The following is a 57143-nucleotide window of genomic DNA, read 5'->3' as shown; positions in this document are numbered from 1 at the left end:
GCGATGACGGTGGCGGTCGTGCTTGCGGGCCTTATCCCCATCATGGTCGGCCATGGTGCGGGCGCGGAAGTCATGCAGCGTATCGCCGCGCCCATGGTCGGCGGGATGGTCACCGCCCCCATCCTGTCGATGTTCGTTATCCCGGCCGCCTGGTTGCTGTTGCAGCGTCGGCGCCTTGAGCGTGCTGCGCGCTCGGCATTTTCCCTTGCAGTACCCTCCGGCACGAAAGTGTCGTCAACGCAATCTGGAGAAATTCAATGAAGAAGATTCACGTCACATCGCTTGCACTTTTGGCAATCGCTGCACTTTCCGCCCCGGCATTTTCCGCCGGTGACATGCCCGGCATGGACATGCCGATGAAGTCGTCGGGGACGATGGCCTCGTCAAATGCTGCGCTCACTGACGCCGTTGTCAAGAAGGTCGATGCAGCCACCGGGATGGTTACCCTGAAGCACGGGGCGCTGGAAAACGTCGGGATGCCGGCCATGACCATGGCGTTCAAAGCCAAGGACGCCGCCATGGTCAAGCAGGCTCACGAAGGCGACAAGGTGAAGGTCCGCGTCGAAAACGTGAACGGCACAATGACCATCGTGAAGCTGGAAAAGCAAAAGTAAGCGTGCGGCAAGTGCTGAAAGTGGCGACCATGACGTTGTGAATTGCTATTTCAGCGTCACGCTTTTTTACGAATCCGGCGATTTACATGAATACGAAATCGATACGGGCGGCCGCTCTCTCAGCGCTCTTGTTTGCCGTCAGTGCCTTCACCATGGCTGCAGACGGTCCCGGTACTGCCAGTTCTGCAGCCCCCTCAGCAAAATCCCGAGAGCATAGTTCCATGATGGGGATGGAGGGAATGATGGGCAGCTGCCCGATGATGGGCGGCGCCACAGAGATGACGGGAATCTCCCCGGCAATGGGGCGAGCCGAAAGAGACTGGGGAGCGATTGCCGTGGCCAGGACGCGACCTCGACTACCCCACCACACACTACGCTGTTCCCGGAAGCGGGCTGGATACAAGCACCGCGGCGCTGACGAGAACGCCTGCCAGCACCAAAGATTCGACGTGGAGAACCGCCGAAAATCGTTTTAGTGGACGCATGGGCGATTCAGATGACGCGTACCTGAGCGAAGAAAGCAATCGCGGCATCTCGAAGAACCGGTTGTGAGCGCCAAGGGCAGCAGCCACGGATACGAGTGCTAGCTTGAGTAACAGTATTTGCCCGTATGCCGATTCCAGCAGATTGCCCGGCGTGTTGAGACCTCGCCATCCGTTATATGCCCCGGTGAGGAATAGCGCTATCAATGCAAACGTGGCGGCATCCGAAAGAGACCGCACGAACTCGGCGCTATTCACATGCTCGCCGCTTGGCGCGCCCAAAAATCGCGGTACAACGAGATACGTCGTTACCAGCACAAGCCCTACCCAAGCACTAACGGCGAGCAAATGCACCCAATCCGCCCAAACCGGCAGGCTGAAGAGCCCTGCATCGACCGGATGACCACCGTTGCTTCGAGCAAGCGCAACCCCCGCGAGCGCCAGCCAAAACAAGACGGAAAATCGAATCGATTTGCCCGGCTGGATTAGCGACAGAATGGCCACGAACAGCATCAGGCTTGCGCCGACCAACCAAGCGTGTCCAAAAGCGGTTTCCACCAGCATCGAGCGTATCGCAGGCCCCGCCTCCAGAAGCGTGGAGTCACTCATCAATGCGCAATGAATCCAGAATACAAACGCGCTGGATATCAAGGCACCGAACGATGCGACGCGCAAAGCGCCAAGCAGACGCCGGCTAACGCCGGCTTGCCATACGGAGCTTCGGCGTGCAAGCCACCTGTCGCTGAGCAGAACACCCACAACGACCGCGAAACTGATGTTCTGTAGTGCAACAAACGCCAGCCGCAAAATGCCGAGGAAACCGTCGTTCATCACTTCACCTTGAAGGCGTATGTGCCCTTGGTCTTGTGGGCGTCTGCTGTCATGACAGCCCACTGCACAGTGTATGCGCCGGAAGCTAGTTTGGGGACTGCCAGGGTCAAAACATGCGGATTCGAAGCGTCAATTTTGGCCTTCTCTTGTGTCACAGGAGTGCCAGAGGAATCCGTGACCTTAATCGTGCTGAAGGCGGATTCCAGATTCTCGTTGAATGTCAGGCGAAGTGCGCCGGGCGACACGGCCACGGCGCTATCTGCGGCCGGCACGGAATTTTCTAACTTGCCGTGCGCGACGGCCAGAGCCGGAGCAAGTCCGACGGTGGCGACAGCCGCAGCACGGATGAGTTGTATGCGCACAATTTTCTTCATGTTAGTTGCCGTAGTGGCTGAGTTTTTGGGAAGGGGCGACCGAGCACCGACGCGCCACTTTCGCGCTTACTGCTTTTGGAGCTTGGTCACGGTCAGGGCGCCGTTGGCTTCTTCGGCAACGAAATCAATCTTGTCGCCGACTTTGACTTGGGACACCATGGTCGGGTCCTTCACCTTGAAAACCATCGTCATGCCTTCCATGCCCAAGTTTTCCAGAGGACCGTGCTTGATGGTCAGTTTTCCTGCTGAGGCGTCAATTTTCTTGATTTCGCCATGCGACATGCTGTTCTTGGTATCGCTTTGTTGGGTGTCACTCCCCATTTTCATGTTGCTCATATCTCCTGCCGCAAAGGCAGTCGCCGACACAAGCAGTGCACAACCAATCGCAATCGATGCAAGTACGTTCTTCATCACGTTATCTCCAAAGTACAAAGCACAAATAGTTAAACTGGGCCGTGCCCAGCGTCACAAAAGTCAGTCTTCTGGCAACTCACCGCTATATTCGCGAGCCACTGTTCCCTTCGGATGTTTGAACCAGCCCGGGTCACGGTAGTCATTGCGTTTCAGTCCCTCACGAACCTTGACAACGCTGAACATGCCGCCCATCTCCAGCGCACCGAACGGGCCGGTGCCCGTCATCATCGGCAACGTGTTGTCTGGAAGCGGCATCTCCATCTCGCCCATGGCGCCGCCGGTGCTGCCCATCGCCATGTAATCCGGCACGAGCTTGTTGATGCGTTTCGCAAGGTCCTTCTGAGGCACGCCAATCAGGTTCGGGACCTGATGTCCCATCGCATTCATCGTGTGGTGGGACTTGTGGCAGTGAAATGCCCAATCTCCCGGCCGGTTAGCCGTGAACTCGATGGCACGCATCTGTCCAACTGCAACGTCGGCGGTGACTTCCGGCCAGCGCGCGGCCGGTGGAATCCAGCCGCCGTCAGTGCCTGCCACCTCGAAGCTGTAACCGTGGAGATGAATGGGGTGATTGGTCATCGTCAAATTGCCGAATCGGATGCGCACTCGGTCCCCTGCTCGCACCGGCAAGGGGTCAATGCCCGGAAAAACGCGCGCATTCCATGTCCACATATTGAAGTCGGTCATCTCGTTGACGCGCGGCGTGAAGCTGCCCGGATCAATGTCGTACGCGGACATGATGAAAACGAAGTCACGGTCGACCGGCATGACACTGCGGTCTTTGGGATGCACGATGAAGGTTCCCATCATCCCCATTGCCATTTGCACCATCTCGTCTGAATGCGGGTGATACATGAACGTGCCATGCTTCTCCAGCTGAAATTCGTAGACGAACGTTTTCCCCGGAGGAATGTGCGGTTGCGTGAGCCCACCGACGCCATCCATCCCGCAGGGAAGCAGCATCCCGTGCCAATGAACGGTGGTTTGCTCGGGAAGCTTGTTGGTCACAAAGATACGGACCTTGTCACCCTCGACTGCCTCGATGGTGGGACCAGGTGCTTGCCCGTTGTAACCCCACAGATTCGCATTCATGCCCGGTGCCAGTTCGCGTACGACAGGCTCGGCAATCAAATGAAACTCCTTCCAACCATTCTTCATCCGCCACGGCAAGCTCCAGCCGTTCAGCGTCGCGACTGGCGTGTAAGGACGGCCGTTAGGCGGCACCAACGGCGGTTGCATCGTGGCTTTTGCCATCGTCGGGGCTTCGGGAAGCGACGCGGCGCCCGCCTTACTGACTAATGCCGCGCCCAAGAGCGCAGCGCCCGAACCGCCGAGAAAACTTCGACGTGACACCATCTCATTTACCTTCCAATTTCGTAGGCGACGCAGGTTGCGTCGCGGGGGCCGGCGGCGACGATGCCGCTACCTGCTGAGGCAGGCGGCCACCGACCGCTTGTTGCAGGTCTGTCTCGGCCAACCAGTAGTCCTTCAGCGCGTCGATGTAGTTGTTCACGGCACCAACCTGGTCTCGCGAGTCGGCGAGCAGTTCGAAGACGCTTGCAAGCATCCCGTTGTAACGCAGCAGAAGCTCGTCAGAAATGGTCTTTCGGATTGGCACGACCTCATCTCGGTAGTGCTTCGCCAAGTTGTAGTTCGTCACGTAGGCGGAATACGACTCGCGAACTTCTGACCGGGCTTCAATTGCGGTCTGTGCGAGTTTGTTTACGGACTGCATGTAAGTCGCCTCTGCCCGAGCCACTTTCGCGCCACCCCAATCGAAGATAGGAATCTCCACGCTGATTTCGTAACCGTGTTCGTGTCCCTTGTCGGTCTCGAAGTTGTTCAGATAGCCGACGTCAAGCACATTGACGAATCGCGTGGCCTTGGTGAGCCCGAGGGATGTCGCTACGCTTTGCGTCTGCAACTTTGCCGCCTGCATATCCAGTCGGTTCTGCATGGCAAAGCTTTCCAGGTCGTTCAATTGTGGCCGGTCCTTAGGCAGGTCGGGCAAACGGTCCGGAAGCGTGTAACCGGTGCCTGAGCCCCATAACCCCATCGCGCGCGTGAGTTTCTCTCGTGCGGACACGGCCTGTTGCTGCGCTTTTGCCTGTGCCGCGACCGACTCCGCATAGAACGCCTGTTCGCGCGCGTAGTCGAGCCGGCTGAAGTTCCCCGCTTGGCGCATTCGCAGTGCGAGTTCAGCGCCGGCTTCCGCCGAATCCTTTACCCGCGCTGCGTATTGCGCGGCTTGCTCGGCGGCTACCGCGTTGACATAGGCACGTCGCGCGTCTGCAGCGACCACGAGCATTGCGTTTGCCGTCTGGAGCTTCGTCTGTTCGAAACGGGCGTTCTCGATGCGAGAGGCAATGGGAAGCGTGAGGACGCTCAATATGCCCACCGAGAAGGTACGGCCAATACTGAGATCGTTGCTCGAGTGCGTGCGACTGAATTTGAACCCAGGATTCGGCAATCTTCCGGCCTGCACAAGGTCCGCCTCGGAAATCCCGAGTTCTCCATAAGACACCTGCAAGCCAGGATTATTTAACAGCGCGAGCTGCACCGCGTCGTCCATGCTCAAGGGTTTGGCGAGCATCTCCCGCGTACGGCCTGCCACCGCCTGCCGGTCGGCATCGGTCTTCACGTGCACGGTGTTCTTACCAAGACGCTCCGATGCCGTTGTTGCGACAGTATCGAATCCCCCATCTTTGGAGAACGTCGTGCAACCGGCGAGGAAGACACTCCCGGCGACGACGATAGCGGTGCGGGTGTTAACGAATTGCCGCATCACTTGGCTCCCTCGTTGTGAGAGTGCGTAGTGCCCGGTTCAATATTTTTCGCCGGGGTACTGGCCGCTGGCTGCTTTTGTTTCATTCCGGCCATACCCGTCGTGCCCATGACGGTCTGATTGAGTTGCTGCCAAGTCGGCCCTTCCCCGTCTCGGTAGGGTTGATAACCCTCGAAAGCGGACGGAACGGATGCCGCAGGCACTGACGCTGCCGCATCCGTTGGGTCTGGAATTGTTGTTGTCGCATGCGCGAGCGCCGGCAGCATCGCCGCCGCGCATAAAAGCGCCGCAGAAGTCATTTGCATGAAATTGTCCCGTCGTAGCTCTCCTGAACGACCGCAGGTCATCCAGAAAAACGAACTTATGCATCGCAGTCTTTCGCTGCGACAATGAGGCTAGACGAGGTTGGTTCGGGGAGGTCGCTCGACTCCATCCGTCAAAAACGACGGAGCAGTCTCAGATGCGGGAAGGGGTGTGGCGAAACGAACCACTACCGTTGGAGGGGGAATGCCTGGAACAAACGGCAACGCCACACCAAAGCAGCAGGATGCGCATGTCGAACAGGAGTGTGCATGCGCGCTGCCGTGATGATGGCCTTCGTGACCATGATGGTCGCCGCCCGTCATCTCGGCGATTTCAGCGCTCTGCAGTTGAGGTGCTGCATCGTCCGTCGCATGACGCATTGACACATGGGCTCCGCCAATGGGCGTTGCCCCACATTTCATCGAGACGGCCGCCAGCGACTGAACCGGAAGGCTCAGAGCCAACACCACGATAACGAAGAATTTGCGCCAATACGACATGGGAACGAAGTTTAGCACGTACGTTCCCACCGGACGAGATTCCCCAGGAAAACGCGTGTACTTCAAGCCCTAATGTTCGCCACCGGTTTTACTAAAAATCGCCTCCACTTATATTGAGCCCGGTTTGTTTCGCCTGTACCAAACTTGGACAACACCCTTGGAATGGAAGGCGGAATCGTGAATACATACGACGTGGTCGTCATTGGTGCCGGCGTCATCGGCAGTTCGGTGGCGTTTCATCTCGCGAAGTTTGGGGCGAAGCGCGTGCTGGTGCTCGACCGAGGCACGATTGGCGCAGGGACGACGTCTCAGTCTTCCGGCATTCTGCGCACCCATTATTCGGTGAAGGAGAACGTCGAGCTGGCTCGGCAATCATGGAGCGTGTTCAATAACTTCGCTCAATACCTGGAAGATGACGAAGCCTCCTGTGGCCTGGTGAAGTGCGGGTACATGATTGTCGCCCCCGAAGGGGACAAGCTGGAACCGCTTCGCGCGTCTCTACAGCAGCAACAGGAACAGGGTATCCCGCTTGAGTTGCTGAACCAAGCCCAAGCGAAGGAACTGCTGCCGATTGCGCAGTTCGAGGACGCAGCCCTCATTGGTTACGAGCCCGAAGCCGGCTTCGCCGATGCCTACCTGGTTGCGACGGGCTTCGCCCGTGCAGCGCGCCGAGGCGGGGTCACCATTCGCGAGAACGTCGAAGTTCAAAAGCTGCAGATTGAAAACGGGAAAGTGGTTGGGGTCTCGACGTCGATTGGCGACATCAAGACCTCCATGGTCATCAGCACCCAGAATATCTGGACGCCGGAACTCGCCGGCTGGACCGGCCGTTCGCTCCCGGTGGTACCGGAACGCCACGCCGTGCTGGCGCTGGAGTGCGAAGCGGCAAAGTACACGTTCTCGATGCCGGTCTTCAAGGACTTGGCATCCCCGGGCATGCTCTACTGCCGCAGCTACGGCGGCAGCCAGATGCTCGTGAGCGAAGGCGTGGTTGGCGAGAAGCTGAAGGCAGCAGAGGTCGAGCAGGGCGACATCCCGATGGACTACGTTGTGGAAGTCGGTGCCCAAGTGGCAGAACGGTTCCCTGACTATGAGACGGCCGGCATCGCATCCTCGTGGACCGGTGTCTATGACGTAACCCCTGATTGGAATCCGGTCCTCGGCAAGCTGCCTGGCATCGAGGGCCTTGTTGTCGGTTACGGCTTCTCCGGCCACGGATTCAAGCTGTCGCCGACGGTTGGCCGCATAATCGCCCAGGAAGCACTGGGTCTCCCGACAGACGTCTCCCTGAAGCCCTACTCCATCGAACGCTTCACGACGGGTGAGCTTCTGACCGGCAAGTACGGTTTGGGCGCGGTGTCCTAAGCCTTGGCGAAAATCCGTGGGGGGTGTGGCCCAACCGGGCAGCCGCATCGCTGGCGTCGAAAGGTCATCGTTGCGAACGCCCCTCAGCTGGCCGACGGATTGGTGCGGCCATCAATGCGATTCCTTATCGATTGACCACGCGTAGGGCATTACGCCCACGGTGGCGAAGCGCACCCCCCGAGGTCAAATAAGAACGGTCAAGGTCACGCACATCCGGGCAGCCCACCAGGCGCAAACAAGTTTCCATTTCGCGGCGAAGCAGGGTCAGGACGTCCTTGCATCCTTGTTCGCCCGCCGCAGCAAGCCCGTAAAGAGGGGCTCGCCCAAGCAGAACTGCATTTGCCCCCAACGCAACCGCTTTGACAACGTCGCTCCCGCGTCGAATACCTCCGTCTACCAAGACTTCGAAGGTATCCGGCATTGCATCTACCGTTTCGGCAAGGATTTCAAGCGGGCTCAGCGCTCCATCAACATGCTTGGGCTCGGCGCATCATGTCCTCTGCGATGCGTCGGTCTCGCTGCACGTACAACTGAAGCTACAAGTCCCCGTTGGTGGTTTCTCGAACAGTTTCGATAAGACTGGTCGAGGCAGTAGACAGCACGAATGGAACGCCGGCGGCATTCGCGTGCTTCGCCAACAGTTCGTCCGCACGATGTCGGAAGAGTCCGTTCAGCCCCGTAGGCCCGACGACAACCGGCCAACCCAGCTCGCGGCCAGCAACTCGCACTGCGGTGCTGACATCGGTGACGTCCACAAAGACCCGTGGCGTGAAGAACACTTCGCCATAGGCTTCGCGATTCCGGCGCATGCTCACCTCGTCTTCGGCACCGCCTTCGAGATACCAATACGCAAACGACGGCAGAAACCGCTTCGCTGCGGCTCGATATTCAAGGACGTTGGAGAGCATGGCCTATGCTATGTCTGAGCGAGGTCGAACTACGCCGGCAGTACGCGGCCGGGATTCATCATGTTATCGGGGTCGAACAAGCACTTGATTTGTTTCATCAAGGCCACCTCAACCGCATCCTTGTAGATGCGCATTTCGTCGACATGAAGCGAACCAATGCCATGTTCGGCACTAAACGTTCCGCCCAGCTCGGCTGAAATGTCGTAAAGCACATGGCTAAGCGCTCTTTGGAATTCCGCCTTGTCGGTGACCGTGGCCCAATACGCATGCGTGAACATGGCGATATAGTGGAGATTCCCGTCGCCCATGTGCCCCACGATGACCGGCGTGGCCTGAGGATACTGCTTCCCTAGCGCTACGCCCGCGCGTTCGATGAACGTCGGAATCAGGTAGGTGGGCACGGCGATATCGTGCGTCAGCCCCATTCCTTCACGCCCGTTGGCCTCGGTCACGTTGTGGCGAATACGCCAAAGTTCGTGCCGCTGCTGTTCCGTCGCGGCGATAACGACATCCTCGAACGCGCCTCGTTCGTAGGCGGCTCCCAACACCTCGTTCAGGCGCTCCGTCAAGCCATCTCCGCGCTCAGGCGAGGCAAGCTCGACGAGCACCATCCATTGCGGCGTATCGTTCCCAAACGGGTTGCGCATGTTAGTGCCGTGCCGAAGCGAAATCTCGAACTCCGACCTGGAAATCAGCTCGAGTCCGACCAGCTCCCCCGGAAACACGCCCTGCAGACGGAGGCCCTCATCAACGGCGGCCTCCACCGTCGACAAGCCAAGCATCGCCGTGGCGACTGAGTGAGGTTTCGGGAATAGCTTGAGGGTTGCGGCGGTTACCACCCCCAACGTCCCTTCGGCGCCGATGAACAGGTTCTTCAAGTCGTAGCCGCTGTTGTTCTTCCTGAGCGTGCGCAGACCATTCCAGATCCGGCCGTCGGGAAGCGCGACTTCGATGCCCAATATCAGGTCGCGCGTGTTGCCAAATCGAACGACATTGGTCCCGCCAGCGTTCGTGGCAATGTTCCCACCTATTTGGCAAGAACCTTCGGCACCCAGCGATAGCGGGAACAACCGGTCCACCGCCGACGCCGCCGCCTGAATGTCGGCCAGGATGCATCCTGCTTCGACGGTCATCGCGTTATTGCGCGGATTCACATCGAGGATGCGATTCATCTTTCCGAGACTCAGAATGATGTTCACACCATCGACGGCGGGTACCGAACCGCCGCAAACGCTCGTATTCCCGCCTTGGGGAAACACTCGCACCCGGTTAGCGCGGCAGTACGAGAGGACCGCCGCCACTTGGCCGGTGCTCTGAGGCGAGACAATACAAATCGCGTCGCCCCTGTGGCGCTTCCGCCAGTCGACAAGGTGTGGCGCCATATCCGTCGCATGATCCACGACGTGCGATTTCCCCACCAGCGCGCGAAGTTCCGAGATGATTTTTGAGCTCATGACGATTGTTATTTCAGAACTACGCTATCGCGGGCAGACCAACGGAGTTCCATCGGGCAACCCATTGGCGAGCGTTCGACGGCGCGGCTGGAGATGCCTTTGGCAAGCACGACGCGACCATTGGGGAGCGCCACATCGAAGCGAGTCATACCGCCGACAAAGGACACTTGCGAAACCACGCCGGCACAATGGTTCTCCCCCGGACCGGCCTTCTCGCCGACGTCCTGCGCACTCGTCGCAACAACCTTCTCCGGGCGCACGAGGACCTTGACGCGGTCTCCCTTGGCATGACCTTCGGTCGTGCGAACCTCGATATTCCAGCCCGCCTCCACTTGCACCGTGCTTTTGTCGACAACGATTGCATCGAAGAGGTTTGACTCACCGACAAAGTCGGCAACGAACTCACTCACAGGCTCGAAGTACAGCTCGTCCGGCGTGCCCAACTGCGCTATGCGCCCGCCATTCATCAGGCAGACCCGGTCGGATAAATTCAGCGCTTCCTCCTGGTCATGGGTAACGTAGACCAGCGTCGTACCCAACTCCCGGTGCAGTCGCTTGATTTCGCCTTGGAGTTGGTCTCGCAACTTCTTGTCCAGCGCACCCAGCGGTTCGTCCATCAGAATCACGGACGGCGAGTAGACGATGCAACGTGCGATGCCGACACGCTGTTGCTGGCCACCCGACATTTCGCGGGGTTTGCGCTTCTCATAGCCGTTCAAGCCGACCCGCTCCAACGCGTTACCCACCTTTTCCCGGATTTCCGACGCGCTTGCGCCGCGGATGCGCAGGGGAAAAGCAACGTTGTCGAAGACATTAAGGTGCGGCAACAAGGCGTAGTTCTGAAACACCATACCCAGTTGGCGGTCACGCGGGGGGACCGTGGATACGTCCTTCCCGTCCAGGAAAATCCGGCCGGTTGTCGGCGCAATGGCGCCGGCGATGATGTTCAAGATAGTGCTCTTGCCGGAACCACTGGGCCCCAGCAGGCTCAGGAATTCGCCCTTCCGAACGTTCAAGTTGGTGCTGTGCAATGCCGGGGCCTCGCCGTACACCTTGCTCACGCCGTCAAAGACAATCATGTCTTCCCCGGCCAAAAGCGCTCGTTCCATGCCTTTGAATCCTTGATTCTGGTGGCCGGTAGCCAACACCTTGGCGTCAGCCATCCTCTTCAATGCGTGCGTCATGGTCGGACCGTCCTAGTGAGAAATGTCAGGCGTAGACGGTTGCAGCAAGACCGACACGCAACAGAAGCAGATGGAGAGCAGCGTCAGCAGCGCAGAAACCGCTGCGATAACAGGCGAGATGTCCCACTGAATACTGCTGTACATGCGCACCGGAAGCGTAGTCGTGTTTGGGCTGGTCAGGAACCAGGCAATCACCACTTCGTCGAAGGAGACGAGAAACGCGAACAGTGCGCCAGCGAACATCGACGGCCGCAGTTGGGGGAGGACAACCTTGATAAACACGGTCCGACGATTTGCCCCCATGATGGTCGAGGCAAATTCCAACGCGGGGTCAAGCTTTTTGACGCCGGCCATCACCGTCATCATCATGAACGGCGTAACGTACGCGACGTGACTGACGACAAGGCCAGCCGTCGTCCCGACCAAATGAAAGCGGGACAGATACAGGTACAACCCCAGTGAAATGACGATCACCGGCACGAGAATCGGGCTCATCAGAAGCATCATGACGAGCCGCTTGCCCGGAAACTCATATCGAACCAACCCATACGAAGCCGGGACCCCAATGAGCAACGAAACGACCATCGTGATGGAAGCCACCTTCAGGCTTTGCAGAATGGGGTCAATCCACGCAATCGCGGTAAAGAGCTGCTGGTAGAGCTCCAGCGTCCACACCCGAGGCGGAAAGGTCATTTCCCCAGACCCGCCGAAGGAGATCGGGATGACGATCAGGCTTGGGACAAGAATGAACGCGTATACGGCGAACGCAATCACATCGCGCAGCCTGCGATACGTCTTCTCTTGCGAATCCACGACGGAGAGACTAATTGTCGCGCTCATGCCGGCACCTCCGACTGGTTTCCAAACTTCTTCAGTTGACCGGCACCCACCCCTGCGAGGGTGACGATGCCGAGCAGAATCACGCCGATGGCGGACGCCATATTCCAGTCCATCGTTTCCCGGGTGTAGAAGTCAACGAGGTTGGACATCATGACGTCTTTCCGACCGCCAAGAAGCGCCGGGATAACGAAGAACCCCATCGACATGATGGTCGTACTCAACACCGCAGCTGCCACCCCGGGAAGACTGAGGGGAAGCGTAATCTGGAAAAAGATTCTGGGCGGCTTGGCCCCCATGATTTCCGAGGCCCGATAGAGTGACTGATCGATAGCCAGGAGGCTCGCGAGCACCGGAAGCACGATGAACGGGATGAGGTAGTTGGTCATGCCCACCATCACGCCGAACCGGTTGAACAGCATCGGCAACTGGACTTGCGTGTTGAATACGAAGGAGAGCAGCTGGTTGACCAGACCACCTCGCCCAAGAAGGACGGTAAACGCGTAGCTCTTCACCAGAATGCTGGTCCAGAATGGCACCAGGACCAGAACCATGTAGATGGCCCGCTTCTTTGCCGGCTGTTTGGCAAGATGCAGCGCAATGGGGTAGCCCAGCAACAGGCTCGAGAGTGAGGCAAAAATGCTGATTTCAAACGTCGACCAAAGCGTTCTGATAAACAGCTCGCTCGTGAACAGGCGTTTGTAGGCGCTCATCGTCAGGCCACCGTCGGCGCCCGCGACGCTCGTGTACACGACGTACGCGAGCGGAACAAACATCACCAGGAACAAAAAAACCGTTGCCGGACCGACATAGCGCCAGCCGTCGTTGCGCGCTTTCATAGTGCTTCCTTTCGCGAAAGGGGGGGCTGGCACCGGGCACAGGGTAGTGCCGCGTGACGATGCTCCCACGGGTCGCTTTGCTCAGCTAAGAACCCACTCTTTGAATCGAAGTGTCAACTCGTCATAGTGGTCAGCCCACCACGCGTCGTTGCTGATGAGGTTCATCTTGTTGTGCGGGTCGGAAAGCCACTTCCTGGCGTCCGGCTTCATCAACCCCATGGCCTTTCTGCTCGCCGGGGTGTTGCCGTGCAGGTCCATAAGGGCTGCCTGACGGTCCGGCCGCATCGCGAACTGCAGATACTTCATTGCGTTCTGCTTATTCGGGGCATTCTTCAGAACCACGAGATATTCCAGACCGATAATGTTCTGCTTGAACGAGAAGTTGATGGGCTTACCGGCTTCTTGCGCAGCTTTCGCGCGCGTCGCGTAGGTATAGCTGAAGTCGACCTGCCCGGTTTCCACCAGGGTTACGGTTTGCGGCGTCTGGTCGACCCACTTGCCGACATACGGTTTGATGCGATTCAGGGCGCGGAAGGCACGTTCGACGTCGAGGGGATACATCTTCTCGGGCGCAACGCCATCGGCAAGCAAGGCAATCTCGAGCGTTTCGCTGGCGCGATTTCGCAGCGTCCGCTGACCAGGAAATTTCTTGACGTCGAAGTACTCGGCGAATGTCTCCGGATGCTTTCCCGCGGGATGCTTCTTGTCATCCCAACAAATGCCCCCGGTAAATCCGTAGAAGGGAACGGCCTCCTTCGTCATGGGTGCGATGAGGTCGCCCTTGTCGAACAGCGCCGGGTCCAACGGCTCCCAATAGCCGTTCTTCGAACCCGTCATTGCCATGGGACCGACAGCATCGAACACATCCCACTCGACATTCTTGGTCATCACCTGCGCCTTGACCTTTGCCAGGTCAGGCGTGTCGACGAGCGTCACACGAACACCGAACTCCTTTTCGAATGGCTTCGTCAATGCCTCTTCGACAGCCGTGCGGTAATTTCCGCCCCAGCTCACGACGACGAGGTTGCCGGCCGCCATGGCTTTACGCGACGTAATGACCATCGGCGCGCCAATCGCGGCAGCAGTCAGCGCCGCCCCAGTAGCCTGAAGAAACTTTCGACGGCCCGAATTCGCGTTGTTATCGAATGACATCTTGACCACCTTCATAGGAATGGTTTGGGGGAATTACTCGCGTTCGAGAAGCGATGGGATGACCTTTGCGAGACGGTCACGCAACGGTGCGCTCGCCGGCAGCAATGGGGGCAGCACGTCTCCCATTCCCCAGCCCATGATGTCCATTGCCGCTTTCAACGGCGCGGGATTGGGCTCAGCAAAGATGGCGTCGATGAGAGGACGAAGCGATGCGTGCAGGGCCATGGATTCGGCGAGCTTGCCATCCATGGCGAGGCGCAGGACCCGTGCCCACTGTTTCGGAATGATGTTCGAACTGGAGATGACCGCGCCGACAGCCCCCATCGCGACATGCAGCGGAAGAACATCCTCCTCGCCCGTCAGAATGGCGAGCTTCGACTTCGCCAACTCGGCAACCCTCATTTGTTGGGCCAAATCCGGATTGCAGGCTTTGATGCCTACAACACGCGTCATGTCGGCCAACCGGTCGACAGTCTGGTATTGCAACGCAACGCCGGTGCGGTACGGAATCTCATAAAGGATGATGTCGGCGTCGACTGCATCCGAAAAACGCTTGAAGTACTCGATGATTCCATCCTGGGTAGGACGAAAGTAATACGGAGTGACGACCATCAGCGCCTTCGCGCCAGCGGCGACGAAAGCTTTCGCGTTATCAATGGCATCGCCAATGCCGGGCGACAGGATGCCCGGGATAACGTGCAACTTGCCCGCACCGGCTTCCAGCGCGCATTCGACAACCTCCAGACGCTGGCGAGCCGAAAGGGACGTGTATTCCCCGGTTCCGCCCAGCGGGACAACCCCTTCGGTACCCGCAGCGGCCAGCCGTTTGACGTGGGCGGCCAGCGGAGCGACTTCGACCTTCAAATCCTTATTGAGCGGCGTTGGGACCGCTGTCAAGATTCCCGAATACCTGTGCGGCGTTGTCATGTTTCTACGATTCCTCATGAAGTTTGGTCGCAATGCGATGGCATACCGCAATCGCCGCAAGCCGTGCACTTCCAACATAAGTCACCAAAAAAACGGCTCCCGCAACATTAGAGAAGCTGACGTTCTACATAAGCGATGATTATTCAAACACCGCGCTCAAGGGCTCGGTAACAAGAATTACATGCCTGCGCAAGCGCTCGAGTCAACAGCCCATTGCGCGCTTATATGTCAGCCTCTCCCGAAATAAGGGATTACCCGAACATAATTACGCGCCAAACTTCCAGTGGCGAACCGGCAGGTAGGTTTCCTTCACCACGCGCGGCGAGGTCCAACGCAGCAAGTTCATGAACGAGCCAGCTTTGTCGTTGGTACCGCTTGCGCGCATACCGCCAAACGGCTGTTGACCAATCATCGCGCCGGTGGGCTTGTCGTTCAGGTACAGGTTACCTGCGGCGTTGACCAGAACGTTTTCGGCTTCATGCAGAGCAAAGCGGTCCGTCGAGAACACCGAGCCGGTCAGGGCGTAAGGGCTAGTCGCATCAATCAGCGCCAGCGTTTCCGCCCAGGCGTTGTCTTCATACACGAACACCGACAGAACCGGGCCGAACAGTTCTTCCTGCATCAGCGTGTGTCGCGGGTCCGTCACCTGAACAACCGTCGGCTCGACAAAATAACCCGGGTCGGACCAAGTCTTGCCACCGAAGATGAGCCGCACGCCGCTGTCTTGCTTGGACGACTCGATGACACGGCTCAACTTCTGGTGGGAAGCCTCGCTGATGACGGCACCCATGAAGGTTTTCGGGTCTGCAACGTCACCAACCCGCAGCTCAGCCAAACGGTCGCGCAGTTGTTTGCTGACTTCGCCCCAAAGGCGCTTCGGGATGTAGGCGCGAGACGCGGCGCTACACTTCTGCCCTTGGTAGCCGAACGCACCGCGAATCAACGCAATCGACAAGGCATCAACGTCGGCCGACGGGTGAGCCACGACGAAGTCCTTTCCGCCCGTCTCGCCCACGAGGCGCGGAATGGAACGGTAGGCGCCTACGTTGGATGCAACGCGCTTCCAAAGCGACTGGAAAACGGCCGAAGAGCCGGTAAAGTGAATGCCCGAGAGGTCTGCCGACGAAAGTGCGATACGCGTTGTCAGTTCCGCTTCGCCCGGAACAAAGTTGATGACGCCCGCGGGCAGGCCGGCCTCTTCGAGTGCCTCAAAGCAGATGAAGTTGGCAAGCGCTGACTTCTCCGAGGGCTTCCACAGCACGGTGTTGCCCATGATGGCGGGCGCTGTCGTCAGGTTACCGCCGATGGCTGTGAAATTGAATGGAGACACTGCGTACACAAAACCCTCAAGCGGACGCCAGTCGGCCCGGTTAGCCGCAGTCGCGACCGACAGCGGTTGCTCAGCATGTATCTTCTGCGCGTTGTAGGCATTGAACCGGAAGAAGTCAATCAACTCGCACGCGCTGTCGGGCTCCGCTTCCTCGATGGTCTTGCTTTGACCCAGCATCGTTGCTGCATTGATTCTGACGCGGTGTCGCGTCGAGATGATTTCCGCAGCACGGTGCAGAACCGCTGCGCGGCTCGCAAGGCTCAGATTGGCCCAGTCGCGAGCGACCGAGCGGGCGCTTGCAATGGCTTCACGAACTTGCGTTTCGTTCGGGCGATGGATACGCGCGATGACGCGCTGATGGTCGTGCGGAGCGCGGACCTCCACGACGTCGTTGGAAAACAGTCGCTTACCGCCAATAACCGCCGGGATTTCAACGACGTCACGATGCTCAAGCGCCTGCTTCAGCTGCTTGGCGCCTTCGGTGCCTTCGCAGAAAAGCATCTCCGGCTCGTTCGCGGGGAACGGAAGTTGAGGACCTGAAATCACGCTGACTCCTTAATTCATCCAAGGGGACCAAACACCAAGCGATATCCGGTAATGAAGCTCGGGGTACCTACATTGCCAAAGCATTTTTTCCCACGGCTCCTGGACGCTCGACACCAGATTCCAGAATACGCGGTACACAAAACCCCGCTCATTACTTAACTTCCGCTTATGTTCAGAATCGGGCGCGGTTATGACGTGGTCGGCACTTCTCACCTCAAGAGGCTATGAGAGAAGCGCGGAAAGACGAGACAGTCGAATTCGACGGCATGCGTCGGCGACTCATTGATAAGAACAGGCCCTAGTCCGTGCCAAGCGAATAGACCTGCTCCGCGCGTAGCGCAAGTGCCTTTGCTATGTCCCTGGAGACCTGCTTTTCATAAGCCTGGCGAAGCAGATCATGCATCTCGTTCGGAAGATTGCCCAGTTCGCCCTCGCGCGAACTGAGATAGAAAGTCCGCGACAGTTGTTCATAGGGGCGTCCATGCCGCACAAATTCCGTCAAGGGGACCACCCGAATTTCAGGAACGAAATGCCGAGACTGCCAGATGCAAAGCGGCGTGGTGATAGCGAATCCAAGACCGGCGGCAACAAGACTCAACATCGGGTCGGTCGCATCAAATTCACACGTACGCTCGACATTATCCGTGTGCGCCATCAAATACGTGTCCACATGCTGCCCAATCACGGAGCGGGCGCTATAGCGGATAAAGCGAAGGTGGCGGCTCAGGTCCGTAAGCGAGGCGAATTTGTCGACGGCGAAATCCTTGGGCAGCACGACATAGTAGGGCTCGGAAAAAAGCTTTTGTCGGCGAATGCCTGATGAACCGCCCACACCCGTCGTGGTGACAGCCATATCCAGCTGCCGAGCGTCGAGCAACGCATCCAACGTTGGCGTGATGCCGGACCACAGGCGAATCTGTTGCGACGTTCCCGTTAGCGCCTTGATAATGATCGGGCCGACGGTCGCCGCAAAGGAATCGACACATCCAAGCCGAACAACGACCCGTTTGGCACGTGTCACATTGCGAACGCTCTCGACCATCTGGTCGGCACTTTGAAGAATTGCCGTCGCGTGCTCAAACAGGCGTTGGCCGGCAGCCGTCGGCCTTGCAGGGCGTGTCGACCGGTCCAACAGCACCGTGTCGAGCAGACCTTCGACGGCCTTGATGCGCTGCGACACCCCTGCCTGGGAGATTTTCAGTCGTTTGGCGGCGTCAGAAATCGACCCTGACTCCACTACGGCCACCCAGCTCTCGAGTAAGTCCCAGTCAGGATACCGCCCGGTCGCGTACTCTTTCATGGCTAGCGCATCACGGCAATATGATGAGCCAATGTAACATACGATAGGTGAGGCAACTTTCTCACCGGAATATCGGTCCACTGCCTCGCGACAGGAACGCACATGGAAATCAAGTGGGTAGAAGACTTCATTGCTCTCTCTCGCTATCAAAGCTTCTCTCGAGCAGCGGAATTTCGAAACGTGACTCAGTCCGGCTTCAGCCGACGCATTCAGGCGCTGGAGCAGTGGGTTGGGGCCGACCTGATTGACCGAAGCAGCTTCCCCCCGACGCTTACGCCTGCAGGGCGGCTGTTTCTTGAAGTGGCCGAAGACATTCTCGAGAAGCTCTTCGACACGCGAGCTATCATCCGCACCGAGCAGCGTATGGCCGGAAAAGGCTTGCAGATTGCCGCTGGCCACACCATCGCGCTCAGCTTTTTGCCCGTATGGTTGAAGACGCTATCGGCGCATGTCGGGGAGGTGCGCGCGCGCGTAATACCAACGAACGTTCACGATTCGATCCTGATGCTTGTGAACGGAAACTGTGAACTGATGTTTGCCTATCACCACCCGGAGCTTCCCCTGCATCTGGATCCGGCGCGATACCAACATCTGACGGTGGGTGTAGATACGCTCATGCCGGTCTGCAGGCCGAACGAGCGCTCGTCGCCCGCCTTCCGGCTGCCGGGAACTGCAAATCGCCCGCTCCCGCTAATTTCCTATACGGAAACCAGCTATTTCGGCCGGTGCCTTGCTTTGCTTCTCTCGCGTGCTGATACGCCTCCGGCCTTGCAACTTCACTACGAATCGGATATGGCCGAAGTACTGAAGAAGCTTGTCATGGAAGGGGAAGGACTCGCATGGCTCCCCAAGAGCTCCGTCCTTGACGAACTCGAGTCTGGCGAATTGGTGGCGGCAGGCAGACCCGAGTGGCATTTCGATGTCGAGCTCCGCGTCTACCGTGACGCTTCCAATCGAAGTGAGTTTCTGGAGGCGCTCTGGGGGCACATTCGCGAGGTTTCGGAACCTGCCAGGTAGGGGTTTCTACGCGTTATGCTAATTTCGCATACACGCATGCAGTGTTTGCATCATCGCTTTATTTACCTTCCTTATGATTCGGTCCAGTACGAAAGCCTGCTGATTCAGCAGCGTTTTTTCCATTCAGGTGCACGGTGGCACAGGCTCGCCACCGCCCACCGCTCTTGGACTGATTCAAATGAAGAATCGCCTGACTCTCTACATCTTTGTGGGCATGTTGCTCGGCGTTGCGGTCGGCTACATCTGCCATCTCTCGGCCGCTGACGCCGCTGAAGCGAAGGTCATCGCCGGCTATTTCTCCATCATCACGGACATCTTTCTTCGTCTCGTGAAGATGATTATTGCGCCGCTGGTCTTCGCGACGTTGGTCTCCGGGCTTGCCGGCATGGAGGGAACCAGCGACGTGCGCCGGATTGGCTTCAGGTCGGTAGGTTGGTTCTTGTGTGCGTCTCTTATTTCCCTGGCGATTGGACTCGTTCTGGCAAACGTGTTTCAACCCGGTGCGGGGCTACATCTGGTGCAGACAAGCGCCGATGTGAACACTGGCTTGAATACCGCAGGGCTGAACTTCAAGGACTTCATCACGCACGCGTTCCCGACAAGCATCGTCGATGCGATGGCGCGCAACGACATCCTGCAAATCCTCGTGTTTTCGGTCTTGTTCGGCGTCGTGCTGAGCGTCATCAAAGGTGATTCCCGAGTGGCGCCGCTTATTGCCGGCGTGGAAGGCCTTGTCCCCGCAATGTTGAAGTTGACCGACTACGTGATGCGACTTGCGCCGATAGGTGTCTTCGGTGCACTGGCGTCCGCGATTACCGTGCACGGGTTGGATGTGCTGACGACTTACGGCAAGCTCATTGGCAGCTTCTATGTTGGCTTGGCCGCGCTCTGGGGCCTTCTCATCGTCGTTGGACAGTATTTTCTCGGCAACCGGATTTGGGCGCTGCTGAGGGCTATTCGAGAGCCCGCAATGCTCGCGTTTTCAACCGCAAGCAGTGAAGCGGCTTACCCCCGACTCACGGAAAAGTTGGAAGAGTTCGGCGTCAACAAGAAGGTGGTTGGCTTCACCTTGCCGCTGGGCTATGCATTTAACCTCGACGGTTCGATGATGTATCAGGCATTCGCTGCCATTTTTATCGCGCAGGCCTTCGGCATCGATATGCCGTTGAGCGCCCAAATCATGATGTTGCTGGTTCTCATGATCAGCAGCAAGGGGATGGCAGGCGTTGCTCGTGGTTCCGTTGTTGTCGTGGCCGCAGTGGCGCCAATGTTTCATCTGCCCCCCTCCGGCGTGGTGCTTATCCTTGCCATCGACCAAGTTCTTGACATGGGACGAACGGCGACTAATGTGATTGGTAACAGCATTGCGACCGCCGTGATTGCAAAATGGGAAGCGAAGCGGTTCGCCAAGCAAGCGAATCCCGAATGCGATAACGATTTCGTTCAACTCCAAGGCGACACGAAATGATGAATGTGAAGGACGCGAGCAAGCGAAGGTTCGGGGTGGTCGGTGGGCTTGGTCCGTTGGCAAGCGCAGATGTGTTTTTCAAGCTCGTGAAGTCAACCCCGGCCGCGAGTGATGAAGAACACTTCGACGTCGTATTCGAACAGCACCCGTTCCAAAGCCCCGGCACGGGAGGCGAGGCAACGACTCAGCGGAAACTGTACATCTTCGACATGATGCGCAGCTTCGAGAAACGAGGCGTTAGCACCGTACTGCTCCCCTGCTTCCTGAGTCATACGTTTATCGATGAGCTGAAAGCAAACTCGTCCCTACAGATTGTCGACATTGTCGAGGCCGTCCGCAGTCATGTTCGACGCAGGTTTCCCGCCGTCCGTCGCATCGGTGTGCTCGCGTCTGAATACACGCGTCATAAAGGTCTATTCGAAAAGTACTTCACATCGCCTGAATTCGAAGTTGTGCACGTGCGTCCACGCGAAGGCCTCGACCTCGTCACCGAGGCTGTCTATGGGACTGATGGAATCAAGAGCGGCAACTTGTGTGGTCGGCCGGTTGCGCTTTTGCGTAACGCTTGCGAGGACCTGATCGCTCAAGGCGTCAACATTATTGTGCCCGGCCTGACCGAAATCGCCCTCGTTGCCGCAGAAATTGGACCTCTGCCCGTGCCGTTGGTCGATTCGAACCTGGTCTATGCACAGTACGCCGTCTCAGGCCAGTATGCCTCGCCCGAAACGCTATTCAAGGTCGGTGTCGTGGGTGGCGTGGGGCCTGCTGCAACCGTCGACTTCATTCACAAGATTGTGCGCAACACGCACGCCGAACGAGACCAGGACCACATCAAGCTGATGGTCGAGCAGAACCCCCAGATTCCAGACCGCACGGGGAACTTGATTGGCGATGGACCTGACCCGACCATTTCCCTTTACGCGACGTGCAAGAAGCTGGAGTCGGGAGACGCCGATATCATCGCCATCCCCTGCAACACGGCCCATGCATTCGTCGAACGCATTCAGCCATATCTCAGCATTCCCATCGTGAACATGCTGACGGTGACTGTTCGCTATCTTCGAGAGAGTTTTCCTTCGCTGCGCTCGGTGGGGCTGCTCGCGACATCGGGCACAGTTGAAAGCGGCGTCTACGAAAAGGAGCTAGCCGCTCAAGGGTTACGGCAAGTTGTCCCCGGCCCCGCATTGCAAGCCCGCGTCATGGATGCAATTTATGGGAAGGAGGGCGTCAAAGCTGGCTTCACGACCGGCCAATGCCAAACCGACATCGCGGCGGCGATTGAAGGACTCATCTCCCAAGGCGTGGAAGTCATCATCCTTGGGTGCACAGAGCTACCGCTCCTGCTCCCGGAACAGCGCTTTTCTGGCAAGAACGGCACATCAGTTCGCCTGATTGACCCCACAGATGTCCTCGCTCGTCAGTGCGTCGCCTACGCGACTGCAGCGGCGGATTTGCAACGCAGCTAAACGACCCACTCACCCCCTCAGTCACTCGACACCGTAATCGACGGGGTCGATTGGCAGAACTCGCCTCAACGCTTCAGAGCTACTGACCACCTATGACTTCAACCCACCAACGTATCGAGCATGACCTTCTGGGTGACCTGGCTGTCCCCGCGTCTGCCTACTACGGCGTCCACACGCTGCGTGCGCTCGATAATTTCCCCATCACAGGCATCGCCATCTCCGCCTACCCCAACCTCATCAACGCATTGGCGAGCGTCAAAGAGGCGGCGGCAATGGCCAACCATGAGCTGGGCCTTCTGAGCGCGCAAAAGATGTCGGCCATCGTCCACGCGTGCCGGCAGGTACGGCAAGGCGTCGCACATGAGCACTTCGTGGTGGATGTCATCCAGGGCGGCGCGGGAACGTCCACCAATATGAACGCCAACGAGGTTATTGCGAACGTTGCGCTCGAGCACCTCGGCCACCAGCGCGGCGAATACGCGGTGCTCCACCCCAACGAGGACGTCAACCTTGGACAAAGCACCAACGATGTCTACCCGACGGCGCTGAAAATCGCGACGTATGCGGGAATCATGCAGCTGTTGGAGGCGATGGCCATTCTCCGAGCGTCGTTCGAAAGAAAGGCGGAGGAATTCAAGGACGATTTGAAGATGGGGCGAACGCAGCTTCAAGACGCGGTCCCGATGACCTTGGGGCAGGAGTTCAGCACGTTCGCGGTCATGCTGGGTGAAGACGAGGAGCGTTTGCGTGAAGCGGCAAAATTGATTTGCGAGATTAATTTGGGTGCGACGGCCATCGGAACTGGCATCAACACGGACCCCCAGTACGCCCGACTTGTATGTCGACATCTGAGCAACATAACGAGCATCCCGCTTACGACGTCGCCAAATCTGGTGGAGGCAACGCAGGATGTCGGGTCGTTCGTGCAATTGTCCGGCGTTCTCAAGCGTGTCGCGGTCAAGCTCTCCAAGACATGCAACGACCTCCGGCTCCTCTCCAGCGGCCCGCGCGCCGGGCTCGGCGAAATCAACTTGCCCCCTGTCCAGGCAGGTTCAAGCATCATGCCCGGCAAGGTCAACCCCGTCATTCCTGAGGTGGTCAACCAAATTGCCTTTGAGGTATTGGGTAACGACGTGACCGTCAGCTTTGCAGCGGAGGCCGGTCAACTCCAACTCAATGCGTTCGAGCCCATCATCGCGCACAGCCTGTTCAAGAGCGTTGCACACCTTCGTGCAGGATGCCTGACGCTCGCATCGAAATGCGTAGATGGGATTACCGCAAATCGGGACCGCCTGCGTTCCATTATCGAAAACTCGATTGGTATCGTCACTGCGCTGAACCCGTACATCGGCTACACACATGCGACGGCTGTTGCCCAAGAGGCCCTTGCGTCTGGCCGCAGCGTGGCGGAAATTGTTCTCGAGAATGGGCTTTTGAGCCAGGCCCAGCTTGACGAGATTCTGCAGCCGGCCATGCTGACTCAACCCAGAAAGATTGCTGCCGCGACTTGACTGCGCTTTGACCGGGCCGCTCACGAAGTTGTCCCGGTCTTTCAACCGCAGGTTCGTCGATGTCGCGCTTACCCGGCTTTCACCGGCTGCGTCGCTACTTGACGGCCGACGGTCGTGCCCCGCGTGTTGCCCGGCTTTCCTTGGCGCTGCAACCGAATTGTGTGTGGTACCAGCGCGAGAATGCGCTTGGCGCGGAAAAGCCAAGCAGGGTTGCCACCTCAGTCAACGGTCGATCGCTCTCGATGACATGACGCGCGGCGAGTTCCTTGCGGATGTCGTTCATGATCGACGAGAAACTCTGCCCCTGTTCCGCCAAACGGCGCTGGACCGTGCGGCACACCACGCCCAAGTGCTCGGCCACCTGCTCGATGCCGCAACGCCCACCAGGTAACAGCAGCACAATCGAGCGCCGCACGTCCTCAAGCATGGTCGCCTGCTGCGACATGACTGATGCGTCGAGCAATTGCTGCGCGTACCGCACCATGGCCGGATCGGCCGACGGGTTGCGTGCATCGAGATCGGCTTTCGCGCAAATGATGCAGTTGAAGTCGTAGTCGAACTCGACGCAATGACCGAAAAATCGTTGGTGGATACTGACGTCGCGCGGCGCCGGATGTTCGAAACATACGCGCCGCGGCTGCCAGTCTGCCTTGAGGAGCTGGCGTATCAACCGCACCATCACCCCTAGCGCCAACTCAACCCTTTGACGCGTCGGCTGATGCGCATTGCCGGCAATGACCACCTCACGAATGATGACAACGTCACCGCACTCCTCGATGGCCAGAGACAGCGCACCGTTGAGCAACGTCTGGTAGCGCATCAGCACGTCAAGCGAGCCGCGCAGCGTCGCCTGATCGCGGATCAGCAATCCTACGGCCCCCAGATTGGACAAGAGGCGAGACTCTGCCATGCACAGCCCGAAACTCTCGTTGCCCGACAGGGTTGCAGACGCCTGAAGCAGTTGTCCGACGCGCTCGACCGGAATCATGAGGTCCGGCTCGCGCAATACGCCCGGACTTAACCCCGCATCCAACAACATTCGCACCGGGTCCAATCCGGCGGCACGAGCGACCTCACTGTAGTTGGTTAGGCTCGCAGCGCGGACAAGTGACGACATCGGGAAGGTGAATAGAAGACTGGCACCAAATGATAAATCCGTGTCACGTATTGTCAAGCGGGGGAAACCCGTCTCCCCCCCACACTGCGCATCGCGAGCGCCTCGCGCTCACAAGCGCCAGAGAGAATGTCCTAGCTGACCACGCTAGCGCCTCAAATGAGTTCGTTGACGAAATCCAAAGCGCGCGGCCATTCACCAAACCCTGAGGCGGGGTTCAGATGACCGACAGCGCCGACGTCGACCAGGCGGCTGCCCCAAGCACTCGCCAGTTCCGCGACCTTTTCGAATCGCGCAAGCGGATCATTGGTGCTGGCCGCCACGATGCTCGGGAACGGTAGCCGCGTTCGCGGCGCAGGCAACCAACCGTGTTCACGCAAGACATCGATCGTCGGATAGCCTTGCGGCAGCGGCGATTCGAAATCCGGCGGCGCCGCGAGCAGCGCGCCCTGGATTTCGCGCTTGTGATGCTGCGCCCAATGCACAGTGATCATCACCCCGGCACTGTGCGCCACAAGCACCACGGGACCGGCGATGCCGGCGAGTGCCTGATCGAGCGCCTCGACTCTGGCCACGCAACTGAGCTTGTCATGTTCCAGCGGCGGAATCACGCGCGTGTTGGGCAGTTTGCGTGCGAGAATCGTTTGCCAGTGATCCTCAACGTGGTCCCGCAGGCCGGGAACGATCAATAGGGTGTGGGTCGAAGAAGATGTCATTGGCTAACGGGGCTTGAAAATATCAATCGGGCAACCTTTTGCCGGCCACACGAGCCAGGTGGCTCGTGTGGCCCGAACAGTGGCGCAACACTCACATCACGAAAATGGACGAGCCCGTGGTTTTTCGAGCCTCAAGGTCCCGATGTGCCTGCACCGCGTCCTGCAATTCATACCGCTGATTGATCTCGATGCTGATCCGGCCTGCCGCCACATGGCCGAACAACTCATCGACCAGCTCCGCCTTTTCAGCCGGATCGGCGATATAGTCAGCCAGACCCGGGCGGGTCAGGTACAGCGAGCCCTTGCGCGCCAGAATTTGCGGATCGAACGGCGGGATCGTGCCGGAGGCAGTGCCGACGCAAACCATCAGGCCACGGCGCTTGAGGGAGTCCAGCGAGGACATGAAGGTGTCCTTGCCCACGCTGTCAAAGACGACAGACACGCCCACACCGTCGGTCAGCTCACGCACACGCTTGGCCACGTCCTCATGACTGTAGTTGATCGTATGAGCGCAGCCGTGGGCACGTGCGATTTCGGCCTTGGCATCGGTCGACACCGTGCCAATCACCGTCAGTCCCAGCAATTTGGCCCACTGCGAAACGATCAGCCCCACACCGCCTGCTGCGGCATGAAGCAGCACGGCGTCGCCCGCCTTGAACGGGTAGATTCGGCGCACCAGGTAGGCGGCGGACAAACCACGCATGGTCATGGCCGCAGCGGTCTCACAGCCGATGGCCTCCGGCAGCTTGATCAGCAGCGCGGCAGAAATCAGCCGCTCAGTGCTGTAGGCGCCCAGCGTGTTGGTGAAGCCCGTGTAGGTCACGCGGTCGCCGATCGCCAGATCGGTCACACCGGCACCGACGGCTTCGATCACGCCGGATGCCTCGTTGCCAAGGCCGCTCGGGAGCGGAACCTTGTAGGTACCCCCGCGGAAATAGGTATCGGCAAAGTTCAGCCCCACTGCCACGTGGCGCACGCGCACCTCTCCCGGCCTGGGTTCTCCAACGTCGACGTCTTCAAAACGAAGGACCTCGGGGCCGCCGGGTTCGTAGAATTTAACGACTTTCGCCATGTTGTCTCCTGTTACGTATCAACTTTCGCAGTTCGCCAGCGACTCGCTAGCCTTTGTGTTCCCTTGACCTTGCACGTCTTGAGCTTGACGTTTCACGACATGGCCACGATCGCTCGGCGCGGTGTCATGGTGGCTCGGGATCACTATGCCCGCCATGCATCCATAGCAAAGCGCTTCGTGAGTCAAAGGCCAGCGTTGCGCGGTTGGAGCAAACGCTGAAGCAACCCGCGCCGCTATCCGTCGAGCGGCATGCGTCGTCGTCACCCATGTCTTTGCAATCGGCAGTGTCGACAGCATTGGATTCCCTCCGTTCATTGACGCTACGTCGGCCCGCAGCGCGCGAGGCCATCGTGATCCTGAGTGTAGCCCCATATTAAATTAATGTCGACAACAATCGAAATGCGGGATTTCCCTGTTGGCCATGCCAGCTCGACTCAGTATAAGTATTAATGTCGACATAAAATGTTTTGGAGCATGATGAAACTTGTCATCGCGTTTGGGGGGCAACGAACGGCCGCCGCCCGCAGCGCTTGATGTAGCGGATTACCAGCACGCACCAGGTGTTTTACCTATAGGCATTGACTCAGGAGAAGCGGGGACAACATGAAAAAAACGCGACTTGCGTTGTTACTGGCAGCCACCCTCGTGTCTGCGCCGGCATTTGCGCAGAGCAACGTCACCTTGTATGGCATCGTGGATACCGGCATCGAGTTCATCACTCACGCCACGCCGACTGGCGGATCCGTTGCTCGGATGCCCGTTATCGGGGGCGGAGATGTGCCGTCGCGATGGGGGTTCAAAGGCACAGAAGACCTGGGCGGAGGTCTGCAGGCCATCTTTACGCTGGAAAGCGGCTTTTCCGCTTCGAACGGGACGTTGCTGCAATCCAATCGACTATTTGGCCGACAGGCCTACGTCGGTTTGCGCAGCAATTCATGGGGAAAAATCACATTCGGCCGCCAGTACAGCATGATGACGTGGGGGATGATCCAGGCAAACATTATGGGCGCAACGGGGATGGGCGGCGTGGGGTCGCTCGACGGTGCCCTGCTGTCGGATCGTTTCGACAACGCCGTGGCCTATATGGGGACGTTCTCAGGGCTAACCGTGGGGGCGACTTATTCGTTTGGGCGGGATACCGCGGCTGCCGGGAACTGCGCCGGCCAGAATGGAAACGACTCCATCGCCTGCCGGGGGCTGTCCGCGATGCTCAAGTATGACTCGAACCATTGGGGTGTTGCCACGACGTACGAAGAGTTGCGAGGCGGTGCTGGCGCTACGCCGATCGCGGTTGTCCCGGGCGCGCCGGGCGTAGCGTTTGCGCATTCCGGAGACACCGACCGCCGTTACCAACTCAATGGCTACTTTAATGTGGGGCCGGTGCTCGTCGGCGCAGGCTGGATTCATCGGGTCCTTCGCGGCGACATCCAATCGGCCAGAACGGATATCGAATATGTCGGCGCATCCCTGCTGCGCGGCGTGTGGCAGTTTGATGCTCAAGTTTCGCATATCGGCAACAGCGCAGGCGCCGCAAACGGCATATTGAGTGTCCTCAGAGCAAACTACTACCTTAGCAAGCGCACGGCGGTGTATGGCGTGGTCGGGTACATGAAGAACAGCGGCAAGAACGCAACATATTCTGTTTCCGCAGGTACCGCAGTTCCCGCGTCTCCTTCGCCCGGGTTGAATCAGGTCGGCCTCGAGATCGGTATTCGCCACACGTTCTGATCTTCGATTCGCTTCGGCTCGTCCACCGTGCGTACCGGTGCAGTGGATGGGCTTACGCCAGTCTGCAGTTCAATGAATGAGGAACCTGAAATGAAGGTCATCTCACATCTCGATAAGGTGCACCGCATGGCTGCGCTCCGAGCGCGTCTCGACCCGTTAGCCGACTTCGAATTGTGGTTCTGGACCACGTTGACCGCCAGCACCAATGTGTACAACGTAGCGCTTCATCTGATGGGCATCACGCGCGACGATCCGGTGTTTTCGACCATTCCCGGCGTGCACGTCGTGCAGCAACCCGACGGCAGCTACGCGCGCGAGTTGCGCGGGCTCGGCGATGTCAGTCATGTGGGTTGGCCAAAAATCGAGGGGGACGTGCCTGAGGCCATTCGGCAAATCGAGCATTGGGTGCAGACCATCGAACATCACCGGGATCCATGCATTCGCGGGGATCGCATTCCCACACAGGCCACTGTTGACGAATGTGAGCAAGCGTTTGCACAAGTCATGCGCAGATTCGAGTGGGCATTGAAGGGGACGGAATATGAAGTCTGAAAATCATCAGCGCAAAGCAGAGCGCATAGAGAAGTCGCTGAGCCGCCTCGGCGACGAAGACTGGGAAATGAAAATTGAGGCCGCCATGCTGGCCGGTACGCACTGGGCGAACTACGCGCTGCATCGCCGCGGCGTCACGCCGGACAGTGAAGACATCGTCCACAATTCGATGCTGGTCGTGAACATGCTGCGCAAGTACTCCCTTGCCGAAGGCGAGCTGTTGAGTGCGCTGACCGAAATCGAGGAACTTCGCCCTCTCTACGTTCGGGGAGACGTGCCGGACGGCGCTCGCGCCGCAACACGAGCACTGGAACTGCTTCACTCGATCCGTGCGCTTGCCAGGCGCGCTTTGTGACCCCGACCGCCATCGTATTTAGCTATCGCTCAAGGCCGAAGGCCACTCAATTAATGTCGACATAAATAAATTAACATGCTATTTTGTTAACACTGATGAAGGGCAACAATAATTCACGGTTTCGTCAGGCTGCGATGCTTGTCGGTGTTCGGACAGCGGGCGGGGTGAATTGATGAAATGCCTGCCAGAGACAAGGAGATTTCATTCATGATGAAAGTAGAGAGACTGACCGCTTGCATTGGTGCCGAGGTGTCCGGCGTGAGCTTGGGAGATGCATCTCGCGATGCGTCGTTGTTCGCGGAACTCAAGGCGCTGCTGCTTAAACACCGCGTCCTCTTTTTCCGGGATCAGGATATTTCGCGTGCAGAGCATGTCGCCTTCGCGCGCAGGTTCGGGACGTTGGAAGACCATCCGGTAGCCGGAAGCGATCCGGATCACCCGGGCCTCGTGCAGGTCTATCGATCGGAAATCAAGAACCCCTACGAAAACAACTACCACTCCGACGGGCTCTGGCGCCCTAACCCATCGATGGGTGCCGTGCTGCGCTGCATCGAGTGTCCGGAGGTGGGCGGGGACACGATCTGGGTCAATATGGTCGAGGCATACAAGCAGCTCCCTGAAGACATCAAGCGGCGCATCAATGACCTGAGGGCGAAAAGCAGCATTGAGCACTCGTTCGGTGCGGCAATGGATCCGGAAGAGCGAGCAAAGCTGGCGGCGCAGAATCCCGAGGTGGAGCACCCTGTCGTCCGAACGCACCCGGAGACTGGCGAAAAAACGCTCTACGTCTCCAGCTTTACAACGCATTTCGCGAACTACCACACCACTGACAATGTGCGTTACGGTTTGGACAAGACGCCCGGCGCGAGCCTTTTGCTGAATTATTTGCAGAGCCAGGCGTCGATCCCTGAGTACCAGGTTCGGTTCCGGTGGAAACCGAACAGTGTTGCCGTCTGGGATAACCGGTCAACGCAGCATTACGCGGTGATGGACTATTGGCCGGCGCCGCGCAAGATGGAGCGAGCCGGGATCGAAGGTGACAAGCCCTATTGACAGTTTGCTTGTCCTCGCCCGATTTTCCCGGGGAGGTGGGATGTTCGGGCGCCTGCGACCGCAGGTGAATCGCAGCGGGGTTCGTGGAGGAGGTTCGGCAGCGGCCGGGTTCAGCCCGAACGCGCCGTTTCCGTGTTTTTGTCGACACTCAACATCGGCGACTATAATGTCAGCGGGTTAAATTCGACGAAAATTGATTCCGCTAAAGCCATGGCCCGAAATAAAACGCAAAATCTTCCTGATCTTTCCGCACTACTTACCCCCAAGAATTCGTTGATGTTGGCGGTCGAGCGAGCGGTACTGCGCGGGCAGGACTGGGCGTCTGCCTCGGCGCCGATTGCCGAGCAAATTGCTGCCCGGTTGGCCGGTGTCATTACGCTCGATCTGGTGAAATCGGGGCAACGCCTGCTGGAGACGGATATCAGCGAGGTACTGCACGTCAGCCGTTCTCCGGTGCGCGAAGCGATGCGCATACTGGAGCGGGACCGTCTGGTCGAATTTCAGTCCAGACGCGGGGCGATCGTGACCTCGCCCGACGAGCATGAGCTTCGCGACATATTTCACGTGCGAAGCGTCCTTTACGTCACAATGTTGGAACAGGTGGCGCGCGAAAATCCGGCCGAGCTCGAGGCGTTGCTGACGGCGCACCTGCCCAAGCTGGTCAAGGCGGCCGACGAGTCTGCCGATGCCTATGCCGTGGAAAGCTTCCTCCTGAATTTCGCCACGGTCGGTCTGTGCAGCAATCGGCTTCTGGTCGATCTCCTGCACTCGATCTCGTTGCGGACGCTGCGCTATGTCCGGCTGGGTTTTGTCGCCGAGCCCCGAGCGATTCGAACATCGTTACGGGACTGGCGGGCGCTGCAGAAGGCCGCGATCCAGCGGGACAATAAACGCCTGCTTTCTCTTGCAATCTCGCGCCTGGACGAAGCCAGGGACACTGCCATTCGCGCCATTGCCGAAAAACCGGCACCCGGCCGGCGTTCACGTGCCAACAAGGCGACGAAATCCGAAGCTGAGAACATCGCTGCAAAGTAACCGCACTCCGTGCGCTTGGGATCGTTCAATCCCAATTGCGCGCGGCAAGCCTATTTTCGCCGCCGGGTACGCTCCCCCCAGATCAGACATCGCAAATCGATACCTCATTCCCGGCGACCTGTGCGCAGCGCATGGAGCAAAACGGGAGGCCGTACGTCGTCTTCCAGGTTGACGGGCGTACTCGCCTGACAGGGTCTCATCGGACAGGGCGCGGTGTTGTCACGAAGCGTCAAGTTCGAGACATCCAATGTAAAGCGGGAAGTGGGGCCAGGCCAGATGATTCAATCGTGGTCCCGGACACTTGATCAACCAAATGCTGGATCGCCTGCGCGCTTCGGTACCGAAGATGGTGCTGCAAATGGGTGCTAAAGCTTTCTCATCGGTTCGACATTCTCACTATTCACGTTTCAACTTGGAGATCCATCAATCATGAACTTCCTTGACGGCCACCTGTATCCCGAGAACCAGCAGCCCCTGATCATCACAGCCGCTCCCTATGCGCCGGGCTGGATTCCCTCAGACTTCCCGGAAGATATCCCTATCACGATGGAGGAGCAGATCCAGAAGGCGGTGGATTGCTACGAAGCCGGTGCCACCGTGCTGCATCTGCATGTGCGCGAACTCGATGGTAGGGGCAGCAAGCGCCTGTCCATGTTCAATGAGCTGATCGCCGGCGTGCGCGCCCGCGTGCCGGAAATGATCATCCAGGTGGGAGGCTCAATCAGCTTCGCGCCCGAATCAGATGGCCAAGCCGCAAAGTGGCTTAGCGACGATACGCGGCATATGCTGGCCGAACTCGATCCGAAGCCCGACCAAGTGACGGTGACCGTCAACACGACGCAGATGAATGTGACGGAGCATGCGGGCGAGGATGACTTCAGGGGCGTTTCGCGAGGATTTCCGCAACTCTATAACACCTACAAGGACATGATTGTGCCCTCGAATCCCAGCTGGGTCGAGGAGCACATCCGACGCCTGACGGCCGCCGGGATTCAAAGCGAGTTTCAGTGCTACAACATCAACAGCTTTGAGACGATCGAGCGGATGATTCGCCGCGGCGTCTACAAGGGGCCGCTGGTGATGAACTGGGTGGCGATCAGCGGCGGCATGGATCAAGCGAACATCTACAACCTGGCCAACTTCCTGCGTGCTGCGCCGGATGGCGCGGTGGTCACGGTGGAGAGCTCGGTGCTCAACGTGCTGCCCGTAAACATGATTGGCATCGCTTTGGGCCTGCATGTGCGGTGCGGCATCGAGGATGTCCTCTGGAACCAGACCCGCACGGGCAAGATGAGCTCCGTCGAGCAGATCAAGCAATTGGTGCGCATTTCCGGCGAATTTGGTCGCCCCATTGCGACAGCGCAACAGGCACGAGAGATCATGCAGATTGGGGTCTTCTACGAAACGGCGGACGAGACGCTCCAGAAAAACGGCTTTGCGCCCAATCGTAAGGGCGCCAACCAGGGATTCCTGCGCAAGCCGGACTAAAGCTTCCGGGGGAGCGCGACATCATAGGCTGCGTGAAGCGTCCGGCGTTTTTCGGCGGCGGACGCAAGCTGAAGTTGGGCTTCCCCTTCCCCCCCACACACGTACACACATCGACTGAACTCCTGGCATTTATCAATGCAGGAGCCCGTCATGCGGACAATACCTGTCGGCGATCGTTTTATTCTGCTATCGACATAAAAATTCCCGGCTTCGCCTCGGGTTTACGCCAACGTAAAACGCTCCGTCGCCACGTTTAGCCAGGACTTTTTAGAAGACATATTAATTAATGTCGTCAAAAATAAATGTGGGTGCTATTCTGAATTTTGATGACGCGCAGGAAGAACCATTGCCGGTCATGGCGAGAATGCCTTGCTTTACTTGGGCCAGAGACACCAGGCGGCAGGATTCAATATGATTTTTGAGAATCATTGGAGGAGACGGAAGTGAACGTATACACGAATAGCGCAATGCCGGCCGAGTCGGCTTCAGCGCCTGGTGGTGCCCGCGCCTACGCTTGGGTGGTCTTCGCATTGATGTTTTGTCTCCTGTTGTCCGACTACATGTCGCGCCAGGCGATCAATGCCTTGTTTCCGATTTTGAAAGTGGAGTGGCAACTCAACGACACGCACCTCGGCTCGATTAGCGGTGTGGTGCCGTTGACGGTCGGTTTGCTAACCCTCCCGTTTTCCATCGTCGCGGACCGCTGGGGGCGTGTCAAAAGCATTGCACTGATGGTTGCCCTGTGGAGTTTTGCCACGCTCGGGTGCGCCGTCGCCGCCAACTACAACGAAATGTTCATCGCGCGTTTGTTGGTTGGCGTCGGTGAGGCTGCCTACGGAAGTGTTGGATTCGCGATGCTTGTGGGCATTTTTCCAAAACACCTGCGCTCGACCATTGCCGGCGGCTTTACGTCTGCCGCCGCCTTTGGGTCTGTGCTCGGTGTTTCGCTGTCCGGCCTCGTCGCGACGCACTATAGCTGGCGCTGGTCGCTGGGTCTGATGGCGATCATTGGCTTCGTATTGACGATCATTTACTACTTCGTCGTCACCGAGAAAAGGCTCGCGAATGCGCGGCCGGCCGATGCGCGCGGAACCCCGACGCAGGAGCGTGTGAAACTGACGCCCCGTGTGCTGCTCTCGGGCCTGTTTCCGTCGTGGTCTGTTTTTTGCGCCTACCTTGGCTCTGCCTCCCAGATCTTCGTTCAAGGGACGCTTTTCGTGTGGCTGCCCAGCTATCTGAATCGTTATTGGGGCATGCCTGTCGGCAAGGCCGCCCTGGTGGCCGCCGGCCTTGTCCTTGTCAGCGGAACGGGCCAACTCCTGTGCGGCGTATTGACCGATCGGCTCAGCGGAGCCTCGTCGCTCAAGCGATGGAACGTGGCCATTGGTTATTGCCTTCTTCTGGCTGTGCTACTGGCGGCGGCGTTCCGCTTGCCGCCAGGCAATCTCCAACTTGCGCTCCTCATTCCCGCAGTGTTCTTCCTTGCCAGTTCGTTCGGCACATGTGGCGCGATCATTGCAGAGGCCACGCCGTCAACCATCCATGGCTCGGCATTTGCCACGTTGACGCTGTTCAACAATATCCTGGGCCTCGCAGCCGGCCCCTTTGTCACCGGTGTGGTAGCAGACGCGTTTGGCCTTCAAGTCGCCTTGCGCTTGCTCCCGCTTGCGGCAGTGCTGCCTCTCTCGGTGTACATCATTGGCCGGTGGCGTCACGTGGCGGAGGCTCGGCGCCGCGGCGGAGTGTGATGCCAGTGTGGCAACCCTCATCGTCCTGACGTTGAGTGGTGCCCGTATTTCAAGTCGCCCGCTTCGGCACGATCCGCGAAGCGGGCGAATTTCTTGTGACTTTCAACGGTCACGATCATCTTCACGTTCGACGGTGTTTCCCGCCGTTCGCTTACGCTGTCGCCAAACCGCATGCCTGTTCTGTCGCGTGTGTGCGGGTCGGTGCAAGATCGAATCGCTGGTTGAACTGTTCAACGAGATAGGCACCGATCGGCAATGCGGAGGTGGCCGCCGGGGAAGGTGCGTTACAGACGTGCAAGCTCCGCTTGGACGAGCGGATCAGGAAGTCGTGCACCATGCTGCCGTCCGCCATCACGGCCTGCGCGCGTACGCCGGACGGGTACGGCTCGAGGTCGGACAGCTCGAGTTCCGGACAGTATCTGCGGCACAGTTCGAGATAACCCCGTTTCCACAGCGAGTTGCGCATCTCGGTGAGTCCCGATGCGCCATGCTTTCCGAGCATCTTCCAGAAACCCGGGAACGTTGCCATGCCCGCGAGATCTTTCAGGCTTGCATCGCGCCAGCGATAGCCCTCGCGCGCCAGCGCCAGCACGGCGTTCGGACCCACGGTGACATATCCGCCGATCATGCGCGTCAGGTGCACGCCGAGAAAGGGCAGCGCGGGATCTGGTACCGGGTAGATCAGGTGCTTCACGATATCGTTTTTCGATGCCGGCAACCGATAGTATTCACCGCGAAACGGCACGATCCGGAAATCGAGATCGACTTTGCACATCTTCGCAAGGCGATCCGCCATCAGGCCGGCGCAGACGATCGCGTGCTTTGCCCGGAAGCGACCGCCCGAGGTCTCCGCGGTAATGCCGTTTTCGTCCTCGTGGAGTGCATCGACACGCTGGCTCAGAAAAATCTTCGCGCCTCGCTCTTGGGCGAGTCGGGCCATCGTCGCGGTCATGCCCGGATAGTCCGCGATGCCGCTCGTTGCCACGCGGATCGCCGCGCGCCCCGCAATGCGCGGTTCGAGCGCCCTCAACGCCGCCTCGTCGAGCATCTGCGGTTCGAGCTGGTTCTGCTGGCAACGCGTGTACAGCGCATTGAGTCGTTCGATTTCGACGTCTTCGGTCGCGACGATCAGCTTGCCGCATTGCTCGACGCGCACGTCGTGGCGGCGGGCGAACTCATAGGTCGCGGCAGCGCCTCGCCGGCAGAACTCGGCCTTGAGGCTTCCCGGCGCGTAATACACGCCGGCGTGAATCACACCGCTGTTGTGCCCGGACTGGTGAGTCGCGAGTGACGCCTCCTTTTCCAGCAGCAGCACGCTCAGGCCTGGATGACGCTCGATCAGTTGCATGGCCGTGGACACACCTACGATGCCACCGCCCACGATAAGGACGTCCGCGTCATATCCGCGGTGATGCTGAATGGTAGTCATTTTGCAAACACTCCACGTTGGCGCATCAACTCACGGTGCAGTGCCGGATGCTTCTGGAACGGCGCCCGGCCATGCAGCCAGAAATAGTTATTGAGGACCACGAGATCGCCCACGGGAAGCGGTACTTCGCGCGTCGCGGACGCCGCTTCCATGGATGCAGACAAGTTATGCAGGTAAACCGCTTCGGCTGACGAGCGGGGTTGCACGAACTGATCGATGAACGACATCGACAGACCGTACTCGCTCTGGAAAAAAACGGGCCGTTCGATTTGCGCGTTGACGTTCTTCGAACCCGGTGCCTTGTAGAGAAACGGCCGGGTGGCGAGCGGATCGTTAAGGAAATCGTCCCGCTCGCTCCAGTCGTCGATATGCATGAAGCGCGACTCGCCGCCGACGGCGTTCTCTTCCGCGAACTTCATCATGAGCAGCCATTCGGTCGGCTCGTCGACAAAGGTGCCGTCTGTGTGGAGCGTGAACAGGCGGTATGCCTGGCGCAGATAGGAGTCGCTGTGGTCGGTGTCCTTCACGAGGAAGCGGGCGTAGTACGTGCCCGACATGGCGTCGTGGTTCGCGGGTCCGAGCAGGTAGCCGACGGCTGTGCCGAAGCGCACGAAATCGCGATGATCATCGGTGACGTTCAGAACGCCCAGCGTGAAGCCTCCGGTGGATCGGTCCTGCGCGAGTTTGCGAAGGGCGGGCGCAAAAGCGGCGCCGACGGTGCGCTCGAGCGCCTGCGCCAGCATGAAGCGCATGAAGGGTACGTATTCGAGATTCTGGAGTTCGACGTCTTTGACTGCGGCGAAGAATGCCCGCAACGCGTCAGGGCGCACCGTGATGTGACGCAGGCGCTCATGATGCGGATGGCGATCAATCGAAAACGTCAGTTGCGGATCGACGGAGGCGGCCTTCGGTAATGCTGTGACAGAGCTCATGACGGTGTTCTTCCAAGGGAAATGTGACGATTATTTGACTCCCTATTTGTAATTCGATAAATACGCATAAAATGAATTTTTATTCGTAAATCGAGATTAAAAATGATCGATAGCCGACAACTCAAGCTGTTCGTCGTGTTGGCCGAGGATTTGCACTTCGCGCGCGCAGCCGACCGGCTCGACATTGCACAATCCGTGCTCAGTCAGCAAATCAAGCGACTGGAAACCGATCTTGGCGTACGGTTGCTCAACCGCAACAAACGCGCGGCGATCACGCTCACCGATGCGGGCGATGTTTTTCTGGTCGAAGCCAAGGCGGCATTGCGGCAACTGGAGCGTGCCGACCGCATTGGACGTTTGGCTGCGAGAGGGGAAGCCGGTAACGTTGCGCTCGGCTATATCGGATCGGCCGTAACGACCGGGCTGCTGCCCGATACGCTCAAGGCTTTCAGAACCACGAGTCCGGACGTGCGCATGCACATTGTGGTGATGGAAACACCGACGCAACTGGAGCGTTTGTCGGATGGGAGTATCGATGTCGGCTTTATTCGGCCTCGCGCCCACTATCCCGACGGGGTGACAGCCAAAGTCGTTCAGCGCGAACGCTTGCTGATTGCACTGCCGGCGGACAGCCCCCTCGCGCGCGCGAAGGCTGTGACGACGTCCCAGTTGCGGGGGGCGTCATTCATCGCGCCACAGTTCAACGAGGCGGCCGGCTTCGCGGAAGCCCTCGCCAGACTCGGTCGCGTGGGTGGGTTCGATGCGCAACCGGAGTATCGGGTCAACGATTTCATTACCGCGGTCAGCATGGCATCAGCGGGCTACGGCGTAGCCCTTGTGCCTCAATCCATCGGAGGATTCGCCCAACCCGGCGTGGTGTTCAAACCGTTAAGCGACTTCGACGAACAGGTCGAACTCGCGGTGGCCTATCGTGTTCGCGAGCATTCGCCGTGCGTGATGGCGTTCATCGATGTCGCGTTGTCATACGGTGGCCTCCCGAAGCGTCTGGGGACGCACCGCACGACGCGTTAGCGAACCCCGTCCGGCCAGGTAAGGCTTCCGATTCGGCGCACGCATTGCTCGTGTATGCGCCGAGGCGTGGAGACGCGTGGGGGGTCACATCGATCGAGTGTCGGAAATTGATAAGCGCATGGCAGGAATCGTCAAGTCAGGCATGCATCAGGGACCTTAGACTGCGGGCATCCATCCATGGATGGTGCAGGCGTGGCGTTGACCTGAGCGCAACCGCTTCATCAGTATTGCAGCGCCGCGACCGGCACGGCCGCGCACTTGTTAGACGGAGAATAACGATGATTTCGACGAATACGCAGCGTGTGGCCGGCCGACACCTCGACCTGTCAGGTCTGACGGCGGTCGTCACCGGTGCAGGATCGGGCCTGGGCCGGCAGGCGGCGCGCACGCTGGCCGCAGCCGGCGCGCAGGTCGCGCTGTTGGGCCGGCGAGCCGACCCGCTGAAGGAGACGGAAGACATGATCGTGCGGGACGGCGGCGTCGCGCGCCACTTCCCGGTGGATGTCTCGGAACCGTCGGCGGTGGATCTCGCGTTCGACGAAATCCAGCGAACGATGGCGCCGCTCTGGGCGCTCGTCAACAATGCGGGCACAGGCGGTCGAGCCGCGTTGATCGATGTCGACGCACAAATGTTCGACCGTGTGTTTGGCGTCAATACGAAGGCCGCGCTTCTCACGGCAACGGCGTTCGCGCGACGGCTGATCGCAAGCACGCTGCCGGGACGCATTATCAACATCTGCTCGCTCGCTGCGCAAACGCACACGCCGAATCTGTCGATCTATGGCGCGAGCAAAGCGGCGCTCGAACATCTGACCCGGTCGATGGCTCACGAATGGGCAAGTTACGGCATCAACGTCAACGCGATCAATCCTGGTTTCATCGAGACCGACATCAATCGCGCGATGCTTCAGACGCCGGCCGGCAAGAAGATTGTCGAAGGACTGCCGCGCCGAAGGCTCGGCACGCCAGAAGCGCTCGACGGTGCGTTGTTGCTGCTCGCATCGCCGAGAAGCGATTTCATGACCGGTGCGACGCTTTCGGTGGATGACGGACAGCGCTTCGTGATGGGGTGATTCGTACGAATCGCGTAACGGCCGCAGTTAGACGCCTGGGGGGACCTTGCCAGAAGCCCTTCAGGAGAAACATATGCGACACCCCGACTCGATGCTAATAGTTCGAGACAACGCATGCGGGGCAAGGCTCGCATCGGCTGAGTTGCTCGCATCACACCGGGGTCAAAACTTGTCCAAGAAATTCCCGTACCCGAGGATGCGTTGCATCGCCGAAGAACTCATCCGGCGGGGCGTCCACCACAATTCTTCCACCGTCCACAAAGATAATTCGGTCAGCCACTCGGCGCGCGAAAGACATTTCGTGAGTCACGCACAGCATGGTCATTCCTTCTGCTGCAAGCGTCACCATAGTATCCAACACCTCCTTCACCATCTCGGGGTCAAGGGCCGAGGTCGGCTCGTCAAAGAGCATTACCGACGGGCTCATGCAGAGGGCTCGAGCAATGGCTACACGCTGCTGTTGCCCCCCCGAAAGCTGCGGAGGGTACTTGTCAGCTTGATTGCCAACGCGCACCTTATTCAGCAGCGCCAAGGCAATCTGCTCGGCCCTCTCGTGGTTTAGACCCCCAACCTTCATTGGCGCCAGCATGCAGTTCTTGAGCACGCTGTAGTGAGGGAAAAGGTTGAAACTCTGGAACACCATCCCGACATGACGACGCACGTCGAGCGATTTGCTATACCGCTCGCCGCTTTGCGGGTCGCGCACTACCACTTCGCCGCCATCGATGTCCTCGAGGCCATTAATGCAACGGATGAGAGTTGATTTCCCTGACCCCGATGGGCCACAAATTACGACCTTTTGCCCGGCATAGACTTTCAGGTTTACGTCATGGAGCACCGTGTGTGTCCCAAACTTCTTGGTCAGCGCGGCAAGCTCCACCACAGGAATATCAGTCGAGTTCAATTCAAGCTCCTGGCATGCACGGTATTCTTTAGGTGCCAACATTTGCAGCGACGGCAGACGGAACGCGGAGCGAGCCGCGCGCCTGCCGCTTGTTACGCAGATAGTCGGAGATTTCCGCAAACAGCGAGCACGCGACGAAGTAGACGACTGCCGCGAAGGTGTAGAACTCAACGAGCTTCCCGTCTCGCTGCGCAATCTTCGAGGCAGCGCCGACGAAGTCGGTAAGTGAGAGTACATACACCAGTGACGTGTCTTGAAACAGGATGACTGCTTGGGTCACCATGACGGGCACAACTGCCTTTAGCGCCTGCGGCACGATAACCAGCGTGAACGTGTGCCATGTCGATAGGCCGAGTGCCTTGGCACCCTCATACTGGCCGCGCGGCACCGACAGTAAGCCCGAGCGAATGATTTCGCAGAAATATGCGGCCTCGAACAGCGTGTAGGTCACGAATGCCGTCAATTGGGGGCTAACGGATACCGACATCCCTGTAGGCGACAACGCCCGCAGAACGACAGGCACCAAAAAGAAGAACCAGAACAGGACCATAATGAGGGGGATGGACCGCATCACAGTCACGTATGCCCAGATGACCTTGTCCAGAATTGGCATCTGGATATGACGTAGCACCGCCAGTACCGTACCCATCAGCAGACCACCAAGAAAGGCAACTATTGTGAGTTGCAGCGTAAACAGCATGCCCTTTCCAAGATACGGAAGCGCCGCCACAATCGCACTGAAGTCAAAAGACATCATGTTCTCTCCGGGGTGTTGCGCAGGCCAGGATGTTTCCGCGTCGTAGCGAAACGCCTAATGATGAGCTCGGCACACCAGTAGATAACAAGCGACAATGCGAAGTACGTCAATGTCACCGCGCTAAACGATTCGAAGGTACGGAACGTGAACTCATTCATTTGCTGGGCTTGCGCGGTAAGCTCCAGCAGACCAATCGTCATTGCCACGGAAGTGTTTTTCAGAAGTGCGAGGGCCTCACTGGTCAGCGAGGGGGCCATCGTGCGCAACGCCTGCGGCACGAGAACGCATGAATAGGTGGTGAAGCCGGATAGCCCCAAGGCGAACGCTGCCTCCCGCTGGCCGCTCGGCAACGATTGGATGCCCGAGCGAATTTGCTCTGCGACCCGGGCGCCGGTGTACAAACCGACGGCCACCAACGCCGGCAGCAAGCTTGCCCACGGTGGGGGCATCTGCTTGATGGCCGTTCCGATTTGTGTCGGCAACAGTTCTGGTAGAACGAAATACCAGAGGAATGCTTGGACCAACAATGGAACATTTCGAAATACTTGCACATACGCACGAGACAGGAAGCGGAACGTTGCACTGCGGGCAGTCCGACCACATCCAATCACGATGCCGAAAGTGGTCGCGATGACGGCTCCACCAAACCACAGAAACATCGTCCAGCGAAGCCCCGAGAGCAGCCAGTCGATGTAACGTCCACCGTCGATGGTAGTTTCGAATAGCAATTGCATGACAGGTTGATGAGTGAGGGCAGCCCCGGCTGCCCGTGCGGACAGGAGTGCTTACGCGGGGACCTTATCGCTCGGAGCCTTGACGCGCTCCTTGAGGTCCTGGCTCATCGGGAAGTTGAGCTTGATGCCACGTGGCGGGATGGAGCCCTCAAACCACTTCTTGTAAATCTGGTCGAACTCGCCCGAGCTCATCAGCGCCTTAAGCGTGTCGTCGACGACCTTCTTGAAGGCAGGGTCATCCTTCGAAATCATCAGGCCGTAGTAGAGCGAGTTGTATGACTCCGGTAGAAAGGTGAATGCGCCGGGGTCCTTTGCGTCCGCTTTTTTGGCGGCCAGCAGAATGTCATCTTCAATGAATGCTGCGGCGCGTCCGTTTTCCAGCACAAGCATGGATTCGCCATGGTCATGCGCGGGAATGAACTTGAGGTCCAGGTTGTTCTTCTCGCTGATTTCCTTTGCAAATCCCAGTGCATTCGACCCCTGCGTGTAGACAACAGTCTTGCCTTTCAAGTCAGCAGCAGACCTCACCCCGGCGCTGGCCTTAACCAGCCAACGCGTGTGGCTCACAAAAGTCGCGACCGAGAATCCAACTTGCTTCTGACGGTCGAGGCTGTTCGCGGTGCTGGCACATTCAATGTCAACGTTGCCGTTGTTGACGAGGGCAATGCGATTCGCCGACGTGACGGGAACGTTGGTCACTTTGAGCGCCGGAATGCTGAGCGTTTGTTTGACCTTATCCACGACCTTGTGACAAAGGTCGACGGAGAATCCGACGTAGCTCTGGTTCTGGTCGAGGAACGAGAACGGGACAGAAGCGTCTCGAACGCCGAGGCGGATTTCACCGGTGCTCTTGATTTTTGCCAGTGTGTCCGCTGCACTCGCGTTGGTGGAGAGCGTGAATGCACTCGCCGCAACAAATAAAACTGCCTGTGTGAGTCTTTGCAACATGCCCCGAACTCCTTCTGACTGTGGTTCGCGCACGACTTGTTGTTGGGTGCCGGCAACCAATTGAGTGGATGAACACCCGAGGTGGGTGTAAGGGAACTCTAGGCAGTCAAAAAGCAGAAAAAAAGACGACCATTTCTTTCCAGATAAGAAAGAAATACTTACCAAACAACACTTGTTGGCGGGAAGTTTGTTGCTTCAGGGCGAGCCCGGTTCCAAAGAGAGGGCCAGATTTCATGCGGCTTTTGGAGCCGACGCCGCAAGAAATACATTTCATTCATCCGAGTGTTGCGCTCGGGATGCACCGTAAATTTCCCCCATCCCTCGCCTCGTTGCTAAGGGAATATCCTAGGGTCTGCTCACCTATGGCACGTGCATGCATTGCCCAACGTTCGAGGGCACGCCTCACTTCACACGACTTCCGTCGCCGCCAGTTGCAATGCGTCAAGCACAGCGGCTACCGCAGGCCGTTTTGCGGTTCCTCTTGGAAGTGCAACGAAGACCCGACGGTTGAGTACGGGGGAAATGGGAATGACGGAAAAATCTGCATCAGTCTCCGCCAGCTTGAGAGCGAGGCGAGGAAGCACGGCTACAACGCAGCCGGTTCGTACCATTTCTAATGTCACGGCCGTGTTTCGACTACTCGCTGTTACTTTGGGCGTGAAGCCCGCCGCATAGCAGGCATTCAGCAAGAACGTGTGGTAAGTGGACGCCGATTGATTCAGGGCCCAGCGCTCATGAGCCAAGTCCGACAATTGGATTGACTTGCGCCCTGCGAGCTTATGGTCCGCCGATACCACCGCGTCAAAATGGTCAACGCACAGGGTGTTGAACTCCAAGACGTCAGCGAGTGCTTCAGCGTTGACCAAATCGTCGACGATAGCCAGGTCCGTCTGTTTGGCTGCTGCGGCTCGCAGCCCTTCGGATGGCTCAAGTTCCGTGAATATCACGCTCAGTTTTGGGTGTTGCTCAAGCAACTGACTTATTGCACGCGGCACCACTGTGCTTGCCAGCGAACCAAATGCTGACATCCTGACCTCGCCGGCCACCTCGACGTTGGCTGCTGCGACCTCGGCTTCGATATCTTCGACCAGGGCGAACAGGTCAGTCGCACGCGCCACCAGGCGCCGGCCAGCAGGCGTGAGTTGAACACCTCTTCCAGAGCGCTCGATCAAGACCGTATCCAAGTCCTCCTCCAACTGAGCCAGCTGTTGCGAGACAGCGGGCCTCGTCAAGTGGACCGCATCGGCCACGGCGGAAATGGTGCCCAGCACGGAGAGCTCGTGCAATAACCGCAAACGCGCAAGATGAAGCATATCCAATCCCCAACGAATTGACCGGCGGGTTAAATGGTAAGTGATAGTTTCCTATGCCGTCAAAAAGTGTCGTCTTTTTTTTCTAAATTTGTCTGCCTATATTTCAACTCACCGACACGTATCCCGCGCCGAAACAGAAAGGAAACACTTGATTGGCATGGGTTTGCGGACATCCCCCGCTCACGTCGAATCGGCCCTGATAACCAGGTTTTCGTTGGAGAAAGTTGAAATGAAAGTTGCATTCATCGGTGTGGGACGCATGGGAGGCCGGATGGCTGCTCGGTTGGTCGCCGCAGGACATGAAGTGCGTGTGTACGACCCGAGCCAGGCCGCGGTCGAGGCGCTCGCGTCGAAAGGTGCGATTGCTTCCCGAAGCCCAGCGGAAGCCGCCCAAGGCGCCGAAAGAATCCTGCTTAGTCTCCCGAGCCCCAAGACCCTGCGGGACGCCGTTCTTGGCGAAACCGGTGTTCTGAAATCGGCTTCTGACGGCTCGATTATTGTTGACTTCAGCACCGTCGACCCGGCAACGACCAAGGAAATCGCCGCAATAGCGGCCAAACAGGGCGTCCATTTCGTGGACTCGCCAGTCAGCGGCGGCGTCGCAGGTGCCGAGAATGGCAAGCTGGTGCTGATGGTCGGTGGCTCCGCCGATGTTCTGCAAAAGCTGCATCCGGTGTTCGACGTGCTTGCGGGTCGCGTTGTCCATTGCGGCCCCACTGGGGCCGGCCAACTTACCAAACTCAGCCACAACCTGCTGACTGCCATCAATACGGTGGCCTTGGGTGAAGTCCTTACCGCAAGCGTAAAGGCTGGCGCGAACCTCGAAGTCCTGTGCGAAGTGCTGACCGCAGGCTTGGCCGGCAGCAAGATGCTCGACTACCTGCCGAAGACGCTCTTCACCCAAGAGCGTCCGGCGAACTTCGCAATCGACCTGATGCACAAGGACATCAAATTGTGCCTTGACGAATTCTCAAATCTGCCGATGCCGCTGGGGCAACTGGTTTTGCAAACGTACAACGCCGCGCGAGCGAAAGGCTTGGGTGGCAAAGACTCGACCAGCGTCAATGAACTCTACGAAGCGCTGCTCGGCGTGCGCCTGAGCCTGCCGTCGGCGCAGTCAATAAATTGAAATCAAGAGGAATCAACGTGAACACACTTACCGGCAACGTTGCCACTGAAATCGTTCTTCCCAAAGCAGGCATCACCGGCCTTCTGATTAACGGTGAATGGAGCTCGCCGACGAAGGGCAAGACCCTGGATGTGGAAAATCCCTCGCGCCGAACCAAAATCGCAACGATTGGCGCAAGCGATGTCGACGATGTGAACGCTGCCGTCGCCGCAGCTAGTGCAGCTTTCCCGAAGTGGCGTCGTCTAGCGTCCCGTGCGCGCGGTGCCCTGCTGACCGAACTGGGCAATCGTGTCACCGCCAACGCTGAAGAGATTGCGCGCGTACTCGCCGCCGAAAGCGGCAACGCTCTGCGCACTCAAAGCCGTCCGGAAGTCTTGGGTGCGGCAGAAGTCCTGCGGTACTACGGTGGCGTGGTGGCCGAGCAAAAAGGTGAAACCCTTCCGCTCGGCCCTGGCATTTTCAGCTATTCGACCCGCGAGCCGCTCGGCGTCGTCGGCGCCATCATTCCCTGGAATTCGCCGGTCGTGCTAGCCGCTGTGAAAATTGGCATGGCCTTGGGCACTGGCAATACGCTAGTACTCAAGCCAGCGGAAGACGCACCGTTGGCGGTTATCAAAATCGCGGAGCTGGCAGCCGACTTGTTCCCGGCCGGCGTGTTTAACGTCGTTACCGGTACCGGTCTCGACGCAGGTGCGCCGCTGTCCGCACACCCGAATGTCGCCAAGGTCTCCTTCACCGGTTCGCTGGAGGTGGGCAAGCTCGTCAGCCATGCTGTTGCAGACCGCATTGCACGCTCCACGCTCGAGCTCGGCGGCAAGAGTCCGTGCATCGTGTATCCGGACGCCGCCTCCCCGGAACACATCGAAGCGACGGTCACTGGCATCGTCAACGCGATGCGCTTTGCTCGCCAGGGGCAGTCGTGTACGGCAGGTTCACGTCTGTACGTTCACAGGGAGGTGTGGGAGCCGGTAATGACCAAGCTTGTCGCAAAGGTCAGGGAAATGAAGATTGGTGACGCGCTCGACGAGTCCAACGACATCGGCGCCATCATCAACGCTGAACGCTATTCCGAAGTTCGCGCGTTTATTGAAGAAGCCATCAACAACGGCGCAACTGTACTGACCGGCGCTCTCCCGCCGAAGGCCGAAGACGCCAAGGGCTTCTTCCCTGAGCCGGTGATTTTTTCCGGCGTGAACAACAGCTGGCGCGTTACCCGTGAGGAAGTCTTCGGCCCGGTCCTTGTGGCCATCCCCTGGACTGACGAGGACGAAGTCCTGAAGTGGGCGAATGACACGGTCTACGGCCTTGCCGCATACGTGTTCACGAACGACCTGACGACGGCAATGCGTGTGACCGAGCGTATCGATGCCGGCTGGCTCCAGGTCAACCGCGCTGGCGGCCAGATTCCGGGCATGTCCTACGGCGGCGCGAAGCAAAGCGGTATCGGCTCCGAGTATTCGATCGAGGGCGCGCTCGAGGCTTACACCTCGCGAAAGAGCGTGACCATCAACGTCTGACTGAGCGATAAATAGGCAGTCCGGCAAGGGACCGGACTGCTCTCACAGATTGGAGAGGGGTGGGGTTCAACGTGAATGCAAATCTCAACATAGCAAGTTCGAACGGAGCGAAGAGCACGCATGGGGTATCGACCCGGGCGGCATTCAGCTCGTTCATTGGCACGACGGTCGAATGGTACGACTACTTTCTCTACGGTACCGCAGCGGCACTTGTTTTTCCTAAGGTCTTCTTCAACGACTTGTCGCCGGAGCTGGCCACCCTGGCATCGATGGCATCGTTCGCCGTCGCATTCATCTTGCGTCCTCTGGGCGGCATGGTCATCGGCCATTTCGGCGACCAGATGGGGCGAAAGAAGATGTTGGTCTTCACGTTGCTGGTGATGGGTCTTTGTACTGCCGCCATCGGCTTCCTGCCCACGCAGGACGCCATTGGGCATTGGAGCCCCGCACTCCTCATCTTGTTGCGGGTAATTCAGGGTTTTGCCCTTGGTGGTGAATGGGGTGGTGCAGCGCTCATGTCTGTGGAGCATGCCCCCGAGGGCCGTAGGGGCCTGTTCGGGAGCACGATGCAGATGGGCGTGCCTGCGGGATTGCTCGTTTCCACAGGTGCATTTGCGCTGGTTTCCGCTCTGCCTGATGAGCAGTTCTTCTCGTGGGGATGGCGCATCCCGTTCATCTTCAGCCTGGCACTGCTGCTTGTCGGCATGTATATCCGCCTGCAGGTTTCCGAGCCCCCCGCATTTGAAAAGGTGAAAAGTACAGGCAACGTGTCGCGCGCGCCCTTGTTGGAGGTGTGGAAGAACGAAAAGAAGAAAACGTTGATTATGGTTTTCTTCCAGACCGTAGCAAACGTCGGTTACTTCCTCATTACCGTCTATGCGCTTACCTACATCACGGGCACGCTCCATCTGCCTCGCAGCGTTGCCTCTACCGGCTTGTTGGTCGCAGCGGCGGTCGACTTGTTCATGCAGCCGTTCTTTGGGTGGCTGTCCGACAAGGTTGGGCGGCGTGTCGTCTACGGATTTGGCGCCATCTTCTTCGGCGTGTACGCGTTCCCGTTGTTCTGGCTGCTCGATACGGCGAACCCGGTCCTCATCACGTTGGCGCTGTCACTCGGCCTTGGTATCGGTCACGCTGCGACGGGGTCTCTGCACGGCGTGATTTACGCGGAACAGTACCCGACGCGATATCGCTTCTCTGGCTCTTCGACGGCCTACCAACTGTCTGGAATCATCTCTAGCGCTCCAACACCGCTGATTGCAGCGTGGCTGGTAGCGCGTAGTGGAAGTTCAGCGTCGGTGTCGTGGTATGTGGTCGTAGCGGCAGTGATTTCCCTGATTTGCGTGCTTCTCGTCAAAGAGACGTACCGCGCGCGTATTGACCAGTAACGAGACGAAGAAGTGACTCCGCTACCCGACCAAATCACCGGAGAGCGTATCGACCGTCTTATGACGGTCGAGATTCGCCCCCTGAGCGGCGGTCTCCCGCCAGGCTATGTTGTCCCGATGTACTCAGTCTGCCGGGCATATCACGGTGAGCCACTCAGTTCATTGGCAGCTCGCCGCCTCCGAGAAACGCTCGCCAAGGACGATGTCGTATTCATTGCCACCGGTGCGGGAACCCCACCGAAACTGCCAAATGGCGAAACGGACGGCCCCGTAGGTGCTGCGGTATTGGCGCGTGCGTTGATGCTTGGCTTTGGTGTGCGCACCGTAATGGTGACCGAGGACGCTCACGCGGCGCCGGTCGACGCCGTGGCACGCGTCGTAAGCGACGAGTTGACAGGCCATCCTCCTATAACGACGGAGTGCTTCCCGCTGGGCTTGCCATGCGGGCAGCAGTTTGCGGACGAACTAATGGAGAAGTATCGTCCTCGCGTCGTGATTTTCGTGGAACGCGACGGACCGAACAGAGAAGGATTTTTTCACGGTGTGCGCGGTGACTGCCGACATCCTGACGATGTAGGTCACGTGTACCTCCTGGCGGACCTCGCCCGTAAAGCCGGCGCACTCACCATTGGCATTGGCGACGGCGGAAACGAAGTTGGCTTCGGGGCTGTTCGCGACGAAATCACGGCGGCACATCCGTACGGCGGGCGGTCTCATGCGGGACACCCGTCTGGTGTCGTGACGATTACAGCCACTGATGTCGTGGTAAGCGCATCGGTATCGAACTGGGGCGCTTACGGCGTCGCGGCCGCGCTCGCTTCGCAAATGAATCAACCAGACCTATTGCACTCGCAGTGCACTGAGCATGCGCTCATTCAAGCCACTGTGAATGCTGGCGCTCGTGATGGCGCCACGTCCAAGGCGGAAGTGGCTGTAGATGGAATCGAGTGGCAAGGGCACACGGCGTTCGTTGGATTATTGCGAAGCATCGTTTCGATATCTCGCTAGTTCCCCATTTTTGTGCGCTGTGGAGCAACGGGGCAGCGCATTCCCAAACACCAGGTGAATGTCATGAGTGACGTGAAGTCAGAAGAGCAGCAGAGTCCAACTCCCGCAGTGAAGACCGACAGCTTTGGTAACCCAATCGACCCCACAGTTGGCTTCGCACGCGGAACCATTATCCGCTCGAGTGTCGACGAAGCGCTTCGGTTGCGGCAGGGTCAGGCGATTGCCGCGCAGCGGGTGAAGCTACTTGGCGCCGAGTCCATCGGTGTCTTCACTGGAAATCAACGTGATTTTCCGATTCATCCGGAAGACATTGCCACGCTCTGTGAGGAATGGGTCGGGCCCGGGCTAGCCGCCGAGGAGCTGCGTCAGGTAGCCGTCGGCCATATGGGCGGCAGGGGCGACGACGCGGTCGCCACTTTCAACCGCACGAGTGCCGGCATCATCGCCACCATCGCTGCGTTGGCTAGTGGCAAACCGGTTGTGTCGGTGGTTCCTCCTGGTGGGCGTTCGCATGCCTCTGTGGTTCGTGGCTCAAAGATTGCCGGGGTCCCGGTTGTTGAGATTCAAGGCGACCTGGATTGGCGGGGCGCCATCGAAACCCATCGACCGTCGCTGGTCGTAGTAACAACGGTCACGAGCAGCCTGGAGCGACTGGAGGACCGAATTACGACCGAAGTCGTCCATTACGGACACTCGCTGGACGCCAAGGTATTCCTGGACGAAGCCTACGGCGCCCGTCTTCGTACGGTGCTTCATGGTGGTCAGTTGAGCCTGCAGCTCGGCGCCGATATCTCGATTACGAATTGCGACAAGGCAGGCCTTTCGGGGCCCCGTGCGGGCGTCCTGGTTGGTCGCCCTGATTTGGTCACAGCGGCGTCGGCAAAGGGCGCTGAGTTTGGCATGGAAGCGCGAGCGCCTATTGCTGCGGCCGTGTTGCGCTCGCTGAAGAAATACGAACCCGACGACCTGCGAAAAGAAGCTGCCGCCGGGCAAAAGCTCGCCGACGCCCTTGAAGAAAAACTGGGCAAGGAACTCGTTCAACGAAGCGATTTGGGACCCATGGTTGACGAAGATTCGGTGCTTCGAATCTTGCTCAAGCTCGCCGGAAGAGAGAACTCGAAACCGATTGTCGCCCCCTGCGAGGCGACGTCCGCACTGGGGATGATTCTCCTGCAAGACCATGGCGTGCTAACCGTCAACACGCACGGACAGCCCGGGGCTCGCGTTTCGCTGCGACTCAAACCGACGCTGGATGCACTTGACCACGTCGGCGGATTCGATGCCGTAGTCAACGCCGTTACGGATTCGCTCGCGAAGGTGGCAAAGGTCATCGACGACCGGGCCGCACTGTCGCAAATCATTATCGGGAAATGACCATGCCCCCAACAAGCTTCAGTGCAATTGACGACCGTCTGGATGCCCTCGTTTCGCTTGATTTGGGTGGTCGAGGGGTGGAACACCTTTACAAAGCAGCCCGGGAACGGCAGGGCCGCTCGCTTGTGGGCGCCGCCGCCGACGCGCTGGCCGCGATTCCCGAGCGGGCGAACGTATTTGTCACGACCGGCTCAGTTTCCCGTGCGTGGATTTCACCGACCATCGGAGAAAACGATGGCCCGGCCGGGCTCGCTGCAGTGGTTCGCGCCCTTTCCCTTGCGAAGAAGGCGCTGTGCATCACCTTCGTCGAGGATACGCTGATTGAAACGACCTCAGCAATTCTGACAACGGCGGGCCTCACCGTGTTGCCGTACGAGCAGGCCAAACTCGCCCGGGACGACGGAAGCTTGGCCGTGGTATGCGTTGAACCGTTTCCCGTCGAAGAGGCGGCTGCCAAAGACGCCGCAACGTCTCTAATCGCCAAGTACACGCCAGCGCTCTTCTTCTCAACGGAACGCGTAGGCCGAAACGTCGACGGAATTTACTGCAGCATGCGGGGCATTGACTACGGGATGGGCCGCGCACGCATTGATTTCATGTTCGATGAGGCGCGAGAGCAGAACATTCCGACGGTAGCCGTCGGCGACGGTGGTAACGAAATCGGCATGGGCGTGGTTGCTGAAGCCGTCCAGAAGTATGTCAAGTTTGGTGACGCTCGCCCGGACGGCAGTCCCGGCATCGGTGCCGTAACCGGAGCGGATGTACTGGTCACTGCCGCGTGCTCGAACTGGGGCTGCTACGCCATCGCCGGCGCATTTGCCGCGCGACTCGGCAGGCCCCCGCTAGCCCACACACCTGCACTTGAAAGTGCGTTGCTCCGCCGAGGAGTCGACGTCGGGCTGATTAACTCGGTGACAAACGTTATTGACGGTAACGTCGATGGCATTCCAGAGGCAACGCATCTGGCGATTGTTCAGCTCATTACCACCATCATCCAACCGGTGTTCAAATGAACTTCGATGAACATATCCATGCCTTGATGTCGCGAGACGCAGAGCGCCAACTCACCCCGCCGCCGGGCCGCCCGCGCGAGCAACGCCAGCCGTCTTTGTACATGAGCTTACTTCAAGCGCCTACGTCTTTGTTGGCTGGAAACGTGATGGACCGCGCTGACGTTTCGGGCATCGCCATCCTCGGCTACAACTAGCCCCAACCGGATTGATAGGCATTGCAATGCATCGCATCGTAATCGTAGGTGGCGGCGCCGGCGGGCTAGAACTTGCCACGCGTCTTGGCGATACTCTCGGCAAATCCGGACGGGCCAACGTGACACTCGTCGACCGCTGTCCGACGCATATCTGGAAGCCATTGCTTCACGAAGTGGCAACGGGCAGCCTGGATACGAATGCCCACCAGTTGGAATATGCTGCACAGGCCCACTGGCATCATTTCGAGTTCACGCTTGGAGAGCTTGTCGGGCTGGACCGAGCCTCCAAATCCCTGCGTCTGGCGGCGGTATTAGACGCCGAGTCGAGGGAGGAGGTTCTTCCACCTCGAGAGCTGACCTATGATAACTTGGTATTGGCCTTGGGCAGCCAGACGCATTTCTTTGGTGTGCCCGGCGCACAAGCCAACGCCATTCCCCTCGATACGCCAGAGCAAGCAGAGAAGCTACGGCGGCGTCTCCTGCAGACTTGTATCCGGAAGGGCTCAAAAAGCTGCGAAATTAACTTTCCAGGAGTTGTCAACGTCGCAATCATTGGGGGTGGTGCCACGGGTGTTGAACTGTCGGCTGAGCTTCGCCGAATGGAGAAGGCTTTTCGTAAATTCGGTCTCCATGCGGCAAATCAGGAGAGCGATATCAACATCACTTTGCTGGAAGCCGGGCCTCGCCTGCTTCCGGCGTTGTCACCCCGCGTAGCGACGATAACGACTGACCTTCTGCGAAAGCTTGGCATTCAAGTTTCAGTCGGAGACCCTGTCACTAAGGTGGATAGGGATTCGGTCACAACGAAGAGCGGTTCGTGTGTGCCGGCAGATATCACCATATGGGCGGCTGGCATCAAGGCGCCGGATTTGCTGGCAAACCTGGATGGTATCGAGGTCAATCGAATTAACCAGGTCAAGGTGACACGAAGCCTGCAAAGCCAAACCGATTCAAACATTTTTGCATTCGGCGACTGTGCTTGTTGCTCCTGGAAGGACGACCGGTTTGTGCCACCCCGCGCGCAGGCAGCGCACCAGCAAGCGGCGTTTCTGGCGAAGTCCCTGCGAGCTCGCGTGAGCGGTTTTTCTCCACGCGAATTCAAGTACTCCGACCGTGGCTCCCTCGTGTCGTTAGGGGCAGCGTCAGCGGTTGGCAACTTAATGGGTGGTGTCATCGGCGGAAGCATCATGATTGAAGGCCTGATTGCCAAATTCATGTATGCCGCCCTGTACCGTAAGCACCTCGCCACGGTAGCGGGGGTAAGGCGCATGCTTATCGACTCCCTTGTGCATGGTTTGAGGCGCGTAGGCATGCCTCGCGTGAAGCTGCACTAGTCGTGCCCGTGCCAGCTAGTGGCTTCACGCCAGTCGAACTATCCGGATGCACCTTTTTCCATTCGCGACACATGTCGCACGTAGTCGCTCAGAGCCCTCCATGACGAACTTTCTTGACAACACGGCAATCCGCATCGAGTTTCCCGTCACTAACCGAATGCTCTACCTGGATTCAGCCCACCAGACTCCTCTATGTATTCGGGTGCGCGCAGCACTGGAGCAGTTCTTCACGGAAGGCTACGAGATGGCGGGCCCTAAGCCAGTTTGGCTGGAGCGCGTGGAAGTCGTACGCGCCCGCCTCGCGAACTTTATTGGGGCGGCCCCCGATGAGATTGCTTACACCAAAAACACGTCTGAGGGCTTGAATATCGCGGCAAACGCCATCGACCTCAAGCCGGGTGACAACGTGCTTATGATTGAGGGTGACCATCCTAACAATGCTTACGCCTGGCTGAATCTCAAGCGTAAGGGCGTTGATATTCGTTTCATCAAGCTTGAGACGGACGTCGCGTCGGCGGAAACGTTCGCGCCCCATATCGATAGTCGTACACGCGTCATCTCTCTTTCTCACGTTACGTTTCACGCAGGCCAGCGTCACGATATCGCGTCCATCGGCACATTATGTAAGAGCCGGCGGCTCTACCTGGTCGTCGATGCAATGCAATCTGTGGGTGTCTTGCCGATCGACGTGAAAGCGATGGGCGTTTCGATGTTAGCGGCCGGCTGCCATAAAGGATTGCTGGTGCCGCAGGGATTGGGGTTCCTGTACGTTGACCGAAATCTATCTGAATTGCATCCGGCATACCTTGCCACCGCCGGTTTGGAGAATCCGCCGGCTGATTTCATTGCGCGCCCTGACGACTTGGCCCTGCGCCCCGGCGCAAGACGATTCGAGTTGGGGAATTTCAATCTTCCGGATATTCATGCGCTCGGCGCCTCGTTAACGTTAATTACCGATATCGGCACGCAAAGTATTGAAGCCCACGTCATCAATTTGGGTGACAAGCTGATTGCGGGACTGGATGCGCTTGGGGTTGGACTGGCTGGTCCCAGAGACCGACGACATCGTGCCCATATCTACGTGCTGATGCTCCCCATGGATTGGATACCGTATTTCGCCAAACACAATGTTCGGGTTTCCCCAGAGCGAGATGGAATCCGCGTTTCGTTCGGTTTGTTTAACAATGAAGCAGATGTTGATACCCTCATCGCCTTGATTCGTGCGCGCCTTGAGAGTCAAGACTGTGAAAATAGTGCGTCCGCGTTGACCTGCCCCCTTCGGTAGGGCCAAAAGGCTTCAGCAAAGTCCCATTCAAACATGCTCCTGAACGGCAGGAGCGTCCGCGCACGTTCGATGTCGCGGAGCCGATTTCAGATCGCAGAGCGACCGGACTCGCTTCGCTGGGGAGCTGACACTTCGCTCAGCAATTTGCCCTTGGTCTCCGGTGCGAGCACGTATGAAACGATGCCACCGACGAGGCTGATGCCTGCCGCCATGAGCATCGCCGCGCTGATGCCGAGGGCGCTGATGACCAGAGGCAGGAGAAACGTCCCCATGGCAGCCCCGATGCGAGAAAAGGCTGTTGCGAATCCGACACCTATACCTCGAATTTCGGTAGGAAACACCTCGCCAGGATAGACGCCAGTCAGCGTCGTGGAGATTGCGTTCACCAGAGAGAAAGTAAAGAAGCAGATGAGAATGATGGTGGACGAGGCGTGAGAAAGCAAAGCAACGCAAATCAGCGCAACTGTGGAAATGAAGAAAGGTGGAATAGCCAGCTTGCGTCGACCGACTCGCTCGATGAATACCACCGCGATGATCGTACCCAAAACAGCGACCCCGTTGAGAACCAGGCCGCCCGACAGCCCTTCCTTGAGGCCGAGCCGCTCCAGGACGATCGGCGCGAAAGAGCCGATAGCAAAGTACGGAGTGACGTTACATACCCAGAAGATCGAAACGAAAATCGTGGTTTTGATGTAATCAGCGGAGAATAGGCGACCGAATCCCTGCTTCCCCATGGTTCTTTGCAGCTGAAGATCGCTCTGCTCGTCGTGCTCCATGTGCTCCGCTGCAAGCGCTTTCGCCTCGTCGATTCGGCCCTGACTCATCAGCCATCGCGGAGACTCGGGAGTTCCAAGACGCAGCAGGAAGACGATGACCGTCGGGATCGTACTCAAGCCCAGGATCACGTGCCAGCCAGCCATCGAGGAGACGGTTAACCCGTAGCCGACTGCGTAGGAGATGAGGTACCCCAAATACCAAGCCAACTCGAGAACCGCAAGCAGTTTACCCCGCAGGCGTGCCGGAGCGAATTCCGCGAGCAGTGGCCACCCTATCGAGTAATCGGCGCCGATTGCAATACCCATCAATACGCGCACGGCAAAGAGTTGCCAGGCGTCGGTAACGAAGAACTGCGCAACTGACCCGACCACGAAAATTGCCAGATCGATTGTGAACATTGGCCGCCGCCCTACCCTGTCGGCCAGCGCCCCCCCGAGTGGGCCTCCGATGAAGATGCCGATAAGCGCCGACGCACCAATCAATCCCTGCCAGACGACGGATAGATGCAAGTCGTCGGTAATGGCTGGCATGACGATTCCAATGCAACCAAGGATAAAACCATCAATGAACATCCCGCCTGAAATCACGCCAGTGAGCTTCGTCAGGAATTTTCGGTGCTTGCCGGACAGCGCTGTTGTGCGGTGCACAGGCGCAGAAGGTATGGAGGGAAGAGCCTTTGACACGGTAATGTCTCCTTGTGTTGCTCGCCACTTGCGGGTTCTGACGACCCTGAGTTTCTCTACAGGTCCAGCACGAGATCAGACGTAGGACGGCTGCAGCACATCAAACGGAAACCTTTATCGATTTCCCGCTGCCGAATCCCGCCGTTGTGCTTCATGTCGACGGTACCCTCGAGCACTGCAGTCTTGCATGTTCCACAAATGCCCTGGGCACATGAGGACGGCAGCGCGGCGCCTGCCTTTCGTGCGGCAGCGAGCACCGTCTCGGAGCTACTCATCGTGAACGTCTTTCCCGACTTCGCAAGACGGACCGTATAAGTGCCGCCGGTCGATTGCTCCGTGTTTTGCGGTGCGGCGTCGATTTCTGCGACCGGCTCCACCGTTTCAGCAAAATTGAAGCTTTCCTGATGGTACCGGGCGGGATCATGGCCGCCCCGCAGCAGGACTTCCTTCACGGCATTCATATAGCCGGCAGGGCCGCAGGTAAACACCTCGCGCCCCCGAAAGTCCGGCACGTGCTTTTCCAACAGTTCAAGACTCAGCCTGCCGGTCGGGCCGCGCCAGTCAGCCTCGGTTCCCACACCTTCGCACACGTGAATGACTTTGAGGTTGTCGGCCTCCGCACTCAGCTTGGTCAGTTCGTCGCGGAAGATAATGTCATCGGGCGTTCTCGCGCTATGAACGAACACGATGTCCCGGTTCAATCCGAGATCGAATGCAGCTCGGGTCATCGACATCAGCGGCGTCACGCCCGAGCCGGCGGACAGATACAGCAATTTCCCGGCCGGCGCGGAAGCCGGCGTGAAAATGCCGGCCGGACCGAACGCGTGTAGCACGACACCGGGTTTCATGTTGTCATGCAACCAGTTCGACATGATCCCGCCGGGCGTACGCTTGACCGTGATCGACAGCGTGTACGGCCGCGTCGGCGGCGACGAAATGGTGTAGCAGCGGCTGACCGCTTCTCCGTTGATGTCGACCGACACCGTAATGAACTGACCCGGCTCATGGCCGAATGCCCGCTTGTCCTCAGAGCTGAAAACAAACGTCCGGACATCGTGCGTCTCGTTGCGTACCCGGCGGCACACCAACGCCTTCCGTTCATGGCTGCCCCACTGCGCGTCGGCGCGCTCCCAGGTGCTCGGATCCGTAAAACAGTCGGCTACCATGGATGCCGGCTCGGCCCCGCAGAATTTCTCGTTGACGTTCATGATCGAACTCACACGCCTTGCGCCTTCAGGCGCGCGTCATACCAACGCGCAAACTGATCGAGCGCGCCTTCCGTGTACGCCGAGTACGGTCCCGGAATATAGCCCGGGTCCTGCGTGCCGCTATGCGTGATTGCGACGAGGTTCGCATCCTGCTGAGTGGTCGCAGTCCACACTTCCGTCAGATTTTTCACGTCGTAGTCGACACCCTCGACCGCATCTTCATGCACCAGCCACATCGTGCGCACCACCGTCTTGTCCGGGGCGAGCGGCAGAATGTACGCGACGACTGCGTGGTCGCTCATCACGTGGGTCCACGAGTGATGCGTCCACATGTGCATATCGCCAAGATCGCGGCGCCGCAGGTTGCCCAGCAATTTCGTGGATGCAACCTTGGTATCCATCGTCTGCGATTCACAGTCCCCCGCAATCGCCAGCCGCTGGGACCGGAAATTCGTCTCGACGTTCTCATCGACCGATTCGAACGCTTCGCAGATATAGCCGTCCTTCTCCCACTCTTCCTTGCGGGCCGCACTACGCGCGAGGTACTCGTTGTAATCGCGCAGCGCGTCCTCGCTTTGCCCGTCCGGACAGAACCCGAAGTCGTGCGCCAGGAACGACTGCGTCAGTTCCGGATGCGTACCGG

Annotated in this window: 54 protein-coding genes (2 of these 54 cut by a window edge); 25 read left to right on the top strand and 29 right to left on the bottom strand. The window is 58.6% G+C overall.

Annotation, left to right across the window (positions count from 1 at the left end; translation table 11 throughout):
* Both PTE30175_RS11530 and PTE30175_RS11525 read left to right on the top strand, forming a co-directional pair.
* Positions 1-261 carry the 3' end of an efflux RND transporter permease subunit gene (locus tag PTE30175_RS11530; protein ID WP_150697187.1) on the top strand. Its footprint begins 2946 nt before the window's first position, so the window shows 261 of its 3207 coding nt (coding positions 2947-3207); its start codon lies beyond the left edge, outside the window; its stop codon occupies positions 259-261.
* Positions 258-614 carry a copper-binding protein gene (locus tag PTE30175_RS11525; RefSeq protein ID WP_150697186.1) on the top strand — a complete coding sequence of 119 codons (357 nt, stop codon included), beginning with the start codon at positions 258-260 and terminating at the stop codon, positions 612-614. The genes PTE30175_RS11530 and PTE30175_RS11525 overlap by 4 nt, the downstream gene beginning before the upstream one ends.
* A gap of 371 nt (positions 615-985) precedes the next feature.
* Here PTE30175_RS11525 and PTE30175_RS11520 read toward each other — a convergent pair whose 3' ends face one another.
* The 6 genes from PTE30175_RS11520 to PTE30175_RS28605 all read right to left on the bottom strand — a co-directional run bounded on the left by PTE30175_RS11520 (position 986) and on the right by PTE30175_RS28605 (position 5805).
* Positions 986-1927 carry a copper resistance D family protein gene (locus tag PTE30175_RS11520; RefSeq protein ID WP_150697185.1) on the bottom strand — a complete coding sequence of 314 codons (942 nt, stop codon included), beginning with the start codon at positions 1925-1927 and terminating at the stop codon, positions 986-988.
* Entirely contained in the window at positions 1927-2301 is a 375-nt protein-coding gene (copC, locus tag PTE30175_RS11515; RefSeq protein ID WP_150697184.1) for a copper homeostasis periplasmic binding protein CopC, read from the bottom strand. Before copC ends, PTE30175_RS11520 begins: the two co-directional genes overlap by 1 nt.
* Before the next feature lie 66 nt (positions 2302-2367).
* Positions 2368-2712 carry a copper-binding protein gene (locus tag PTE30175_RS11510; RefSeq protein ID WP_150697183.1) on the bottom strand — a complete coding sequence of 115 codons (345 nt, stop codon included), beginning with the start codon at positions 2710-2712 and terminating at the stop codon, positions 2368-2370.
* Positions 2713-2775: 63 nt separating this feature from the next.
* A complete protein-coding gene (locus PTE30175_RS11505; protein WP_150697182.1) occupies positions 2776-4071 on the bottom strand; it encodes a copper oxidase in 1296 nt (431 codons plus the stop codon).
* A gap of 1 nt (position 4072) precedes the next feature.
* Entirely contained in the window at positions 4073-5500 is a 1428-nt protein-coding gene (locus PTE30175_RS11500) for a TolC family protein (protein WP_150697310.1), read from the bottom strand.
* Positions 5500-5805, bottom strand: a complete 306-nt coding sequence (locus PTE30175_RS28605; RefSeq protein ID WP_224788718.1) for a hypothetical protein — start codon at positions 5803-5805, stop codon at positions 5500-5502. The genes PTE30175_RS11500 and PTE30175_RS28605 overlap by 1 nt, the downstream gene beginning before the upstream one ends.
* Before the next feature lie 675 nt (positions 5806-6480).
* Between PTE30175_RS28605 and PTE30175_RS11485 the strand changes: the two genes are divergently transcribed.
* Positions 6481-7668 (top strand): NAD(P)/FAD-dependent oxidoreductase, encoded by a 1188-nt coding sequence (locus PTE30175_RS11485; protein ID WP_150697308.1) that lies wholly within the window; start codon positions 6481-6483, stop codon positions 7666-7668.
* Positions 7669-7792: 124 nt separating this feature from the next.
* Here the strand turns inward: PTE30175_RS11485 and PTE30175_RS29090 are convergent, their stop codons facing one another.
* From PTE30175_RS29090 to PTE30175_RS11440, 10 genes are all read right to left on the bottom strand, one after another.
* Positions 7793-8089, bottom strand: coding sequence for an alpha-hydroxy-acid oxidizing protein (locus PTE30175_RS29090; protein WP_338044434.1), 297 nt, complete (start codon positions 8087-8089; stop codon positions 7793-7795).
* A 115-nt stretch (positions 8090-8204) separates the two neighbouring features.
* A complete protein-coding gene (locus tag PTE30175_RS29085) occupies positions 8205-8576 on the bottom strand; it encodes an alpha-hydroxy-acid oxidizing protein (protein WP_338044433.1) in 372 nt (123 codons plus the stop codon).
* 29 nt (positions 8577-8605) lie between these two features.
* Entirely contained in the window at positions 8606-10030 is a 1425-nt protein-coding gene (locus PTE30175_RS11475; RefSeq protein ID WP_150697181.1) for an FAD-binding oxidoreductase, read from the bottom strand.
* A gap of 8 nt (positions 10031-10038) precedes the next feature.
* A complete protein-coding gene (locus PTE30175_RS11470) occupies positions 10039-11214 on the bottom strand; it encodes an ABC transporter ATP-binding protein (protein ID WP_338044432.1) in 1176 nt (391 codons plus the stop codon).
* A gap of 12 nt (positions 11215-11226) precedes the next feature.
* Complete coding sequence (locus PTE30175_RS11465) at positions 11227-12054, bottom strand: ABC transporter permease (RefSeq protein WP_150697180.1); 828 nt, start codon at positions 12052-12054, stop codon at positions 11227-11229.
* Entirely contained in the window at positions 12051-12890 is an 840-nt protein-coding gene (locus tag PTE30175_RS11460) for an ABC transporter permease (protein WP_150697179.1), read from the bottom strand. The genes PTE30175_RS11465 and PTE30175_RS11460 overlap by 4 nt, the downstream gene beginning before the upstream one ends.
* A gap of 81 nt (positions 12891-12971) precedes the next feature.
* A complete protein-coding gene (locus PTE30175_RS11455; protein WP_150697178.1) occupies positions 12972-14042 on the bottom strand; it encodes an ABC transporter substrate-binding protein in 1071 nt (356 codons plus the stop codon).
* 33 nt (positions 14043-14075) lie between these two features.
* Positions 14076-14939: a 4-hydroxy-tetrahydrodipicolinate synthase gene (gene dapA / locus PTE30175_RS11450; RefSeq protein WP_263596283.1), complete on the bottom strand. Its 864-nt coding sequence runs from the start codon at positions 14937-14939 to the stop codon at positions 14076-14078.
* Between the two features lie 295 nt (positions 14940-15234).
* A complete protein-coding gene (gene pruA, locus PTE30175_RS11445) occupies positions 15235-16845 on the bottom strand; it encodes an L-glutamate gamma-semialdehyde dehydrogenase (RefSeq protein ID WP_150697176.1) in 1611 nt (536 codons plus the stop codon).
* 298 nt (positions 16846-17143) lie between these two features.
* Complete coding sequence (locus PTE30175_RS11440) at positions 17144-18145, bottom strand: LysR family transcriptional regulator (RefSeq protein WP_150697175.1); 1002 nt, start codon at positions 18143-18145, stop codon at positions 17144-17146.
* Between the two features lie 102 nt (positions 18146-18247).
* Here PTE30175_RS11440 and PTE30175_RS11435 point away from each other — a divergent pair, with 102 nt between their 5' ends.
* From PTE30175_RS11435 to aspA, 4 genes are all read left to right on the top strand, one after another.
* Positions 18248-19162 carry a LysR substrate-binding domain-containing protein gene (locus tag PTE30175_RS11435; RefSeq protein WP_150697174.1) on the top strand — a complete coding sequence of 305 codons (915 nt, stop codon included), beginning with the start codon at positions 18248-18250 and terminating at the stop codon, positions 19160-19162.
* A 178-nt stretch (positions 19163-19340) separates the two neighbouring features.
* On the top strand, positions 19341-20630 hold the full coding sequence (locus PTE30175_RS11430; protein ID WP_150697173.1) for a dicarboxylate/amino acid:cation symporter: 1290 nt from the start codon (positions 19341-19343) through the stop codon (positions 20628-20630).
* Positions 20627-22096 carry a cysteate racemase gene (cuyB, locus tag PTE30175_RS11425; RefSeq protein WP_420819624.1) on the top strand — a complete coding sequence of 490 codons (1470 nt, stop codon included), beginning with the start codon at positions 20627-20629 and terminating at the stop codon, positions 22094-22096. The genes PTE30175_RS11430 and cuyB overlap by 4 nt, the downstream gene beginning before the upstream one ends.
* 92 nt (positions 22097-22188) lie before the next feature.
* Positions 22189-23607: an aspartate ammonia-lyase gene (aspA, locus tag PTE30175_RS11420; RefSeq protein WP_150697172.1), complete on the top strand. Its 1419-nt coding sequence runs from the start codon at positions 22189-22191 to the stop codon at positions 23605-23607.
* 94 nt (positions 23608-23701) lie between these two features.
* Here aspA and PTE30175_RS11415 read toward each other — a convergent pair whose 3' ends face one another.
* The 3 genes from PTE30175_RS11415 to PTE30175_RS11405 form a co-directional block, all read right to left on the bottom strand.
* Positions 23702-24724: an AraC family transcriptional regulator gene (locus PTE30175_RS11415; protein WP_150697171.1), complete on the bottom strand. Its 1023-nt coding sequence runs from the start codon at positions 24722-24724 to the stop codon at positions 23702-23704.
* Between the two features lie 152 nt (positions 24725-24876).
* Entirely contained in the window at positions 24877-25437 is a 561-nt protein-coding gene (locus PTE30175_RS11410; protein ID WP_150697170.1) for an RBBP9/YdeN family alpha/beta hydrolase, read from the bottom strand.
* Positions 25438-25528: 91 nt separating this feature from the next.
* On the bottom strand, positions 25529-26509 hold the full coding sequence (locus PTE30175_RS11405) for a quinone oxidoreductase family protein (RefSeq protein WP_150697169.1): 981 nt from the start codon (positions 26507-26509) through the stop codon (positions 25529-25531).
* A gap of 603 nt (positions 26510-27112) precedes the next feature.
* Here PTE30175_RS11405 and PTE30175_RS11400 point away from each other — a divergent pair.
* From PTE30175_RS11400 to PTE30175_RS11370, 7 genes are all read left to right on the top strand, one after another.
* Complete coding sequence (locus PTE30175_RS11400) at positions 27113-28237, top strand: porin (RefSeq protein ID WP_150697168.1); 1125 nt, start codon at positions 27113-27115, stop codon at positions 28235-28237.
* A 90-nt stretch (positions 28238-28327) separates the two neighbouring features.
* Positions 28328-28789 carry a hypothetical protein gene (locus PTE30175_RS11395; RefSeq protein WP_150697167.1) on the top strand — a complete coding sequence of 154 codons (462 nt, stop codon included), beginning with the start codon at positions 28328-28330 and terminating at the stop codon, positions 28787-28789.
* Positions 28779-29144 (top strand): hypothetical protein, encoded by a 366-nt coding sequence (locus PTE30175_RS11390; RefSeq protein ID WP_150697166.1) that lies wholly within the window; start codon positions 28779-28781, stop codon positions 29142-29144. Before PTE30175_RS11395 ends, PTE30175_RS11390 begins: the two co-directional genes overlap by 11 nt.
* Positions 29145-29354: 210 nt before the next feature.
* The gene (locus PTE30175_RS11385; protein WP_150697305.1) at positions 29355-30197 is read left to right on the top strand and encodes a TauD/TfdA dioxygenase family protein; all 843 of its coding nucleotides are present in this window, start codon (positions 29355-29357) and stop codon (positions 30195-30197) included.
* Between the two features lie 132 nt (positions 30198-30329).
* The gene (locus PTE30175_RS11380) at positions 30330-31232 is read left to right on the top strand and encodes a GntR family transcriptional regulator (RefSeq protein ID WP_224788717.1); all 903 of its coding nucleotides are present in this window, start codon (positions 30330-30332) and stop codon (positions 31230-31232) included.
* Between the two features lie 429 nt (positions 31233-31661).
* Positions 31662-32720, top strand: coding sequence for a beta-keto acid cleavage family enzyme (locus PTE30175_RS11375; protein ID WP_150697165.1), 1059 nt, complete (start codon positions 31662-31664; stop codon positions 32718-32720).
* A 467-nt stretch (positions 32721-33187) separates the two neighbouring features.
* Positions 33188-34468, top strand: coding sequence for an MFS transporter (locus PTE30175_RS11370; protein WP_420819628.1), 1281 nt, complete (start codon positions 33188-33190; stop codon positions 34466-34468).
* 151 nt (positions 34469-34619) lie between these two features.
* On the opposite strand, the gene lhgO is transcribed toward PTE30175_RS11370, so the two are convergent.
* Positions 34620-35897: an L-2-hydroxyglutarate oxidase gene (gene lhgO, locus PTE30175_RS11365; protein WP_150697164.1), complete on the bottom strand. Its 1278-nt coding sequence runs from the start codon at positions 35895-35897 to the stop codon at positions 34620-34622.
* Positions 35894-36829, bottom strand: a complete 936-nt coding sequence (glaH, locus tag PTE30175_RS11360; RefSeq protein WP_150697163.1) for a glutarate dioxygenase GlaH — start codon at positions 36827-36829, stop codon at positions 35894-35896. The genes lhgO and glaH overlap by 4 nt, the downstream gene beginning before the upstream one ends.
* A gap of 102 nt (positions 36830-36931) precedes the next feature.
* On the opposite strand from glaH, the gene PTE30175_RS11355 reads away from it, so the two are divergent.
* Positions 36932-37861 carry a LysR substrate-binding domain-containing protein gene (locus PTE30175_RS11355; RefSeq protein ID WP_150697162.1) on the top strand — a complete coding sequence of 310 codons (930 nt, stop codon included), beginning with the start codon at positions 36932-36934 and terminating at the stop codon, positions 37859-37861.
* 278 nt (positions 37862-38139) lie between these two features.
* Positions 38140-38934, top strand: a complete 795-nt coding sequence (locus tag PTE30175_RS11350; protein ID WP_150697161.1) for an SDR family NAD(P)-dependent oxidoreductase — start codon at positions 38140-38142, stop codon at positions 38932-38934.
* A 151-nt stretch (positions 38935-39085) separates the two neighbouring features.
* On the opposite strand, the gene PTE30175_RS11345 is transcribed toward PTE30175_RS11350, so the two are convergent.
* From PTE30175_RS11345 to PTE30175_RS11325, 5 genes are all read right to left on the bottom strand, one after another.
* Positions 39086-39880 (bottom strand): amino acid ABC transporter ATP-binding protein, encoded by a 795-nt coding sequence (locus PTE30175_RS11345; protein WP_460940335.1) that lies wholly within the window; start codon positions 39878-39880, stop codon positions 39086-39088.
* A complete protein-coding gene (locus PTE30175_RS11340; RefSeq protein WP_150697160.1) occupies positions 39867-40595 on the bottom strand; it encodes an amino acid ABC transporter permease in 729 nt (242 codons plus the stop codon). The genes PTE30175_RS11345 and PTE30175_RS11340 overlap by 14 nt, the downstream gene beginning before the upstream one ends.
* Entirely contained in the window at positions 40592-41329 is a 738-nt protein-coding gene (locus PTE30175_RS11335) for an amino acid ABC transporter permease (protein WP_150697159.1), read from the bottom strand. Before PTE30175_RS11335 ends, PTE30175_RS11340 begins: the two co-directional genes overlap by 4 nt.
* Positions 41330-41380: 51 nt before the next feature.
* Positions 41381-42277, bottom strand: a complete 897-nt coding sequence (locus PTE30175_RS11330) for an amino acid ABC transporter substrate-binding protein (protein ID WP_150697301.1) — start codon at positions 42275-42277, stop codon at positions 41381-41383.
* A gap of 407 nt (positions 42278-42684) precedes the next feature.
* Positions 42685-43590 carry a LysR family transcriptional regulator gene (locus tag PTE30175_RS11325; RefSeq protein WP_150697158.1) on the bottom strand — a complete coding sequence of 302 codons (906 nt, stop codon included), beginning with the start codon at positions 43588-43590 and terminating at the stop codon, positions 42685-42687.
* 214 nt (positions 43591-43804) lie between these two features.
* Here PTE30175_RS11325 and PTE30175_RS11320 point away from each other — a divergent pair, with 214 nt between their 5' ends.
* From PTE30175_RS11320 to PTE30175_RS11280, 9 genes are all read left to right on the top strand, one after another.
* A complete protein-coding gene (locus PTE30175_RS11320) occupies positions 43805-44719 on the top strand; it encodes an NAD(P)-dependent oxidoreductase (protein WP_224788714.1) in 915 nt (304 codons plus the stop codon).
* Positions 44720-44736: 17 nt separating this feature from the next.
* Positions 44737-46236, top strand: coding sequence for an aldehyde dehydrogenase family protein (locus PTE30175_RS11315; protein ID WP_224788713.1), 1500 nt, complete (start codon positions 44737-44739; stop codon positions 46234-46236).
* A gap of 71 nt (positions 46237-46307) precedes the next feature.
* Positions 46308-47624 carry an MFS transporter gene (locus PTE30175_RS11310; protein WP_224788712.1) on the top strand — a complete coding sequence of 439 codons (1317 nt, stop codon included), beginning with the start codon at positions 46308-46310 and terminating at the stop codon, positions 47622-47624.
* Between the two features lie 12 nt (positions 47625-47636).
* Positions 47637-48632 carry a glutamate cyclase domain-containing protein gene (locus tag PTE30175_RS11305; RefSeq protein ID WP_150697156.1) on the top strand — a complete coding sequence of 332 codons (996 nt, stop codon included), beginning with the start codon at positions 47637-47639 and terminating at the stop codon, positions 48630-48632.
* A 63-nt stretch (positions 48633-48695) separates the two neighbouring features.
* Positions 48696-50006 (top strand): selenocysteine synthase, encoded by a 1311-nt coding sequence (locus PTE30175_RS11300; protein WP_150697155.1) that lies wholly within the window; start codon positions 48696-48698, stop codon positions 50004-50006.
* A 2-nt stretch (positions 50007-50008) separates the two neighbouring features.
* Positions 50009-51019 (top strand): glutamate cyclase domain-containing protein, encoded by a 1011-nt coding sequence (locus tag PTE30175_RS11295; RefSeq protein ID WP_150697154.1) that lies wholly within the window; start codon positions 50009-50011, stop codon positions 51017-51019.
* A complete protein-coding gene (locus PTE30175_RS11290; protein WP_150697153.1) occupies positions 51016-51213 on the top strand; it encodes a hypothetical protein in 198 nt (65 codons plus the stop codon). Before PTE30175_RS11295 ends, PTE30175_RS11290 begins: the two co-directional genes overlap by 4 nt.
* Before the next feature lie 26 nt (positions 51214-51239).
* Positions 51240-52547, top strand: coding sequence for an NAD(P)/FAD-dependent oxidoreductase (locus PTE30175_RS11285; protein ID WP_150697152.1), 1308 nt, complete (start codon positions 51240-51242; stop codon positions 52545-52547).
* A 100-nt stretch (positions 52548-52647) separates the two neighbouring features.
* Complete coding sequence (locus tag PTE30175_RS11280) at positions 52648-53832, top strand: aminotransferase class V-fold PLP-dependent enzyme (protein ID WP_150697151.1); 1185 nt, start codon at positions 52648-52650, stop codon at positions 53830-53832.
* An 86-nt stretch (positions 53833-53918) separates the two neighbouring features.
* Here PTE30175_RS11280 and PTE30175_RS11275 read toward each other — a convergent pair whose 3' ends face one another.
* The 3 genes in view from PTE30175_RS11275 to PTE30175_RS11265 are tightly spaced (at most 56 nt apart) and all read right to left on the bottom strand, a layout consistent with a single transcriptional unit that may run on beyond the window.
* The gene (locus PTE30175_RS11275) at positions 53919-55292 is read right to left on the bottom strand and encodes an MFS transporter (RefSeq protein WP_224788711.1); all 1374 of its coding nucleotides are present in this window, start codon (positions 55290-55292) and stop codon (positions 53919-53921) included.
* A 56-nt stretch (positions 55293-55348) separates the two neighbouring features.
* The gene (locus PTE30175_RS11270; RefSeq protein ID WP_150697297.1) at positions 55349-56500 is read right to left on the bottom strand and encodes an FAD-binding oxidoreductase; all 1152 of its coding nucleotides are present in this window, start codon (positions 56498-56500) and stop codon (positions 55349-55351) included.
* A gap of 8 nt (positions 56501-56508) precedes the next feature.
* A protein-coding gene (locus tag PTE30175_RS11265) for an aromatic ring-hydroxylating oxygenase subunit alpha (RefSeq protein WP_150697150.1) crosses the window boundary here: on the bottom strand, positions 56509-57143 show its 3' portion. It continues 622 nt past the right edge of the window; 635 of the gene's 1257 nt are visible here — the last part of the coding sequence; its start codon lies beyond the right edge, outside the window; the stop codon is at positions 56509-56511.

This window comes from Pandoraea terrae (assembly GCF_902459695.1).
Classification (GTDB): Bacteria; Pseudomonadota; Gammaproteobacteria; order Burkholderiales; family Burkholderiaceae; genus Pandoraea; species Pandoraea terrae.
This window is presented reverse-complemented; position numbering and strand designations above follow the sequence as displayed.

What these genes read in the sequence shown, in the direction of transcription:
- PTE30175_RS11525 (WP_150697186.1), top strand. Translation starts at nt 258, where the DNA reads ATGAAGAAGATTCACGTCACATCGCTTGCACTTTTGGCAATCGCTGCA.
- PTE30175_RS11520 (WP_150697185.1), bottom strand. Translation starts at nt 1,927, where the DNA reads ATGAACGACGGTTTCCTCGGCATTTTGCGGCTGGCGTTTGTTGCACTA.
- copC (WP_150697184.1), bottom strand. Translation starts at nt 2,301, where the DNA reads ATGAAGAAAATTGTGCGCATACAACTCATCCGTGCTGCGGCTGTCGCC.
- PTE30175_RS11510 (WP_150697183.1), bottom strand. Translation starts at nt 2,712, where the DNA reads ATGAAGAACGTACTTGCATCGATTGCGATTGGTTGTGCACTGCTTGTG.
- PTE30175_RS11505 (WP_150697182.1), bottom strand. Translation starts at nt 4,071, where the DNA reads ATGGTGTCACGTCGAAGTTTTCTCGGCGGTTCGGGCGCTGCGCTCTTG.
- PTE30175_RS11500 (WP_150697310.1), bottom strand. Translation starts at nt 5,500, where the DNA reads ATGCGGCAATTCGTTAACACCCGCACCGCTATCGTCGTCGCCGGGAGT.
- PTE30175_RS28605 (WP_224788718.1), bottom strand. Translation starts at nt 5,805, where the DNA reads ATGCAAATGACTTCTGCGGCGCTTTTATGCGCGGCGGCGATGCTGCCG.
- PTE30175_RS29090 (WP_338044434.1), bottom strand. Translation starts at nt 8,089, where the DNA reads ATGCCGGATACCTTCGAAGTCTTGGTAGACGGAGGTATTCGACGCGGG.
- PTE30175_RS29085 (WP_338044433.1), bottom strand. Translation starts at nt 8,576, where the DNA reads ATGCTCTCCAACGTCCTTGAATATCGAGCCGCAGCGAAGCGGTTTCTG.
- PTE30175_RS11475 (WP_150697181.1), bottom strand. Translation starts at nt 10,030, where the DNA reads ATGAGCTCAAAAATCATCTCGGAACTTCGCGCGCTGGTGGGGAAATCG.
- PTE30175_RS11470 (WP_338044432.1), bottom strand. Translation starts at nt 11,214, where the DNA reads ATGACGCACGCATTGAAGAGGATGGCTGACGCCAAGGTGTTGGCTACC.
- PTE30175_RS11465 (WP_150697180.1), bottom strand. Translation starts at nt 12,054, where the DNA reads ATGAGCGCGACAATTAGTCTCTCCGTCGTGGATTCGCAAGAGAAGACG.
- PTE30175_RS11460 (WP_150697179.1), bottom strand. Translation starts at nt 12,890, where the DNA reads ATGAAAGCGCGCAACGACGGCTGGCGCTATGTCGGTCCGGCAACGGTT.
- PTE30175_RS11455 (WP_150697178.1), bottom strand. Translation starts at nt 14,042, where the DNA reads ATGTCATTCGATAACAACGCGAATTCGGGCCGTCGAAAGTTTCTTCAG.
- PTE30175_RS11440 (WP_150697175.1), bottom strand. Translation starts at nt 18,145, where the DNA reads ATGAAAGAGTACGCGACCGGGCGGTATCCTGACTGGGACTTACTCGAG.
- PTE30175_RS11435 (WP_150697174.1), top strand. Translation starts at nt 18,248, where the DNA reads ATGGAAATCAAGTGGGTAGAAGACTTCATTGCTCTCTCTCGCTATCAA.
- PTE30175_RS11430 (WP_150697173.1), top strand. Translation starts at nt 19,341, where the DNA reads ATGAAGAATCGCCTGACTCTCTACATCTTTGTGGGCATGTTGCTCGGC.
- cuyB (WP_420819624.1), top strand. Translation starts at nt 20,627, where the DNA reads ATGATGAATGTGAAGGACGCGAGCAAGCGAAGGTTCGGGGTGGTCGGT.
- aspA (WP_150697172.1), top strand. Translation starts at nt 22,189, where the DNA reads ATGACTTCAACCCACCAACGTATCGAGCATGACCTTCTGGGTGACCTG.
- PTE30175_RS11415 (WP_150697171.1), bottom strand. Translation starts at nt 24,724, where the DNA reads ATGTCGTCACTTGTCCGCGCTGCGAGCCTAACCAACTACAGTGAGGTC.
- PTE30175_RS11410 (WP_150697170.1), bottom strand. Translation starts at nt 25,437, where the DNA reads ATGACATCTTCTTCGACCCACACCCTATTGATCGTTCCCGGCCTGCGG.
- PTE30175_RS11405 (WP_150697169.1), bottom strand. Translation starts at nt 26,509, where the DNA reads ATGGCGAAAGTCGTTAAATTCTACGAACCCGGCGGCCCCGAGGTCCTT.
- PTE30175_RS11400 (WP_150697168.1), top strand. Translation starts at nt 27,113, where the DNA reads ATGAAAAAAACGCGACTTGCGTTGTTACTGGCAGCCACCCTCGTGTCT.
- PTE30175_RS11395 (WP_150697167.1), top strand. Translation starts at nt 28,328, where the DNA reads ATGAAGGTCATCTCACATCTCGATAAGGTGCACCGCATGGCTGCGCTC.
- PTE30175_RS11390 (WP_150697166.1), top strand. Translation starts at nt 28,779, where the DNA reads ATGAAGTCTGAAAATCATCAGCGCAAAGCAGAGCGCATAGAGAAGTCG.
- PTE30175_RS11385 (WP_150697305.1), top strand. Translation starts at nt 29,355, where the DNA reads ATGAAAGTAGAGAGACTGACCGCTTGCATTGGTGCCGAGGTGTCCGGC.
- PTE30175_RS11375 (WP_150697165.1), top strand. Translation starts at nt 31,662, where the DNA reads ATGAACTTCCTTGACGGCCACCTGTATCCCGAGAACCAGCAGCCCCTG.
- PTE30175_RS11370 (WP_420819628.1), top strand. Translation starts at nt 33,188, where the DNA reads ATGCCGGCCGAGTCGGCTTCAGCGCCTGGTGGTGCCCGCGCCTACGCT.
- lhgO (WP_150697164.1), bottom strand. Translation starts at nt 35,897, where the DNA reads ATGACTACCATTCAGCATCACCGCGGATATGACGCGGACGTCCTTATC.
- glaH (WP_150697163.1), bottom strand. Translation starts at nt 36,829, where the DNA reads ATGAGCTCTGTCACAGCATTACCGAAGGCCGCCTCCGTCGATCCGCAA.
- PTE30175_RS11355 (WP_150697162.1), top strand. Translation starts at nt 36,932, where the DNA reads ATGATCGATAGCCGACAACTCAAGCTGTTCGTCGTGTTGGCCGAGGAT.
- PTE30175_RS11350 (WP_150697161.1), top strand. Translation starts at nt 38,140, where the DNA reads ATGATTTCGACGAATACGCAGCGTGTGGCCGGCCGACACCTCGACCTG.
- PTE30175_RS11345 (WP_460940335.1), bottom strand. Translation starts at nt 39,880, where the DNA reads ATGTTGGCACCTAAAGAATACCGTGCATGCCAGGAGCTTGAATTGAAC.
- PTE30175_RS11340 (WP_150697160.1), bottom strand. Translation starts at nt 40,595, where the DNA reads ATGATGTCTTTTGACTTCAGTGCGATTGTGGCGGCGCTTCCGTATCTT.
- PTE30175_RS11335 (WP_150697159.1), bottom strand. Translation starts at nt 41,329, where the DNA reads ATGCAATTGCTATTCGAAACTACCATCGACGGTGGACGTTACATCGAC.
- PTE30175_RS11330 (WP_150697301.1), bottom strand. Translation starts at nt 42,277, where the DNA reads ATGTTGCAAAGACTCACACAGGCAGTTTTATTTGTTGCGGCGAGTGCA.
- PTE30175_RS11325 (WP_150697158.1), bottom strand. Translation starts at nt 43,590, where the DNA reads ATGCTTCATCTTGCGCGTTTGCGGTTATTGCACGAGCTCTCCGTGCTG.
- PTE30175_RS11300 (WP_150697155.1), top strand. Translation starts at nt 48,696, where the DNA reads ATGAGTGACGTGAAGTCAGAAGAGCAGCAGAGTCCAACTCCCGCAGTG.
- PTE30175_RS11295 (WP_150697154.1), top strand. Translation starts at nt 50,009, where the DNA reads ATGCCCCCAACAAGCTTCAGTGCAATTGACGACCGTCTGGATGCCCTC.
- PTE30175_RS11290 (WP_150697153.1), top strand. Translation starts at nt 51,016, where the DNA reads ATGAACTTCGATGAACATATCCATGCCTTGATGTCGCGAGACGCAGAG.
- PTE30175_RS11285 (WP_150697152.1), top strand. Translation starts at nt 51,240, where the DNA reads ATGCATCGCATCGTAATCGTAGGTGGCGGCGCCGGCGGGCTAGAACTT.
- PTE30175_RS11280 (WP_150697151.1), top strand. Translation starts at nt 52,648, where the DNA reads ATGACGAACTTTCTTGACAACACGGCAATCCGCATCGAGTTTCCCGTC.
- PTE30175_RS11270 (WP_150697297.1), bottom strand. Translation starts at nt 56,500, where the DNA reads ATGAACGTCAACGAGAAATTCTGCGGGGCCGAGCCGGCATCCATGGTA.